This is a genomic window from Mesorhizobium loti, from assembly GCA_014189435.1.
GTDB lineage: Bacteria > Pseudomonadota > Alphaproteobacteria > Rhizobiales > Rhizobiaceae > Mesorhizobium > Mesorhizobium loti_G.
Genome location: CP050293.1, coordinates 2,700,155 through 2,756,315, shown reverse-complemented (window position 1 = coordinate 2,756,315; position 56,161 = coordinate 2,700,155). Strand labels below are relative to the sequence as shown.

Below are 56,161 nucleotides of genomic sequence, written 5' to 3'. Positions count from 1 at the left end.
GCTGGAGACGACGATGATCGCCGCCGACAGGAATGACAGGCCCTCGCCCATGAAGCCGCGCTGATAGAGCGCGAAGGCCGGGATCAGGACGTAGGTCACATAATCGATGATGTTGTCCAGCATTTCGCCCGACCATGTCGGCAGGATTTCCTTGACCTCGAGCTTTCTGGCGATCGGCCCGTCGATGCCGTCGACGAACAGTGCCAGCCCAAGCCACCAGAACATCGCCGTCCAGCGCTCTTCGCTCGCCGCCACCAGCGACAGGAAGGCCAGGAACGAGCCCGAGGCGGTCAGCAGGTGGACGGAGAACGCCCTCGCCTGCGGCCAGGTGACCTTCTTCTTCGGCCGTGGAATCCGATCCGTGATTTTTTTGGCGGCTTTTCGGGCCGTTGTGTTCTTGCTCACGGGCCCCGCCAATCCAGCTTGCAGATCTCGGCCGAACGGCCGGCGAAATTCCAGTTGCGGCCGAAAGCCCGCATCTTGCTCTTGTCGGACCTGGCCACGATGATCTCCGGCGCGATCCAATATTCCGAATTGCTGATCACCGTGTCCTTGTCGCGATCCTTGCCGGGGATAGGTGTCACCGCCCCGTCGATGATCTTCGGTATCTGGAAGATGCGCGTCTTGTCACGCGTCTCATAGGTGATCGGCACCTGCTCGACGCCGAGGAATTTCCCGACCAGGATGGAGAGCAGCGATGTGGTTCCGCCCGCCTTGCCGGTGAAGATCTTCGTCAGCGCCTTGACCGCGTAGACCGAGGCTCGCTTGTCGATGAACAGGCCGGCGGTCCAGTTGCCGCGGCTCATGTAACCGGGGATTTCCATGACCAGCCCAAGATTGAGGTTGGACAGGTCGACGTCGCCGAAATGGCCGGCGTCGATGCGAAACCCGGCCCATGTCTGGCAATAGCCTTCGGTTGGCGGATGGTTGCCGAGCGACAGCACGCAAGGGCAAAAAACCGTGCAATTGCAGGAGAGTACGAGCTCTCCCTTCATTGCCCAGCCATGATCTGCCATCGATTTTCCCCCACTCACAGCGAGACTACTAGCAGCGCGGCTGCCCAGACAAGCAGTATCGCACCGGCCAGCCGGGTTGGAACCCTGCTGGCTGTTTGTTTTTCGATCAGGGTGAACAGCCCGATCAATGCCATCCAGAAGACGTTCATGACGCCGACGGCGAACATCACCAGCATCAATGCCCAGCAGCAGCCGAGGCACCACAGGCCTTGCGCGATCCCAAGCCGAAAGATGCTGGCGGGCCTGGCGCTCCAGTTCGCGAAAAGGATCGAAAACGGGTTCTTGCATTTCTTCAGGCAGGCTTCCTTCAGGCCACTGAACTGGTAGAGGCCGGCAATCAGCAGAGCGAGCGCACCGGCAGCGCCGACGACCGGGTCGAGCATCTCGCCTGAAGAGGCGAATCCATGGGCGGCCAGGGTCAGCGCCGCAAACATCACCGAAGCGGCGAGCCAGACGCAGAGGTAACCGGCGACCAGCACCAGCGGGTGAACGACCGGCTCGCCCTTGATGCGTGCCGTATCAGCGATTTCGCAGTAGGTGCGGATCATTGGCGCGGCCGAAGGCAACATCGTTGCGATCGCCATCAGGAACCACATCAAAACGAGCGCACCGGCCTGCAAGCCGAGACTTGTATCCAACGACACCGGCGAGAGGCAGAGCGCAAAGAACCGTTCCAGGAAATCGGGCAGCGGCAAATGCGGGAGGTTGCGCAGGATCGTGTCGCCGGGGCCGCCGACGCCTGCAATCCGCGCTTCGGCGCCGCGGATTGCCATCGCGGCAAGGAACAGCCAGGCAAGCAGGATACAGGCGCCGATGACGACATTTACCGTGACGCGAGGATTGCGCGCGATGTCGGCCATGGCACGGCCGGTGCGGTCGAGATGGCTGAAATCGTCTTGCTGGCCGGTCATATCATCCGAATGAGCCGAATCGCCGCGTTGATCAAGCGGCATGATCTGACCTATATGCTCATCGAACGGCAGGTCGGGTGGACCGCCTCGCACTGCAAGCCGGAAGCCGATCTTGGAGCATGAGCAAACTGCGCGGATACTGGTTGCTGGCACGGGGCCGGCAGGACTGATCGCGGCGCTCGGTTTTGCCACTGCCGGTTTCCCTGTGACGCTGGTCGGGCCGGAGGCCACAGCCCCCGATGGCCGCACGACGGCCCTGATGAACCCCGCCCTGAAAGTGCTTGAGCGCCTGGGCGTGCTCGAAGACATCAAGGCCAGGGCGGCGCCGCTGAAGATCATGCGCATCGTCGACGCGACCAGCCGGTTGATCCGCAGCCCGGTCGTCACCTTTCGCGCCAGCGAGATCGATGAGGACCAGTTCGGGCTGAACCTGCCCAACAGCGTGCTCAATCCGGCACTCGCCAGCAAGGTTGCCGCGCATGCCGGCATCGAATGGCTGATGTCGATGGTGGCGGACTGGCATCTCGATGCCGGGCACGTGCGTGCCGTCCTGACCGACGGCAGCTCGGTGGACGCATCGCTGGCGGTCGCCGCGGACGGACGCTTGTCGCCGGCGCGCCAGGCGGCCGGCATCTCGACTTCGGCTCGCGCCTATCCGCAGGCGGCTCTTGTCCTCAATTTCGGCCACAGCGGCGACCACGCCTTCACCTCGACGGAATTCCACACCGAGACCGGTCCATTCACGCAGGTCCCGCTGCCCGGCAATCGCTCGAGCCTGGTCTGGGTGGTGAGGCCCGAGACCGCGACCGAACTCTCCGCATTGGACGATGCAGCGCTTTCGATGCGGGTCGAACAGCAGATGCAGTCGATGCTGGGCCGGGTGACGGTCGAGCCGGGCCGACAGATCTACCCGCTTTCGGCGGTGACGCCGCTGCGTTTTGCAAGGGATCGGGTAGCGCTGGTCGGCGAAGCCGCCCATGTGTTTCCGCCGATCGGTGCGCAAGGCCTCAATCTCGGTATCAGAGATGTCGACGATCTGATTGGAATCGCTAGTGAAAACCGTAGCGATCCGGGCGCCGCCAAGGCCCTGGCGGCCTACGACTTCAAGCGCCGGCCCGACATTCTGGCGCGCAGCAGCGCGGTCAACCTGCTCAACATGTCGCTGCTATCCGACATGCTGCCGGCCCAGATGGCCCGCGTTGCCGGGCTCGGCGTGCTCGGTGGCTTTGCGCCGCTTCGCGCTTTTTTCATGCGCGAGGGGCTTCGTCCCGGCAGCGGCTTCGCCGCACTCGCCGGCGGCCTGCGAAGGCCGACACGCTGACAGCGAACTTCCGAACGTTTCCGACAATCCGCGTCATCGACGGCCATCGACATTGCCGCGTGCAGCAAAACCTTTGCGCCGCGCCCTGCGTAGCTTAGAGGCGCGCTTAACGCTTCGGGATTGAATTGACGCGCCGTCTGCGCCAAATAAGCTCAAGGAATTCAGTGGTGAGTACGATGAAAACAGCCAAATTCGCTATCGGACAGGTGGTTCGCCACCGGCTGTTTCCATTCCGGGGCATCATTTTCGACGTCGATCCGCAATTCGCCAACACCGACGAATGGTACGAAGCCATTCCCGCCGACGTGCGGCCGCGCAAGGACCAGCCGTTCTATCACCTGCTCGCCGAGAATTCGGAGACCGAATACATCGCCTATGTCTCCGAGCAGAATCTGCTCGAGGATCAGTCGGGTGAGCCGGTCCGGCATCCGCAGATCAAGGAGATGTTCGACAAGAAGCCGGATGGAGGCTACCAGCCGAAACGACAGTCCAAGCACTAACCTCCAGGCACTAACCTATTGAGACGAGCACAAAAAAAGCGGGGCATGACCCCGCTTTTTTGTTGGCTCGGCGATATCGGCCGATCAGTTGGCTGTCTTCGCCTTGTCCTGCTCTTCCTTGAGCTTCTTGGCGAAATCCTGGTTGTTCTTGGCGACGAAGTCCTGAAGCTTCTTCTGCCGGTCCTCGATGTCCGACTGCTGCAGCGCCGGGCCGTCATAGGCGCCGCTGAAACCCTGCAGGGCGATCTTGATCGGATTGGGCTGATTCTGGAAATTGACGGAGGTCAGCGTGATCGCCTGGCCCTTCTTGAACGAAGCGACGAGCTGATCGGTCAGCGGCACTTCGGCCACGCAACGATCCGGGAAGCAGATCACATAATCGAGCTTCTGCGCTTTGCCGGTGTCGATCTGCAGGCCGATGCCGGGAGGCACCAGACGGCCGGTAGGAACCGTCACCTGGAACACCTTGCGGTTCACCTTGCCCTTCAGCTCGATCAGGCTGACGCCGGTGATCAGCTGGCCGTTGCCGGCGGTGGTGATGTTCTGGACGTTGCAGATGTCGACGTCTTCCTGCTTGGTGCAGGCCTTGAACCAGCCTTGCGGAATCTGCTGTTGCTGCTGTGCGGAAGCGGCGGGAAGTCCTGCGCCCAGAAAGCCGATCACGCCAGCGGCCATGACCGACAGGCGGTACGCGTTGCTGTTCAGGCTCGTCATGTCGTGCACTTCCTCTCAAATGATCCCGGGACCGGCTTCTTCGTGCCGTGTGGTCCAGCTACCTGTTGCCGAAATGAGGCAACAGAATGACTTCGGAGGGCGTGTTACACTGCAAGCGAGGCCGAATCCAGCCCGACGTCAGCAATTGTTGAACGCGCGGTTGGCCGGCGCACAGCCGCCTCATGCTAGGGTGCGCACCGAATCATCAAGCCGACCTGTTAAGGAGACGGTCATGGGCCGCGTTCTTGTTTGGCTGATCACCGCGATATCGTTTTTCGCACTTTCGCATCAGCCGGCCGCATCGGAGCCGAAGCACGCGATCGCCATGCAGGGCGAACCGGCGCTGCCGCCCGACTACACGCATTTCAATTACGTCAATCCCGATGCGCCGAAGGGTGGCTCGATCACCTATTGCGTCGTCGGCAGTTTCGACAATCTCAACCCTTTCATCCTCAAGAGCCTGCGCACGACGGCGCGCGGCATGATGGATCAGAACTACGGCAATCTCGTCTTTGAGCCGCTGATGCAGCGTAACTACGATGAGCCCTTCAGCCTGTATGGCTTGCTCGCCGACACCGCCGACATGGACCCCGAGCGCAAGAGCATCGAGTTCCATCTCAACCCGAATGCTAAATGGTCGGACGGCCAGCCGGTGACGCCGGAGGATGTGCTGTTCACCTACGATGTCTATACCGACAAGGGCCGTCCGCCCTACAGCGCACGGATGAGCCTGATCGCCAAGCTTGAAAAGACCGGCGACCACAGCGTTCGCTTCACCTTCAACGACAAGGCCAATCGTGAAACGCCCTTGATCATCGCGCTGACGCCGATCCTGCCGAAACATGCCTTTGACAAGGAGACCTTCGACAAGACGACGCTGAAGCCGCTGATTGGCAGCGGCCCCTATACAATAGCGCAAGTGCAGCCTGGCCAGCGCATCGTCTTCAAGCGTAACCCGGACTATTGGGGCAAGGACGTTCCAGCCAAGCGCGGCTTCGACAATTATGACCAGATCACCATCGAATATTTTCTCAACGCCAACGCCAAGCTCGAAGCATTCAAGAAGGGTCTCTGCGCCATTGACGACGATAGCGATCCGGTCAAGCGTGAGCGCGATCTCGATTTTCCGGCGTTCCACAAAGGGGAAGTGATCGCCGAAACCTTCGACACCGGCATTCCGCCTGTGGTGACCGGTTTCCTGTTCAACATGCGGCTGCAGAAGTTTTCCAACCCGGTCGTGCGGCGTGCACTCGGGATGCTTTACGACTTCGAATGGGCCAACAAGAACCTGTTCGGCGGAAAATACGCGCGCGCGATGAGTTATTGGCAGAATTCCGACCTTTCCGCGCTCGGCCACCCGGCCGACGACAGGGAAATGGCGCTTCTGGCACCCTACCCCGGCCGCGTACCGGCCGATGTGATGGACGGCACGTATCGGCCACCGGTCACCGATGGTTCAGGTCAGGATCGCAAAGTGCTGAAAGCTGCCTTCGATCTGCTGAAAAGCATCGGTTATCACGTGCAGGACGGGACAATGCTCGATCCCGACGGCAAACCCTTCGGCTTCGAGATTCTGGTTGCTTCGCAGGACGAAGAGCGCCTCGCCGGCATTTACCAGCGCACGCTGGAGAAGATCGGCATCGATGTCACCATTCGCAGCCTCGATGGAGACCAGATCCAGTCGCGCAAGCAGCGCTTCGATTTCGAAGCCCTGATCGGGTCGAGCGGCTTCAACAATTCGTTGTCGCCCGGCATTGAACAGCTCGGACGCTGGGGGTCCGAAGCGGCCAAGGCCGAAGGTTCGTTCAACCTTGCCGGGGTCGCTGATCCTGCGGTGGATGCTGCGATCGAGGCGATGCTGCGCGCCCGTTCGAAGGAAGACTATGTCGCTGCCGTTCGCGTGCTCGACCGACTGCTGATCTCCGGCAACTATATGGTGCCGACCCAGTACAACACACAGCAATGGATTGCCTACTGGAACTACCTGGAACATCCGCAAAAGACGCCCATATTTGGGTATCAACTGCCGACCTGGTGGCGCAAGCCGAATTGAAAAGTCAGGAGATCGAGATGAGCGAGCTGAACGCCATCACCGTCGATGTGGTGTCCGATGTGGTCTGCCCATGGTGCTTCATCGGTCAGAAGCGGCTCGACAGAGCGATATCAGCTGTCGGCGATGTCGACGTGCATATTCGCTGGCGGCCATTCCAGCTCGATCCGACCATTCCGCCGCAAGGCAAGGATCGCCACGACTACATGCTGGCCAAGTTCGGCAGCGACGAGCGTATCCGCGAGATTCATGCCCGCATCGAGCCGCTCGGCGAAGTCGAAGGCATTTCCTTCGCCTTCGACGCCATCAAGGTGGCGCCGAACACATTGGATGCGCACCGCCTGATCCGCTGGGCGGGTGCTGCCGGCGAAGCCGTGCAGAACAGGCTTGTGCGCCGGCTGTTCCAGCTGAATTTCGAGGAAGGCGCCAACATCGGCGACCATACCGTGCTGGTCGAAGCCGCACGCGAGGCCGGCATGGATGCATCCGTGGCCGCCACGCTTTTGCCGACCGACGCCGATGTCGAGGCGGTTCGCACCGAGATCGCCACCGCGTCGCGCATGGGCATAACAGGCGTGCCGTGCTTCCTGCTCGAGGGCAAATACGCGGTCATGGGCGCGCAGGATGCCGATACACTGGCGGATGCCATTCGTCAGGTGGCGGCTGCCAAGGCGCATGGCGAATTGGAAAAGGTCGGCTGAGGCCGGCCACCTTCTCCTTTCCCGACAAGAGCAAGTCTTACTTCACCGTCACCTTGGCCTTGCTGATAAAAAATCCATGGCCGTTTGTAGCCGTGCAGGTCAGTCCCTTGGTTGACGACTGGCACGAAAACGGCCCTGCACTCCAGCTGTTGCCGTAGCCAAGCTTGTCGACATCGCTGCAGCAGCCCTGCTCGCCGGGGTTCTTGATCAGCGTCGCCGGCCCCTTCGGGCCCAGGATGATGGTGACATAGCTCGGCTCGACGCGCGAGCAACTCAATTCCGGGCCGCCATCCTGCGGCTCATAGGTGCTGGTGCCACCTTTCGCCGTGTAGATGCAGCCGATGTTGCCGGACGGCGTGTTGAACTCGATCTGGCCTTCGGCGCTTGCCGGGATGCTCTGCTCGGCGGCATGTGCCAAAGGTACCGAGGCCAAGAGGGGCAACCAGGCGAGGAGGGACAGGATTGCGGCCGCGCGTGCAAGCATTGGGAGCTTCCTTGTTGGAGAACCGGACATGCATGAGTGTCGACAATGCCAGGCAAGGTTCAATCCCGAACGGATGAATTGTCAAACGCAGTTCCTGAGCCGACCCGACAAGACGGAACGCGCCGCTCAGACGATTTTCCAGTCACTTCCTGCCTCCGGCAAGGACGATAACGGCAAGCCCGGCGAGGTCACGAACGGCAAATTTTCGGATGTTCGGGTCAGCCCGCACTGAGAAAATCGCTCGGTTCGTACGATTTCGAGTTCACGAAACCGTGTGAAAACCTTCCCTAAGGGAAGCTGCGCCGACGGCATGCTTCCGCAGATCAAGCATTTGAAATCAATAACGATATCCTGATTTTTGCCGACCGTTGTCGCTATATTTCAGCGTGTAATCTGTTGCCTCACGGCAACGGCTGCCGGGGCAATCCGGCCGGCCCGATTTTAAATTAATGGAAAATGATCAATTGGTGTTACCATCCGTAACAAAAGAAAAAAAGGTTAGGCGGGATCGTGATTCGGGTCGGCAGACCATCGCAAGAGTCAGTACCGGAAAAAACACCTCGCGATGCCGCAGGGCGATCGCTTCTGACGCCGGTATCGTCGATGCGCAGCTTCTGGGGCCTGATGCGGGCCTACTGGGTCTCGGACCGCTGGAAGGAAGCCTGGACACTGACGCTGGTGATCGCGCTGCTCACGGCGCTGTCCAGCAAGGCCGGCGTCTGGTTCGCCGAAGCCTCCGGCGAACTGGTCAACTCGATCGCCTTCTTTCATGACGCCGCCAACACGACGCCGCTTCGCTCACTGCTGGTCAATGCCGGCATCCTCGTGATGCTGGTCGTGCTCAAGGACGCCGGCTTCACCGGCATCCGCAACCTTGTCTCGGCGACATTGCACCGCAAATGGCGCGGCTGGCTGGACAGCCGCTTCAATGAAGCGTTGCTGGATGGCAATCACACGCATTTCCATGCGCAGCATGCGTCGACCGGCAGCGGTGCCCCCGCCCCCGACAACATCGACCAGCGCGTCCAGGAATCCATCAAGGACATGACAGGCGGTGCCATCGGGCTCGCCATGGGCGTGCTGGGCGTCGCCACCTCGCTCTATTTCGTCGGCCAGAAGCTGCTCGAAAACTCCGTCGAGGTGAAGGGGCTGGAGTTCCTCGGCAGCTATGGCAGCGCCATCCTCGCCTTCCTGGCCGTCGCCACCTACGTGCCACTGAACACATGGATCGCGGTCAAGCTGGGCGGCCTGCTCGAGCGCCTCAACGTCAGGATGCAGCAGGCCGAGGGCAGCTATCGTGGTGAGCTGACGACGTTCCTGCGCCGCTCCTTCCATGTCGCGGCGTCTCAGGGCGAAGGCGTGCAAAGGACCATGCATGGCCGGCTCTATGTCGATATCGACGGCACCTGGACGCGGCTGAACATCGTCAACACCGTCTACATGTCGTTCGAGCTGATCTACAATTTCATCGGCGCCCGCATCGTCGCCTACGGACCGGGCCTGGTGCCGTTCATCCATAACGGCCTCGATCTCAAAGGCTACATAACCGGCTCAGAACTGGTCAATTCGCTGATCGGCCAGTGTTCGTGGTTCATCCATGTCATGCCGGCCATCGCCACGCTGCGCGCCAACAGCCAGCGTGTCACCGAGCTGGCCAATGCGATCGAGAATGTCCAGCATCCGCAGGAATTCTACAGCCAGACCGGCCGCTCCGACTTCCACTATGCCAGCCAGAACCCGGTTTTCGGTCTGACCATCCAGAAGCTCGAACTGGCGCATCAGGGCGAGGATGCGACGCCCTTCCTCAGTGCCGCCAATTTGCGCTTCCGCCGCGGCGAATGGACCTTCCTGAAAGGCGAGTCCGGTTGCGGCAAGACCTCGCTGATCAAGGCGATCAACGGCCTGTGGCCCTATGGCCGCGGCACCATCGTCTTCCCTGAAGGCGTCAAGAGTTTCTACGCCGCCCAGGAGGTCAAGCTGCAGCCGGTGTCGCTGAAACAGCTGGTCTGCCTGCCCGGCTCCGAGCACGACCATGGCGACGCGCAGGTCGCGTCGGCGCTGCACAAGGCCGGGCTCGGCGACTTTATCGAGCACATGGCCGACGAAAGCCGCGAAGGCAAAAACTGGGATCAGGTCCTGTCTGGCGGCCAGAAACAGAAGCTGGTGGTGGCCCGCATCGTGCTGCAGCAGCCGGGACTGCTGTTCCTCGACGAAGCGACCGGTGCACTCGACCCCGATGGCAAAATTGCTTTCCACCAGGCCATCAAGGACAACTGCCCCGATGTCACGGTGATCAGCGTCATGCACGAGGCGGTGGCGCCGCGATCGATGACCGGCAGCGAATTCTATCACAGCATCGTCGCGATCGCCGACGGCGTCGCCACCAAGAAGCCGATGGTTCCGACCCTGCCTGTCGAGCTCACCACCATTCTCGCGCAGCCACTGCCAGCCCCAAGGCCGGTCGAGGACAAGTGGCTGCGTTTCTCGCGCCGGCTGAAGCAGAAATAAAGACGCTGTGACCCGAGCCGGCCGTGTCATGCGGAGGCCGGCGATCACAGTCTCGCGATCTCGGCCGCTCGTCGGCATTTTCCTTCCTCACAGCGATTGACACGGCAAGGCGCGCTCCTATGTTGCGCCCGCTTGCAGATAGTCAAACGCGAACCCGCAAGCGGAAAGGTCACCGCGCCATGCCTGGCGACAGTATTAGTCGAACGCAACCGCCGTCCGCCTAGACGTGACCTCACATGGTTCATGTCCTGCCGGACGGCAAGGAGTGAGCCATGAACGAATTTACCGCCGTAGCGAGCGACGAGGCCGTCGCGATCGCCCGTATCCTAGCCAATGATCACGTCGCCGACATCGTCGAGGCCCTGAACAGGGAGCCGCGGGAAACCGCGACGGAACTGCTCTGTGAAGTGACGTTCGAACGGCTGGTCGAGATCTTCGATCAGCCGGAACTCGACGGCGCGTCCGAACTCATGGAGGCGCTGCCGCGCGCCAAGGCGGGCAAGCTGCTCACCGCCATGTCGGTCGACCGCGCCGCCGACATCCTGCGCGAGCTCGACGAGCCGGCCCGTTCCGAGCTGCTCGGCGGGCTTGCGCCGCCGCTGCGCGCGACCCTGCTTTCCATCCTCGGTTATCCCGAAGGTAGTGCCGCTTCGATCATGACGACGGAGTTCGTCAGCGTGCCCTCGGACTGGACCGTCGGGCAAACCCTCGACTACATCCGCAAGGTCGAGCGGACGCGCGAGACCGTCTACGCGATCTATATCGTCGATCCGGAAACGCACCTGCTGGTGCGCTCGACCGGCCTGCGCCGGCTGATCACCGGTGAGCCTGATGACTCGATCATGACGGTGGCGCCGGATCGTGTTCCGGTGACGGTCAGCCCACTGACCGATCGCGAAACCCTGGCGCAGACGATCTCCAAATACGATCTGCTTGCCGTGCCGGTCGTCGACCACGGCAAGATCCTCGGCATCGTCACCATAGACGACATCATCGACACGATGATCGAGGAGACGACGGAGGACGTGCACCGTTTCGGCGGCATGGAGGCGCTGGACGAGCCGTATATGAAGATGAGCTTCCTCGCCATGATCAAGAAGCGTGGCGGCTGGCTGTGCGCGCTGTTCATCAGCGAAATGCTGACGGCCAACGCCATGCAAAGCTATGAGGGCGAGTTGGAGAAGGCGATCGTGCTGACGCTGTTCATCCCGCTGATCATGAGTTCCGGCGGCAATTCCGGCTCGCAGGCGACGTCGCTCGTCATCCGGGCGCTGGCCCTGCGCGAAATCGGTCTTGGCGACTGGTGGCGGGTGGCGCTGCGCGAGCTGCCCACCGGCCTGGTGCTCGGCGCCATGCTCGGCGTGGTCGGCATCTGCCGCATCGCGCTCTGGCAATATATGGGCTTCTACGACTATGGCCCGCACTGGCCGCTGATCGCCACGACGGTCGGCGCGGCACTGGTCGGCATCGTCACCTTCGGTTCGCTGTCGGGGTCGATGCTGCCGTTCGCCTTGAAACGCATCGGCTTCGATCCGGCCAGCGCATCGGCCCCGTTCGTCGCCACGCTGGTCGATGTCACCGGGCTGGTGATCTATTTCTCGGTGGCGCTGGTGATCCTGCGCGGCACGCTGCTGTAGCAACTATCTCCGCCGTGGCATGATCTTGCCGCGGCGGAGTTCTTCAGCCCGGTTTTGCCCATCAGCCGATACGCTCGCCGTCCTTCACGCGATAGGTCGGCTTGTACATGGTGACCAGTTCTTCCGCTGCTGTCGGATGCACCGCCATCGTACGGTCGAAATTATCCTTGGTCAGGCCGGCTTTCAGCGGAATGGCGAGAAGCTGCGCCATCTCGCCGGCATCCGGTCCCAGTATGTGGGCGCCAAGCACCTTCTTCGATGCGCCATCGACCACCAACTTCATCAGCATCTTCTCGTCGCGCCCGGACAAGGTGTGCCGCATCGGCCGGAATGTCGCGCGGTAGATTTCAATGTCGGGGAAACGTTTGACGGCATCGTCCTCCGACAGGCCGACAGTGCCGATCTCTGGCTGTGAAAACACCGCGGTCGCGATTGTCTCATGGTCGGGTGCGGTCGGATTTCCCTTGAAGGCGGTTTCGATGAAACACATCGCCTCGTGGATCGCCACGGGCGTCAACTGCACGCGGTTGGTGACGTCGCCGATCGCCCAGATGTTGTCGACGTTGGTGCGCGAGTATTCGTCGACCGCGATCGCGCCGGTCTTGGTCATCTCCAGGCCGATGCCTTCCAGCCCCATATTCTCGGTGTTGGCAATGCGGCCGATGGCCAGCATCACCTGGTCGACCGTCAGCACCTTGCCGCCGCTGACACTTGCGTCGAGCCGGCCGTCCGGCCGCTTGCGCACTGATTCGGACACGGAATGGCAAAGGATCTTTATCCCCTTCTTCTCCATCGTCTCGTGCAGCATGCGCCGCAGGTCCATGTCGAAACGGCTGAGGATCTCCTTGCCGCGGTAGACCAGCGTGGTGTCGACGCCGAGGCCGTGGAAGATGTTGGCGAATTCGACGGCGATATAGCCGCCGCCCTCGATCATGATCGCCTTGGGCAGCTCCTTGAGGTCGAAAGCCTCATTGGAAAAGATGCAATGTTCGTGGCCGGGAAGCGCCGGATGCGCCGCCGGGCGGCCGCCGGTGGCGATCAGGATCTGGTCTGATGTGACGGTGCGATCTTCGGTGAGAAGATGCACCACATGCGGGTCGACGATCATGGCGCGCGAATGAAAAGTCTCGCCGCCGGCGCCCTCGACGTTCCTCTTGTAGATCGCTTCCAGCCGGCTGATCTCGCGATCCTTGTTGGCAACCAGCGTCTGCCAGTCGAAACTGGCTTCAGGCACTGTCCAGCCATAGCCTGCGGCGTCGGCGAAATGCTCGGGAAATTGCGAGGCATAGACATAGAGTTTTTTCGGCACGCAGCCGCGGATGACGCAGGTGCCGCCATAGCGGTATTCCTCGGCGATGCCGACACGCTTGCCGAGTGCGGCCGCCACGCGCGCCGCGCGCACTCCGCCCGAGCCGCCGCCGATGACGAAAAGATCGTAGTCGTAATCGGCCATGACGCGGGCTCTCCTCAAGCTTCAGAAATGTGAGAGACAGGTAGGCTGCAAAGCATCAAAGAAAAGCCCGGACAAGCCGGGCTTTTGCAGATGGCCGCTAGGCCGTTTTGAAATGCAGGATCAGTTGTTGTCGGCGGGGGCCGCACCATCGGCGGGTGCTGCGCCATCCGCCGGAGCGGCGTCGTCAGCGGGCGCGGCTGGTGCTGCCGGCGCCTTTGCCTTGGCGGCAGCGGCCAGCGTTTCGCCGACCTGCTGGGCGAGATCACGGCCGACGCCGTTCTGCCAGATGTCGGCTGCCTTGATCAGGTCGCGGGTCACCGTCGGGCCGCTGTCGAGCAGCTTCTTGCCCGCATCGGAATTGTAGAAGGCGGCGATATCGGTCAGTTCCTTTTCGGAGAACACTTTTGCGTAGGCGAGTGCTGCTTCCTTCTCGAGGTCGGCGCGGCGCGAGGCCAGCCCCAGCGCCTTCTCGGCGATCGTCTTGCCGATCAGTTCCTGCATGTCCGGGTTCTTCTGGATAAGCTGCGACTCAAGCGCTGCGGCTGCCTGCGGCAGGATGTTGTCGAACGGGTCGGTCGCGTGGATCGCCGCGACTGCCGCGCGTGCGGCTTTCAGGTGCGATTCCGTGACATCCTGTGAAAACGCCGGCGAAGAGAAGGCAAGAACGGCCGAAGCCGCCAGAACGGCGCAAAGGCTGCGAACCCGGTTATGCAACATCATGATCGGTAGAACTCCCTGGTTTTCGGGCGGCATGGACGGTTTGGATACCGTCGCCGCCGGCGATGATGGCCGCTGAAGCCAGCCCGATGAAAAGACCATGCTCGACCACGCCAGGAATGGCATGGAGAGCATTCGAAAGCGCTCTTGTATCCGGAATGCGGCCAAAAGATGCATCGAGGATAAAATGGCCGCCGTCTGTAACAAAAGCCTGGCCCTCCGTCATCCTCAATATAACCGGACCGGAAAGACCGAGCTTTTCAGCCGCGGCGCCAATCGCGATTTCGGTCGCGCGCAGGCCGAACTGGTTGACTTCGATCGGCAGCGGAAAACGGCCGAGCGTCTCGACCATCTTCGACCGGTCGGCAATGACGATCATGCGCTGGGACGCCGCGGCGACGATCTTCTCGCGCAGCAGCGCGCCGCCGCCGCCCTTGATCAAGGTCAGCTCCGGGTCGACTTCGTCGGCACCGTCGATGGTGAGATCGAGTTCGGGCGTTTCCTCCAGCGTCGACAGCGGCACACCGAGCTCACGGCAAAGCAGCGCGGTGCGCTCCGAAGTCGGCACACCGACGATGGTCATGCCGGTGGCGACCTTTTCGGCAAGCAGCCGCACGAACTCTTCGGCCGTGGTGCCGGTGCCGATGCCGAGCCGCATGCCGTCGCTCACATGGGCGAGCGCCGCGCGTGCGGCTTCGACCTTCAATTGCCTTGCATCCATGCCGCTTGCTGCCCCGAAACCTGACGTTTTGGGCTCCTAGCATCTTTGCCGGTCTGGTCAAAGCCTTTGGCGGTGGCCTGCTGCTGTTGGCGAGCTGCATGTCGTGCAACGCGCGGGCAGAGGGCGATGCGCGGGCATGCCTGATAGGAATTTTTCTTGATCCGGTGATGGCAGCTATGCTACATATGTGCCGATGGTGCTGATTTGCGCCAGCGACCCGCCGCCGTGGCGGGTTTTTTATATCTGGCAGCTCACCGCGAAATGTCCTGCTCTTGGGCCTGCCTGAGCGAGCTTTGCCAAGCCGGCTTGCCCCCAGTCAGCTTGCCATGACGCGTCGTAGCCTTTATCGCCTCCCCCTTGTACAAATCTGCGCAGGACTGACCATGACCCGACCGATCATCGTGTTCGACCTCGACGGTACGTTGATCGACACAGCGCCGGACCTGCTCGACAGCTTGAACCACAGTCTTGCCGCCAGCGCGCTCGCGGCGGTCGACGAGGCCGGCTTCAGGCGCTTTGTCGGTCACGGCGGCCGGGTCATGATCGAGCGGGCGCACGCGGCCCAGCAGCGGTCGCTCGATGTCGCGGAGCACGACCGGCTGCTGAAACTGTTCCTCGACCACTACACGATCAACATCCCCGGCAAATCGCGCCCCTACCCCGGTGTCGTCGAGGCGATCGCGCGCTTCGCGGATGCCGGCTATCTCCTGGCCATCTGCACCAACAAATACGAAGCCAACTCGCTGGCCCTGATCGAGGCGCTCGGCCTGACCAGGCATTTCGCGGCAATCGCCGGACAGGACACGTTCGCCTTCCGCAAACCCGACCCGCGCCATCTGATCGAGACCATCAAGCGGGCCGGCGGTGACCCGCATCGCGCGCTGATGGTCGGCGATTCGCAAACCGACATCGACACCGCCAAGGCCGCCGGCATTCCGGTGGTGGCGGTCGATTTCGGCTACACCGACCGCCATGTGCGCGAATTCGAGCCCTCGGCGGTGATCTCGCATTTCGACGCACTGACGCTCGATCTGGCGCAAAAGCTGATTGCCGCTGCCGGAAACTGACCGGAAAGCTGCCGGCGCCGGTCGAAGACAGGGCCGAAAGGACAGCAAATCCGATCCTTGTCAGAACGCCCGACACCGCCTTGACTTCCCGCACCTGCCTCCCTTATATCGCGGCTCGCTTGGCCTTCGGGCAACGAGCGGGCGATTAGCTCAGCGGGAGAGCACACCCTTCACACGGGTGGGGTCGCAGGTTCAATCCCTGCATCGCCCACCATCTTTTCAAGCGCTTAGCAGTCATCAATTTTCCTTCCGCACAGTTTCCGCACAACTACCGGCTTCTATCGTTCATTTTCGAAAAGCCTCGTCCACCGTTTCGCCGTCGTAGCCGGCGAGCCACTGCGCGGCGGTATCTGCCCAAACCGCGGGCACGGCGCGCTCTTTGCCGTCCTTTTTCGCCTGCCGTATAGCAAATTTCATGCGGTCGGGGCGCGGTTTAATTTCGCTGCTACCTCTGCCGCTCTTTCTGGAAATCGGGGTGGTGCGTGCCCGTACACTTCTTCAAGGATCTTGACGGACATGCCCAGCGCGCCAGCGGCCTTCCCCGGCTGTCATGCCGCGTTCAGGCGAAAATTCCACTCATAACCCCTGTCCAGTTTTCCCGAGCCACCTCTGTTCCACGGCGCGGCTCGATATTTCCGATCTCTTTGATAAGTGGCCGCGGCTCGGCTGAGGGTGTCGGACGAAGAGTTCGAAAAGCTTCCAGGACCCCAGCCAAACCAGATGCGCAGTGGATGACTTGGTTCTGCAGGCGTCTTGATTTGGAATAGCCTCGGAAAGTGGATCCGGCTTGCAATCATATCAAATCAAAGTCGCCTAAACTGAGACTTGCGAGATTGACGTTGTAGAGTCTGAGAGTATCTCCCGTCAGTGCGTCGAAGACGACATCCGCATTTTGTTGCGTCGCATAATCCAAGATCTGAGAGGTGGCGAAAAGCTCACCGGGGATCTCGAATTATGTCGGTTCCTGGTGTGAAGTCAGTGATCACCGCGCTCACGAAACCAGCCGAAAATACGAATGTGTCGCTACCTCCTTGGCCAGTTATTGTGTCATTGGCGATTGCGTAGAGAACGTTCGACTGATCGTTGCCGTAGAGTCCGCTGTTGTCCCGGACGGCTTCGATAGAACTGTTCAGAAAAATGCTGTCCCTCTGATTGGCGGAGAGCGTGAAGCCGCTGGCGATGAGGGTATCGTTGCCGTCGCCGCCATAGACATGGAACACCGTGGAGGCGTCGGTCACGGTGAAGGTGGTGCCGCCGGCATAGCTGCTCTCGATACGGGAGCTGACAGTCATTCCCGACAGATCGAGCGCGGCTTCCTCTGTGGTGAGCGTACCGCCGCTGATGGAGTCGAGGCCCGCCAGGTTCGCCTGGTTGACCTTGAGCGTGCCGCCGATCGAGAAGGCCTCGATATTGGAGATCGCCGTCGAAAACGGAGCCGTGATGTCGAAGGCGCCGTTAAACACGACCGTGTCTTTTATTGGAAGATAGGAACCATCCTCATTGTAGCTGCCCGTGCCACCATCGATCAGGCTACCCGCCTGAAGCTGCGCGGCATTGTTCAGGACAAAGATATCCTGGTTGGCATCGGCCCCGTGCAGGGCATAGGTGCCATCGGCAAGATAATAGTAATTGTAGCCGCGGTCGGAATCGTAATCGTACGCTCCTCCCGCGTGGATGGTCGCAGCGCCGCTCGACAGATAATAGCGGTTGCGGCCGGCGTTGGCGTCCGAGATCGTGGCCTCGCCGGTCGAGAAATAATAGGTTGAGTCGTCGAAGCCGCTATCCGATCCATCAATGATCGCAGTGCCGCTCGACAAATGATAAAAGCCGCCATTGATGCCGTCCAGGTCGAGCGACACATTGCCCGAAGACAGATAGATCGACGTCTCGTTGCCGGAACCGCTGACACTCACCGAAACGTCCATCCCGTCGCGCAGGGTGAGCGCGGAGGGGCCGGAACCGCCCACATAGGTCAGCCGCACCTCATCGACGCCCGCCAGAACCGACGGCCCATTCAGGTCGAAGCTGCCATTCCCAAACAGCGCCAGAACGTCATAGCCACCCCCAAGGTCGATGCTGTCCGTGGGGTTTAGATCGGGCGCCGTCGCATTCAGCGTGCTGTTCGTCAGGTCGCTGGAATCAAAGGCCAGCGTATCGGCGCCGGCAGTCAGTTGCAGGGGCGCCACATAGGTCCCGCTTCCATCGATAATCGTCTCGATAGAACTGTTCAGAAAAATGCTGTCCCTCTGATTGGCGGAGAGCGTGAAGCCGCTGGCGATGAGGGTATCGTTGCCGTCGCCGCCATAGACATGGAACACCGTGGAGGCGTCGGTCACGGTGAAGGTGGTGCCGCCGGCATAGCTGCTCTCGATACGGGAGCTGACAGTCATTCCCGACAGATCGAGCGCGGCTTCCTCTGTGGTGAGCGTACCGCCGCTGATGGAGTCGAGGCCCGCCAGGTTCGCCTGGTTGACCTTGAGCGTGCCGCCGATCGAGAAGGCCTCGATATTGGAGATCGCCGTCGAAAACGGAGCCGTGATGTCGAAGGCGCCGTTAAACACGACCGTGTCTTTTATTGGAAGATAGGAACCATCCTCATTGTAGCTGCCCGTGCCACCATCGATCAGGCTACCCGCCTGAAGCTGCGCGGCATTGTTCAGGACAAAGATATCCTGGTTGGCATCGGCCCCGTGCAGGGCATAGGTGCCATCGGCAAGATAATAGTAATTGTAGCCGCGGTCGGAATCGTAATCGTACGCTCCTCCCGCGTGGATGGTCGCAGCGCCGCTCGACAGATAATAGCGGTTGCGGCCGGCGTTGGCGTCCGAGATCGTGGCCTCGCCGGTCGAGAAATAATAGGTTGAGTCGTCGAAGCCGCTATCCGATCCATCAATGATCGCAGTGCCGCTCGACAAATGATAAAAGCCGCCATTGATGCCGTCCAGGTCGAGCGACACATTGCCCGAAGACAGATAGATCGACGTCTCGTTGCCGGAACCGCTGACACTCACCGAAACGTCCATCCCGTCGCGCAGGGTGAGCGCGGAGGGGCCGGAACCGCCCACATAGGTCAGCCGCACCTCATCGACGCCCGCCAGAACCGACGGCCCATTCAGGTCGAAGCTGCCATTCCCAAACAGCGCCAGAACGTCATAGCCACCCCCAAGGTCGATGCTGTCCGTGGGGTTTAGGCTCGGGCGCCGTCGATATAACCGTCGTATTGAGGATCGATGGTCCGAAATTGTCGGTTCCCCCGTAAGGGCAGCGTGCTCCTGCACGGCGGGCGTAATGCTGCCGATCTGGCTCAGAGCGGAATTCACCGCGGCATCAAGTCCGCTGCCAGTATATGTATTGACGACACTGCCGATTTGGCCGGCGTCATCTGCCGCCGCGGCTAAGGCATTGGATGCGTCACCCTGGGCAACGAAAGCCGTGGCAGTGGCGTTTGTGACCAATTGCGCAGGCGTTGAAGCGGTCGCAGCGTCATCCGCCAATGTCTGATTGCTGGCAACTACGACGTCTTCAAGGGCCTGAAGGAGATCGGCATCCAGAGCATTATTCGCTGCAGCGTCAGCGATCGCACCGATCGTCGACGAATTCGTCAGGTCTAGAACTTCCCCTGTGCCAAGACCCAATATCTGGTTTGCAAGAGCCGCAAAGACATCGGTTGCCGCGCCATCCTGGTCTCCGCCGGCGCCGGCAATTGCGGCCGCCATCATGCTGACGGTGTTCAGGACGGAAATGCCAGCAAGGAAGGGATCCGCGTTGTTCTGGAAAGCTGCCGTGATGGGATCGAGTGTCAGAAGATCGACTTGCGGTGCAAGGCCCAAGGCGGCAAGCACCGTTGCTTCGGCGGCTGCGACATCCAGATTTGAAGCCGGGTCGTTGACCAGAAGCGTGATCAACGTTGTCAACGGGCTAACGACCGCTGACCCCGATGGTGCCGTGAGATTTCCAGTCAGGCCTATATTGGTCGAAGTATCTGTTCCGCCAATGACAATAAGGTCTCCTGATCCCCCTTGTAGAACAAAGTGCCCGAAGTTGTCAGTAACTGCCGAATACTCGCCAAGGTTTAATTGACCGTTGCCGTCAGCGTCGGCAAACACAGTGGCGCCTGCTATGTAGCCATCAATGACATATCCCTCCTGAACGAGTGAGAAGACAAAGTCAGTTGCGATCGAGGAGTTGCCAGCAGCATCCGTCTGCCGGACCGCCAGGGAGTTCAGACCGAATTGAGGCGTGAACGTGCTCTGCCAGTGGGCGCCGCCATCGATGGAGTATTCGACCGTGGCACCGGTCTCAATACCCGTCACACTCAACGCGCCATTGTTTGTGACGTGATCGGTATTCGAGGCTCCACTATCAACGACCAGTGCTACTGCGGGTGCCGATGGCGCCAGCGTATCGACGATCAGAATCCCCGATGGGTTGGACGCAGTGCCGAAGACATTGGCGTTGTTGCCTGCTGCATCCGTGATGGTTGCGGAATTGAGATTGAGCGACGTGATAGCGAGATCGGAGGTATTCTGACCGGCGGCAACGGTGTATGTGAAAGCCAGTGTCGAGCTGCCCGAGCCGCTCAGATAGGTCGCTGTGCCACCACTGTTCAGGGTTAGAGTCGGTGTCACGCCCGAAACAAGAACAGCTTCCGAGAAGGTCACGATAAGGGTCACCGTATCGCCAGCATTTAGCGATCCGCCGGGCGTACCGTAAGCAGTCGATGACACCGTTGGGGCCGTAGCATCGGTAATAATGTCGCTGGCAGTCAATGTCTCTGTAGTGGTTATCTTGATGACCACGTCTGCGATATGGTCGCCCGTCGTATCGACGTTGACGAAGGTGTTGCCTCCAGAAATGGAAGACCAGACGCCGTAATTGGACGGAGCCGCGCCGCTCCAGGTCAGGGCATGGCCGATCTGACTGACAAGGCCACGCAGGTCGATTTTGTCCTGCAAAGATACCGTTGCCGTCTCAGCCGCTGATGTGAAGCCATTAATGACATCGCCCGTTTTGCTGTTGAAAGCGCCGGCTGCGGTGGCCTGTGAGTCACTTACGGAATTTAGGACATAACGGTCGCCCCCGGCACCGCCATCTAGCTTGTCAGCACCGGCTCCGCCCACCAGCACATCAGCGCCTGCACCGCCGCTAAGCTCGTCATTCCCGGCTTCGCCAAACAGCTTGTCATTGCCGTCGTCGCCGCTCAACTTGTCATTGCCATCGCCGGCATGGATGACGTCGTTCCCGAGACCCCCTCGCAGATCGTCAGTACCGGAGCCGGTGGCGTTTGCCGTCTGCGTTCCGCCATAGATGATGTCGTCATCGACTCCGCCATCAACCAGGTCATTGCCGGACCCGCCGATCAGCAGGTCGTTTCCCGCCTCGCCGAATAGACTGTCATTGCCTTTGCCGCCATCGACCACGTCATTTCCGCCCCCGGCATGGACAATGTCCGCTCCAGTGGTTGTGCCTTTGGAATTCAGGAAAACCCAGTTGGCTCCGTCCCAGTAATAGGTTCCAAGCGCATTGATCCTCTCACTCAGAGATGTTCCGGCAATATTGGCCATGGCGGATCCCTCCTCCTCAAGGTAACTGGCGGCTGGAGCCTGACCAGCGATTGTCAAGGAGGATAAAGCGACGAACTTCTTCTAGCGTGAGCTAAAGGAACATGAGCGCAAGACGGCGAATGCCCGCTCCTCTGCTAAAGCGAGGCAATGGAGCGCCACAGCCTGGGCGAGCAATTGCTTGACCAAGAATATGCCGCTGAGCAAAAAACCCAACAAGTCGCGCGGGTTAGCCGGGTTAGCCCGGCGCGGTATCCTCCCTTATTACCAATCTACACTGGTCCCCGTGCTAGCACGGTGTCAAACGTTAATAGAGGTTGCTAGCGTACCACCTTCGTACAGCGCGCGCCCACAGTAGGCGTAAGGAGATAGGCGCGCGCGCCTGCTTGGCCCACCCTGCGCGACAAGCGGCTGCCGAGGAAAGGGCAACGGTGGACCCACGGACTCTGACTTCGTTGGTGCTGGTTCGAATCCAGGCTTCCCTAGCCAATTATTTCGTGTCAGTTGGCCGCTTGGTTGGGAGTTTTGTTCTCCCTTCTAGTTGTGGCGTAGGCTGTCTAATATGGCCACGGATATTGAAGCGGCGGCCGGAATGCATGACCATTTCAGCCCACCGATTTGCCGCTGCCTGGAAGAAAAAGCTGTGCACCAAAAAACCACGATACGTGCGCCATGGTGGTAAAGTCGGCGATGTCTGGTTGTGGAGATGCGCCGGTCGAGCCGCGATCAGCGCTTCATCGAGTGCAGAATGGCCTGCATGTGCTCTTCCAGGTCGAGTTCACCCCGAGCCTCAGCGATCAACAGATAATCGGCCTTGGCCCGGCGGTCGCCTCGGCTGGTCGCAGGGTAGGAACAGATGGCCAGCAATGCTTCCTGTTCAATCCGGTCTGCCCTCTTGCATTCGTGGCTGCTGCTGCCCGCTTGATGAACAACCCTGTGAAGCTCGACATAGGTGGCTTCATGGGCTCCGATCAGCGCTCGCAATTCGGGTGAGGCGCCTTCCCCTTCAGCAAACGTCGGTTCAATGACCGAGGCCACGGCGGTGAACGCAAGAAGTGTACGGCGGGTGACTTCGGGCATGCATCATATCCCTGCTGTTTAGTGAGTACAGGCACACTTTAGCACTGGCGAAGCGGTTCGCAGAGGTGTTCTGGGACGCGACCACACTGTCTGCTGACAAAATGTATTCGCTCCCGCAGCCCGCCCTCCCAGCAGCTAGTGTGGCCTTAAGTCGCAATGATTGGCTTCCAAAAGCAGGGCCTCGGGCTTCATTGAAGCCGCGATCAACACCATATGGTGGTCCACAGCCCTCCAAAACGAGAGAAGCTCGCCCTGGCGCGGTCGCACTGCGACCGTCAGCCGGCAATGGCTATAAACTAGGAACCTGAAAAACCATGCCTGAAAATATCAGATCAACTTCGAGAGACGTCCCCCTCATTCAGCTAGGCCTCTATCAGTGCCGCTTCCCGGTGAGCGAAGACCCGTCAGTACCCGGCGGTTATCGTTTTTGTGCTGGGTCAACGTCGCCGGATCGCGTCTATTGCGATCACCACCACAGCATCGTGACGGCCGTCGACCCTCGTCGAACCCGTTCAGGTCTCCCCCCGCTCAACGACGCGCCGCGTAAGTTAAGCGGGCGGCGGCCCCGCGAACAGGTAGCGATGGCTCAGCGTGATGCGCCCCACATCAGTTGGGGACATCGTCGGGGCAACGACATGACGCGTGCGCATATGAAAACCCCCTGAGTGATGGCTTGCAGTGTTAGGGTCGGATTATCACGACGTTTTTAGGGGGACCGCCCTTTTCCCAGCCATATGTGATCTGACTTTCATTAGCGTGTTTGCAGAACCGGTCTTTGCAACATCGGGCGGAGGTTAGATCGTGGCGTTCAATACCAGGGTTGCACCGGACAACCTTTCGGAAACGATTGTGGAAGAGGGATCGTGGAGGAGAGATTGAAATTGCCCGCTCTCCCAATGGTCTTTAGACAACTGGACTCATGAACGATGTTTTCCACCACACGCTAGTCCATCCCATGGGGAGCGAAGCTCGCCCCTTGCCGTTCGGCAAGAAGGACGCTCAATGGAACCCGGAGATGGTGGTGACATGTCGCCGGCTGATTGACGCATACAAGGCGACCATGCTGCAGGAGAGCCGGCTCAAGCAAATCACCGACGACGACCTCTGGTCCGCGTTGATGCGCGACAATCTCGGCCAGATGTTCAGCCTCATTCACGCCGAGGATGCGGAGCAACTGTCACGTTATCTCGTGGATTTCGGCAAGGAATACACCTGGTTCGGCGGGATTACGACGGGAATAGACGGCTATACGTATTGGGATCGCGACGAGCAGTTTGTTGCGTACAGCTATTTCGACAAGTTGCTCTGCCTGGGCGAGGCGCTCGGCGTCCTGTCGGTGGAAAGCCCCGAGCAGGGGACGGACGGGAAATGGGGCAAGAACAGTCTCCAGGATCCAGACGAGATCGTGGACGCCATAGAAGCTCAACTCGGCATACGCATCACCCCGCCCGAGGGGCCGGTTCATGTCGCCGGTCTGAAAATCAGGGGTGGCCTGCTCCACTACAGGCACATCAACGCACTCTATCTGGCAACCCGGATCCGGGACATTGCCGCACCCGAAGACCGGATTTGCGAATTTGGCGGGGGGGCTCGGGCTTGCCGCATTCTACCTGAACCGGATGGGCCGCAAGGATGTTACGATCTTCGACCTTCCAATCGTGAACGTCCTGTCGGGTTACTTCTTGATCGGAACCCTCGGCCAGGAAGCGGTTTGCCTTGAAGGCGAGCCCTCGCGCAGGGACGCCATCAAACTGAGAGCGAACTGGAATTGCACCAATGAAGCGGACGGCACCTTTCGGGTCACCGCCAACCAGGATTCATTTCCGGAAATCAATCGCCGCATCTTTGACGAGTATGTGCAACAGATAAAGCGCATCACATCGGGCTTCTTCCTCAGCATCAACCACGAGGGCGAGCAACTCATCGCTGGCGGCACGCGGCTTCTTCACGTTTCAAAGCTGTTGGGTGCCGATCCGAGCTTTGCTCGCACCTACAGGAGCCCCTACTGGCTCCGCCGAGGCTATGTGGAAGAACTGTATCGGATTGAAAGCGGCACATCGGCGGATATTACCTGACTGACGGGCTCTCCCGGCCAGGTATCGATGCGGCGCACCTTGCGCGATCGTCAAATCGAATGATCGCAAGTCTTAATGGCTGCAAGTCTCCAGGGTGAGGGAACAAACCGGCTTGCCGGTGAGTTTCTGTCCGACAAAACCTTGAGGGAAAGCCATGTCCAGATTTCTGCTGGCGACCAGCGTCGCCGTTCTTCTCGCCGGTGGGCCGGCCTTCGCCGCGGACGATGTTCCGCTGCCGCAGCCCAATGCCAAGAAATTGTCGGAGATCATCGCCAAGGTCGAACAACGCGACGGCTTTCGCTATGTGAAAGAGGTCGACTGGGATAGCGGTGCCTACACGGTCACCTACTACACGACGGACAAGGCGAAGGTGGAAATCACCTACGATCCCGTGACCGCCGAGCCAAAATAGGGGTTCGGCTGCAAGGCCCGTATCCGACGCGAATGCGCTGGCGCATTCTCGACCACAGGGCAATCGCTTCAGGTTTCAAATTCGTCAGCCTTTCCGAGCGTTGGCGCCGCCCCTCACCTGCCTGCCGGCATCCTCTCCCCGTATGGTGACGGGGAGAGGGGCGCTCTAATCGCCGATTTCGCCAATCACCAGCGTCGCCAGAATGGTGCTGAAGTTGCGGCCAGCCTCCTTCTCCCCGTCACTATACGGGGAGAAGTGCCCGGCAGGGCGATGAGGGGCAGCGCCGACTTCGGCGATCGATGGTTTCAGCCACAAGTCGAACTTGTCATTTGTCTGAAGCGATTGCCCTGGCCTCGCCCCAAATTGTTCACTCTTGGAGTATGAAGTGAAACCAAGGCGCTGGCGGCGCCCTGGGGCAATCCTGCTGGCTTGGGGGCATGCATGCGATCTTCCGTTCGAATCTTTTCTTTGCTCGTGCTCGCCACCATCGTGGCCGGAGGCATCCTCGGCGCCGCCCCGCCGGCGCGGGCCGACGGGCCATCCTTCGATTGCCGCAAGGCACGTCTGTCGGCGGAAAAGGCGATTTGTGCCGACCCGCAGCTGTCGGCCATCGATCTGCTGGTCTCAAAGGCCTTCAAGGATTTCGAGCCGGCGTTCGGCGGCGACAAGCGCATGATCGCCCGCGGGCTGATCGCCGACCGCAATGCCTGCGTGGCCGACACGGCCTGCATCGTCAGTGCGTTGAACAACGCGCTGCAAACCTATGGCAGTGCGCCGTCCTGGGTGCAGGATTACAACATCGCGCTGATCGGCAAGAAGGCGCTGGAAGCCGCCGCGCGCAACCCGGCAGGGACGGACCAGCCCCTGCCCTCGGCAATCGGGCAATGCGCGTCCACCCATATCGAAACACTCACCACACGGCTTGGCGACGATCCGCTGGAAACGGCCGGTCCGGAGGCCGGCAGTGCAGCGACCTTCACCAATGGCGGCACCGCTGTCTCCTATGATCGCGAGCCAGGCCTTGCCGCCTCGAAGGTCGGCGAAGCGGTCGAGATGTGCCTGATCTCGATTCCCAGGGATTGTCCCAGGGACGATGAGCGCGGCCGGGTCTATTATTCCCTGGACCTTGTCGCAAAAGGCACCTGGGCTTTGCCGGACTCGCAGCATTTGTGCGGTGGCGCCTGATCGGCCTGATGCGTGTCCGCGACACGCGCCAAGGGGCGCCTCCCCTTGCGTCAGTCTCGCTTTGATGGCTGACTGTCGCGTTAGAGCAGTTCACCGTTTCACGGAAACGGCGAACCGCTCTAACTCTTTGTTTTGACGCAACTCCGGACGGAGAGCCGTTTCACACTTTTCCTGGAATTGCTCTGGGCGCCGCATTGGGGGATGGGCATGGCGACGGCGAAGCACGTGATGAAGCGTATATTGATGATGTTAGCCGGCTACTTTGTGTCGGTGCTGGTCGGCCTGATCGCCGTGGCTGTGATCTATGGCGTGCTCAGTTCCTTGCCCAACGCGCCCGACTATTTCGACGTCATGGGCGTCTCGCCGATCGCGGTCCTGCTGGTGCCGCCGCTCGGCATGTTCGTTTATTTCCTGACGATTGTGGTGACCGCACTGCAGACGCTGATCTTCGCGCTGATTGCCGAGTTCTTCTCGTTGCGCAATGTCCTGCTGCACATGGTCTTCGGCGCCGCCGCCGCGGTCGGCGGTTTCGCCCTGATCTGGCCGAGTGCGCCGGAGGACATGGACCCGCAGCGTTGGGTCGACATCGGCATCATTGCCGCTGCCGGCCTTGTCGCCGGGTTGCTCTATTGGCTGATCGCCGGACGGGACGCGGGCTTCCGGCGCCCACTGTCGGAGCGCTAGAGGCGACGCGACTTCTGCTCAACTCGACGGCGAACGCACCGCTTCGGTGGCGTCCAGGGCCTGCTTCAGCCGCGAGTCGCGGTCGTAGACGTCGTCGAAATATTCGACCTTGCCGGACAGATCAGGCCATGCGGTGAAATAGGCGACATAGACCGGGATCGTGCGTGTCACGTTCTCGGTCGAGTGGCCGTGTTTCAGCTTCTCGGCGATATAGTCCACCGAGGTGCCGAGCACCGCCGCCGCCATGCCGCGCGGATCCTGCAGCCGCACGCAGCCATGGCTGAGCGCGCGCATGTCACGCTGGAAGAATGATTTTTGCGGCGTGTCGTGCATGTAGATCGCGTGCTTGTTGGGGAACAGGATCTTCAGCTCGCCCAGCGCATTGGCCTCGCTCGGCTGCTGGCGCACGCTGTAGGGGATGTTGGCGCCATAGGCGCCCCAATTGACCGCCGACGAAGGAATACGCTTGCCGCGCGAATCGGTCACCTCGTAGCCGGCCCGGTCGAGATAGCCGGGATCGTTGCGCAATCTGGGCAGCATTTCGTTGACGATGATCGACTGCGGCACGCCCCAATAGGGATGAAAATCGACCTGCTTGATCTGGTCGTAGAAGAAGGCGGTCTGGTTGGTGGTCCGGCCGACGACCACACGCGTCTTCAGCTTCTCCTCGCCATTGTCGATATAGCTCGCGGTGAAGGCCGGCTGGTTGATGAAGACACGCGGGCTGCCGAGATCGGAAGGCAGCCAGCGCAGTTCCTCCAGCGCCACTTCCACCTTCAGCAGCTTGTCGGCCTTGGATGTTCCGGCCAGCGTCGCTACGGTGCGCGGCCCGATGACGCCGTCGCCCTTCATGCCTGCCTTTTGCTGCACGGCCTTGATGACCGGGACCAGTTCCGGGTCATAGACTTCGCTGGTGGCCAGCCTGGACAGGGTCTCGCCATAGGCGCCGCCCATCTCGTCATCGAGATTGCGCGCGATCAGGGTTAAAAGCTTCGGCAGTTCGGGGCTGGTTTCGCCCGGCTTCAGCAACAGTTTGGGGTCGACGACGATTTCGTTTTCCGCACTGGCCTGCAGCGATTCCAGTTCGACGCGCAGCGCCTGGTATTCCGCATTCTGCGGATGCCGCGATTCGAGATAGGTGCGCACTTCCTGGGTATGCGCCAGCGTCTTCAGCACGCCTTGCAAGTCGAGCGGCTTGGCCGGGAAATCATAGTAGCCGGTCATGCGGTTGGGCTCGACGCGGCCGTTCTGGGCGTCATGGGCATAGCGCAGCACGCGTGCCGACAGCGCCATCTCGAAGCGGACGAGCTCCTTCAGTTGCGCATTGGCGTCGGCCGTCGATGTACCGGCGGCGGGGACCTCGACCGTATAGTCGGCGGGCGTGAGGCCATAGCTTGAAGCCTCGCCAAGGACGCGCACCGCATCCTGAGCGCGGCTGTTGAGGCTGGTTCCGGTCACCCAGATGAAATCGGGATTGGCCGAGTAATAGGCGATCAGCGCCTTGGCGATGTCAGGCTCGGCGTAGAGTTCGTAATCACCCAAGCTGGCAACCGCGTCACGAAAGGCGGCACCCGTGGCTGACGGAACGAAGGCAGCATCCTGCGGCGTCGCCGGCTGCGGCGCTGCAGTCAGCGCCGAGAAGTCGATGCGGACCAGCCGATCGGCCTTGTAGGTGTAGTAGGACGGGCTGCTGATTTTCACACCACCGCCACCACCACCGCCGCCCGGCACTTTCGGCTTTGGCTTGTGCTTCGGCGGTGGGGGCGGAAACTCGCCTTGCGGCGCGTGCCTGACGCCGCCGCCGAAAAGCATGTCGAACAGCCCCTGCGCACCTGCCTGAGGGACACCGAAAGCCAGCGTTGCCGTGATCGCCATCAGCGGCACGGCTGCTTTGTTTCCGAGGAATTTCATGGATCACCCGCTCCGGTCGCAACCGGTTCCCGTTCCGCACGTCAGATCGTCTCGCTCACCGCATGGCGGATGTAAGGCGCGACTATACTGATTCATACCGATTTCGTTAAGCTTTCATAAATTTTGGAACGCCTGTTGCAGAACGGTTTCACAACATCGTGACGGCTGGAGCGGGGGTGTTCCGCTCCAGCCGTGAAATCCACTGCGGATCAGGCGTTGGCGCCGCCATCGATGGTCAAGGCAGCGCCGGTGACGAAACGGCCTTCCGGGCCTGCCAGCCAGGCGACCATGCCGGCGATGTCCTCGGCCTTGCCGAAGCGCGGTGTCGCCATCTTCTGGCGCTGGTGTTCGGCATGCGGACCGTTAGCCGGGTTCATGTCGGTGTCGGTCGAACCGGGGTGAACGACATTGGCGGTAATGCCGCGCGGGCCAAGGTCGCGCGCCAGCGCCTTGGTCAGGCCGACCAGCGCCGCCTTGCTGGTCGAATAGGCGCCAAGACTGGTGTCGGTGACCCGCTCGGCAAGATTGCTGCCGATCGAGATGATCCTGCCGCCCTCACCCATATGCGCTGCCGCCGCCTTCGAGGCGATGAACGGGGCTCTGAGATTGACCTCCATGGTTTCATCGAAATCGGCGAGCGACAGCGTATCGATCGGCGCGGCACGCCAGATGCCGGCGCTGTTGACCAGGATGTCGAGCCGGCCGAATGCGGTCACGGCGGCATCGACGGCCTTGTCTATGGCCACGGCATCGCGGTTGTCGGCCTTGATCGCGATGGCGTGGCCGCCCTTTGCCTCTATCTCGGCGACAACAGCACGGGCCTGTTCCTCGCCATGCACATAAGTCAGCGCGACACTGGCGCCGTCGGCCGCGAGCCGTCGCGCAATCGCCGCACCGATGCCGCGGCTGCCGCCGGTGACGAGCGCGGCCTTGCCGCCCAGTTGGTTGCCAGCCAGTTGATTCGATGACATCGATTTCTCCTTTTGTAATGATCGATACATAAATATCTGTCAGCCTTGCCCGTCGGCGTCAACTGAATTATGTGTCGATCAACACAGAAAAGAGCATCATGTCGGAACGAGGCCGTCCCCGCACCTTCGATCGAACCTCGGCATTGCGCTGCGCGATGCAGGTCTTTTGGGCCCGCGGCTACGAAGGCGCATCGATGAGCGAGCTGACCGCCGCCATGCGCATCAACTCCCCCAGCCTCTATGCCGCCTTCGGCAGCAAGGAGGCGCTGTTCCTGGAGGCGACGGAGCTGTATTCGCGCACCGAGGGGGCCGACATCTGGCTGGCGCTGGAGGAAGCACCGACAGCGCAGCTGGCGATCGAACAATTCTTGCGCCTGACGGCGAAAGCCTATGCGCAGACCGATCGCCCGCAGGGCTGCCTGATCGCACTCGGCGCGCTGCATCAGGACTCGAGCCGCGGTGTCATCTGCGACGACCTGCGCCGTCGCCGCGCCGAAAACCATAGCGCCCTGCAAAAGCGTCTCGAGCGCGGCGTTGCCGAAGGCGAACTGCCGGCGGATTTCGACTGCCATGCTGCCGCAACCTTCTTCGCCACGGTTCAGCACGGCATGTCGATCCAGGCGCGCGACGGCGCATCGCACGCTGCCCTGCTGGCAACGGTGGCCGGGGCCATGGCTGCTTGGCAAACGATGGTGGGCATCGCCGCGACGTGACAAACGCCGGCTGGTGTGCTCGAAATTCGCCAGCAAGGCCGGGAGGGACGAGAGCGTGAAAAAGGGTTATCGCGAACTGCTGGACGAGGCGAACGCCGAGATCGAGGTGGTTTCGCCGGAGGAAGCAGCCGGGTTGCTCGACGATGAAGACACCATTTTCGTCGATCTGCGCGATCCACGCGAAGTGGAACGCGACGGCAAAATTCCCGGCGCCAAACATGTCACCCGCGGCACGCTGGAATTCTGGATTGACCCCGAAAGCCCTTACCACAAGCCGTTCTTCGCTTCGGGAAAGAACTTCGTCTTCTTCTGCGCCGGCGGCTGGCGTTCGGCGCTGGCCACCAAGACGGCGCAGGATATGGGGCTTTCGCCGGTCAAACACATCCTTGGCGGCTACACCGCCTGGAAGGCCGCCGGACTGCCGGTCGAGCCCGGCGAGAGGAAGAAATAACCGCGATCGCCGCTCAATGCAGCAGCGACGGCTCGCGATGCGTCACGAAGCCGACCGCGCGTTCGACCACACCCTTGTCCGCGAGAATACGGCGGTGGCCGAGCCCATCGGCCCAGTAGAGCCGCACATGGCCGCCGGCGCCGGCATAGCGCCTGGCATGATCGGCCGAGACTTCGCGGTCGTCCGGTGCGTGGATGACCAGGGTCGGCACCGGCGCCTGGGCGAGCTGTCGGTCGCCGGTGAATTCGTGCAGCGGCCGGCCGGACAGATGTTCGACACGGTCCGCCATGGCGACCTGTGAACGCGGTCCGACATTGAGCATGCGACTGAAGTCGGCAAAGATCGCCGGCAGGGAGCTTGGTGCTGCAATCAGCACCAGGCGTCCGGCCGCCAGCGGCGGGATGTTCTTGACCGAACCAGCGATGGCATTGGCGGCGACGGCGCCGCCGAAGGAATGGCCGACCGCCGCCACGAAGGGGCCGAACCACTCGCCGGCGACCCGCACCGCATCGACGGCATTGACCATGTTCAGGCGCCGGCCCTGTGACTGGCCGTGGCCTGGCAGGTCAAGCGAAACGACCCTGTAGCCGGCGGCGCGATAGCCTTCGATCAATGCGCGCATATATTCGGTGCGCGAGCGCCAGCCATGGACGACGAGCACCGTGCCGGCGGCTGCCCTGCCCGGCTCCGGGCGGAATTCGTGCACCATGACGCAGCCGGTCGCGGTCTTCAGCCGGTGATGACGCGCCTCGGTCATGAACTCGGCAGCGCGATCGATGGCGCGGCGCTCGCCATCGCTGAGCGCCTTGACGCTCGGTGTGCGGCAGAACAATTCGAACGCCGCGCGCCCGGTCAGGCGTGGCGCCACACGCTCGGCCGCGCCAAACACGCCCCGGATGACCTTCAGCCCGAATGATGCCATAGTGAGAATCCATCCATACGTTCAAGCATGAACATAATAGTTCAAAGATGAACAATAAACAAGAGCTACCTTGGGACAACCCGCGTTTTCGCAACTGGGTCGCGGTGGCGCGCGCCTGCCATGTGCTGGAGCGCACGCTGGCGGTGAAGCTGGCGCCGCTCGACCTCAAGCCGGCGCAGCTCGACGTGCTGATGAACCTCTACCGCCATCCCGGCATGTCGCAGCACGACCTTGCCCGCAAGCTGCTCGTCGGCCGCTCCAACATCACGATGCTTTTGCCGCAGCTGGAGGCGCGCGGCCTGTTGCGCCGCGAAGGCGATGAGAAGGACAAGCGCATCTTGCGGCTCGCCCTGACGGAAGCCGGCGAGGCGCTGCTGATGCAGGCGCTGAAAGTGCATATGGCACTGATCGAGAAGGCGATGAGCCAGTCGACACCCGAGCAATGCGACATGATCGGCGAGCAGATGCGCAAAATCTATGAGGTGCTGAAGGAGGCCTAGCATCAAGGTGTACGCAGGAGGCCGCCATTTGCAGGCCAGCCTCACCTGAATATCAGTACATCGGCTACCACATCGTCTTCTTCGCCCGTTCCGGCCATTCCTTGTCGTAGGTCTCGCCGTCGATGTTCTTGCGGCTGGTGATTTCCAGGATCTGTCCGGGCGTCGGCAGCGATTTCGGGTCGACATGCCTTGCCGGGTTCCAAAGGTCGGAGCGGACGATGGCACGGGCGCATTGGAAATAGACCGAATCGATGTCGACGACGGTCACCGATCGTGCCGCCTTGCCATCCACCATGAACGACGCGCACAGCGCTGTATCCGTTGTGATATGGGCGCGGCCATTGACGCGCAGCGTCGTGCCGGAGCCCGGCACCAGGAACAGCAGGCCGACGCGCGGGTCGCGGATGATGTTTCGAAGCGAATCGGCGCGGTTGTTGCCGCGCCGGTCCGGCATCATCAGGGTTTTCGGATCGACGATGCGCACGAAGCCGGCGAGATCGCCGCGCGGCGAACAGTCCAGCCCCTCCGGCCCGCTGGTCGCCAGCGCGACGAAGGGCGAGGCTTCGATAAAGGCGGCATACTCCGGAATGACGTGGTCGAGTTCCTTGACCAACGATGCCTCGCCTGGAACGCCATAGAGCGCTTCGAGTTGCTCGACCGTGGTGATGACGGACATTTTTTCGTCTCCAAACCTTTGCCGGCGTTAGCCCACATCGATGACGCTTTGACGACAGCGTCGGGAGCATGATGCCGAAAAATTTGAGCGGTTTCGGACGACATCACGCGCCATCTCTTTGCCTTTAGCGGTCCCGGCTCAAGCCCTTTTCCGCAAGCTCGGCGAGATAGGCGTCCCAGCGTGCATCCTTCTCGTGACCGAGCGTGTGCAGGTAATTCCAGGTGAAGATACCGGTGTCGTGGAAATCGTCGAAGGTGATGCGCACGGCGTAGTTGCCAACCGGCTCGATCTTCAGGATCGCCACATTGCGCTTGCCGGGAACCGTCACCCGCTGTTCGGGCGAATGGCCCTGCACTTCGGCCGATGGCGAGGCGACGCGCAGCAGTTCCGCCGGCAGCTCGAACGGCCGATGGTCGGGAAAGGTAACGGACAGCAGCTTGCGGTCCTTCGAGACCCTGAGTTCTTTCGGCGCGGTCATGCTGTTCGATCCCGAATCATCTACCCTTCCCTACGCCGCTTCGCCAAACGGGAAAAGGCCCGATAAGGCAGACCGACATGCGATGTCGGCTGAGAGATGTTACCAAAGATCGAGAGGCGGTATCTTGAATGGCAGGCCATATCGTATCACATAGCGGTATATAACGACGCCGTTCACGGCCACGGGAAGCGCTTGAAGCATGGACATGATCGATCCCTTCGGTCGCACGATCAGCTATCTCCGCGTGTCGGTCACCGACCGCTGCGATTTCCGTTGCACCTATTGCATGGCCGAGGACATGGCCTTCCTGCCGAAGAAGGACCTGCTGTCGCTGGAAGAACTCGACCGGCTCTGCACGGTCTTCATCGAAAAGGGTGTCAGGCGATTGCGCCTCACCGGCGGTGAGCCGCTGGTGCGCAAGAACATCATGCATCTCGTGCGCCAGCTGTCGCGGCATCTCGACAGCGGCGCGCTGGAAGAACTGACGCTGACCACCAACGGCTCGCAACTGTCGCGCTTTGCCGCCGAGCTTGCCGATTGCGGTGTCAAGCGCATCAACGTCTCGCTCGATACGCTTGATGCCGACAAATTCCACAAGATCACCCGCTGGGGCCATCTCGACAAGGTCATGCAAGGCATCGATGCCGCGCAGGCGGCGGGGCTGAAGGTCAAGCTCAACGCGGTGGCGCTGAAGGATTTCAACGACGCCGAGTTGCCCGAGATGATGCGCTGGGCGCACGGCCGCGGCATGGACCTGACGGTCATCGAAACCATGCCGATGGGCGAAATCGACGCCGACCGCACCGACCAGTATCTGCCGTTGTCGCTGCTGCGTGCTTCGCTGGAGCGCCAGTTCACGCTGACCGACATCCCCTTCAAGACCGGCGGCCCGGCTCGCTACGTCCATGTCGCCGAAACCGGCGGACGGCTCGGCTTCATCACGCCGATGACGCATAATTTCTGCGAGAGCTGCAACCGCGTCCGGCTGACCTGCACCGGCACCCTCTATATGTGCCTTGGCCAGGAAGACGCAGCCGACCTGCGCTCGCCCTTGCGCGCCTCCGAAGGCAACGAACTGGTCGCTGAAGCGATAGACGAAGCGATCGGCCGCAAGCCGAAAGGCCATGACTTCATCATCGACCGCCGCACCAGCCGCCCCTCCGTTTCGCGGCATATGAGCGTCACCGGCGGCTGATCTTCCCGCCGATCTGTGCAAGAATTGCCGTGCGGTCATCGATTTCGGGGCAAGACATGCGGCGGCTCTTTTCAATCGGGACGTTTTTCGCTGCGATCGCGGCGAGCACCGCAATTGCCGCGCCGTTCACCTATGTGAACGAGCGCTTCGGCACCGTCTGCACCTTTCCCGATGAGATCTTCACCGAGCGCCAGCCTGAGCCCGACAATGGCGACGGACAGCAATGGCTGAGTGCCGATGGTGCCAGCCTGATCTGCTCGGGAATCCTCAACGTCGACGACGATACGCCGAAAGGCTTTGTCGCGGCGGAGAAGGCGAGCAAGGAGCCGGGCTACAAGGTCACCTACAGCAAGGCCGGAAAGGGCTGGGCAGTCCTGTCGGGCTTGAAGGAAGGAAAGATCTTTTACCAGCGGCGCCTTTTTGGCAAAGATGGCGTCATCCGCACGGTCTGGGTCGATTACCCTCCGGCCCTGAAGTCGAAATACGACCCGCTGGTCGGCGCCATCGCTGGCAGTCTCAAGGGGCCATGACGGTTTCGGACCACACCCCAGAAAAAGTCTTGTTCGCGAACCGCAGCCGGATTTACCGCCCGCACGTTCCGGCCTAGCCTTCCCTGCGGCGGAATCTTCGCTCACAGGGGGAATACATCATGCGCAAACTCGCTCTTTCTCTTGCCTTGCTTGGTCTCGCGGTCGTGCCCGCTTCGGCCCAGTCGATCGGCGGCACCTATACCGTCGCCGGCACCAATTTCGATGGATCGCCCTATGGCGGCGAGGCAACCATCGCGCTGACCAGCGGAACGACCTGCACGATCCACTGGGAGACGGGCGGCTCATCGTCCGACGGCATCTGCATGCGCAACGATGACGCCTTCTCCGCCGGCTATGTCATGGGCAAGGATATCGGCCTCGTCGTCTACAAGATGATGGACGACGGCTCGCTGCACGGCCTGTGGACGATCGCCGGCAAGGAAGGCAATGGCACCGAGGTGCTGACGCCGAAGAAGTAAGTTCCGCCGCCATTGCAGGCGATCTTCCGGGTCACAAACAAGGCTGTGGCCCAGCCCTTTGCTGTTGCTGTTTCGTGCCCGACTGTTACAGGCTTGCTGCCCAAAGCGCATCGCGTTTGAACGGATTCAGGCGCCGCGCTTTAGGCCTTTGTTTCTTTTGCATGTCGTTTCCCCAAAACCGAGGTCACTTTTGGGCGACATGCATGAGCAGAACCGGTAGTCGTCTTGCCCCTGTCTCCAAATCTTCGCGGCGCGTTGTTCATGATGGTGGCGATGGCCGGCTTCACACTCAACGACGCCATCACCAAATACTCGTCGCAATCGATGAACATGGCGCAGGTCATGTTGATTCGTGGGGCTTTCGCTTCGCTTTTCGTCGGCCTGCTCGCCTGGCAGCGCGGCGCGCTTGCCCGCCCAACCTCGATGCTGCAGCCTCTGGTGGCCTTGCGCGTGATCAGCGAGGCCGGCGCCACGGTGAGTTTTCTCGTCGCCCTCGCCCATTTGCCGATCGCCAATGTTTCGGCGGTGCTGCAGGCGCTGCCGCTGGCGGTGACGATGGGGGCCGCACTCGTCTTCGGCGAGGCTGTCGGATGGCGACGCTGGCTGGCCATCGCCATCGGATTTGCCGGTGTGCTGATCATCGTGCGGCCTGGCTTCGAAGGGTTCAGCGTCTACTCGCTGTCGGCGCTGGCCAGCGTCGCCTGCTGCGCGGTCCGCGATCTCGCCACCAAGCGGATCCCCAAGGCCATTCCGACATTGCTGGTGTCGACCGCGACCGCGCTTGCCATGACAATTGTCGGCGCGGCGCTGTTGTCGCCGATGGGCGGCTGGACACCGATGACGGGCAACAGCACAGGCCTGCTGGCCCTGGCCGCTGTCCTAGTGCTGATCGGCTACCAGTTCATCATCATGGCGATGCGGGCCGGCGACATCTCCTTCATCGCGCCGTTCCGCTACACGGCCCTGATCTGGTCGATCCTGCTTGGCCTGTTCATCTTCGCCGACATTCCCGATCTGCCGATGATTGTCGGCGCCACCATCATCATCGGCTCCGGCCTCTATGCGCTCTATCGCGAGCGAGTGGTCGGCCGGCGAAAGATCGTCGCCGAAAGCACCGGGCCGACCATGGTTCCGGACGGAATCTAGTCAGGTCATTTGAAGGTTCTTGTGATTTCCGGCGGCTGGCGTACAGGCTCCATGGCATGAAGCGAGACATTGCGGGGATCATTCTGGCCGGCGGCCAGTCAAGACGGATGGGTGGTGGTGACAAGAGCCTGTTGCCGCTTGGCGGCGGCTGCGTGCTTGACCAGGTCGTCTCGCGCTTTGCCTCGCAGATCGAAATGCTCGCGCTCAGCGCCAATGGCGACCCGGCGCGATTCGCGCGCTTTGGCCTGCCGGTGCTTGGCGACACGGTGACCGGCTTTGCCGGGCCGCTTGCCGGGATCCTGACCGGCCTCGAATGGGCCGCCGCCAACACGGCCTGCCAGGCGATCGTCACCGCTGCCGGCGACACGCCCTTCCTGCCGCTGGATCTGGTCGAACGGCTGGCTGCGGCAACCGATCAAAGCCCAGGCTCCATTGCCGTTGCTTGCTCGGCCGGCAAACGGCACCCGACCTTCGCGCACTGGCCGACGGACTGCCGCGACGCCTTGAGGCACTTTCTGGTCGATGAAGACAACAGACGGGTGTCGGCTTTCATCGACCGGTACGGTTCTGTCGAGGTGGAATTCCCAGTTCTGCAATCGGCGGGGGTCGACCCTTTCTTCAACATCAACGAGCCTGATGATCTTGTCTCTGCCGAGCGTCTGTTGCAGAGCATGAGACCATGAACAGACGCGTCTTCGGCATCACCGGCTGGAAAAACTCCGGCAAGACGACTTTGACCGAAAAACTGGTCACCGAACTTGTCCGGCGCGGCTGGAAAGTGTCGACGGTGAAACACGCCCATCATGACTTCGACATCGACAAGCCTGGCGCCGACAGCTTTCGCCACCGGCAGGCCGGCGCTACCGAAGTTGCGATCGTCTCCGGCGTTCGCTGGGCACTGATGCATGAGCTGCGCAGCGAGGATGAGCCGCCGCTGGAGGCTATTCTGTCGCGGCTTGCCCCTTGCGATCTGGTCCTGGTCGAAGGCTACAAGCGCGAAACCCACAGCAAGATCGAAACCCGCCGGCTGGAAGCGAAGGACCGCACGCCGCTTTCGGCAGGTGATCCCAACATCGTCGCCGTCGCTGCCGATTTTGCGGCTGAAGGCGAGCACCTGCCGGTGTTCGATCTCGACGATGCAAAGTCGATAGCCGACTTCATCGAGCGCGCCACTGGGCTCGTTGCTTGAGCGCTGACGCAGCGGCAGAATAGCCTTGCCCATTTTTGTGGTTTTGCAGTTGCTTTTTTCTTGGAAAGAGTGGGAGTATCGCACCAGCGGGCGGTCAAAAGCACCGCCCCACAGAGCCGTTTGGAACGACGGCCGGGACCATAAAGAGAGGACCATCATGCGTATTTCACTGCGTATCGCGCTTGCCGCATCGGCCGCGCTGCTGACGCTCGGCGTAGCCCAGGCCCAGGAAAAGACCCTGCGGATCGGCACCGAAGGCGCCTACCCGCCATTCAACAATTTGACGTCCGACGGCCAGCTCGTGGGCTTCGACATCGACATCGCCAAGGCGCTTTGTGATGAAATGAAGGTCAAGTGCACCTTCGTCGCCCAGGATTGGGACGGTATCATTCCAGCCCTCCAGGCCGGCAAGTTCGACGCCATCGTTGCCTCGATGTCGATCACGCCCGAGCGCAAGGAGAAGGTCGACTTCTCGAACAAATACTACAACACGCCGTCGGCGCTCGCCGTGCCGAAGGACTCGACGCTGAAAGGCGTGACCAAGGAAGATCTCGCCGGCAAGTCGATCGGTGTCGCCACCACCACGACGCATTTCAACTATGCGTCGAAGACCTACACCGACAGCACCGTCAAGGGCTATCCAAGCAGCCCCGAGGAGCAGGCAGATCTTGCCAATGGTCGTCTCGACGCCATCGAGGACGACATCGTCGTGCTGCAGCAGTGGCTGGATTCGCCTGATGGCGCCTGCTGCAAGATTCTCGGCCAGCCGTCGCCGCAACCGGTGGAGATCTTCGGGCCGGGCGCCGGCATTGCCGTTCGCAAGGGCGAGACCGACCTGGTCAACAAGCTCAACTCGGCCATCGACGCCATCCGCGCCAATGGAAAATACAAGGAAATCAACGACAAGTACTTCAAGTTCGACGTCTTCGGCGCCGAGTCCTGATAAACAAGGGTCAAGACGGCGGGGATTTCCCCGCCGTCTTTCTATTCGTCTCGGGAACGCCGTGGAGATAAGACCGGTCAATGCCAGCCCAGAGCATATGGACACTTCTCAGTTGGGGACCCGATGGCTGGCTTGACGATATCGCCTATGGCGCACTGATTACCATTGCGCTTGCGCTTGCCACGCTGCCCATCGGATTGACGATCGGCTTTTTCATTGCCCTCGCCAAGCAGTCCGAAGAACCTTCACTGCGCCTTGCCGCCAACATCTACACCACGGTCTTTCGCGGCCTGCCGGAGCTGGTGACGCTTTTCCTGTTCTTCTTCGGCATGCCGATCCTGCTGCAGCATCTCATCCGGTATTTCCGGCCTGACGCCACCATCGACGTCAACAGCTTCGTCGCCGGCATGATCGTGCTTGCACTGATCTTCTCGTCCTATGCCAGTGAGGTTTTCCTCTCGGCCTTCCGCGCCATTCCCAAAGGCCAGTACGAAGGCGGCTATGCCATCGGCCTTTCCAACTGGCTGACCATGCGCAAGGTGATCGTGCCGCAGCTGCTGCGCATCGCGTTTCCCGGTCTGGAGAACTGCTGGCTCAGCCTGCTCAAGGACACGTCACTGGTGTCGGTCGTCGGCCTGGCCGAGACGCTGCGCAATGCCAGCATTGCCGCCCGCGTCACCAAACACGCTTTCCTGTTCTTTGGCGTTGCGTCCCTGGTCTTTCTTGGCCTGGCCGTCGTGTCGTCCTTCGCCACCAGCGCCATTCTGCGCTCGCTTGGCCGGCGGGAGGCCCAGCGATGAGCGCCGCAGCCACCATGGTCGAACGGCCCCCGCCACGGGCGCGCGGCTGGCCGCGCAGGCGTATTGCCGGTTATGCGCTGGTCTGCCTGTGGATTTTGTTCGGCCTTGGCATCGTCAGCTATCTCTACCTTGCCTGGAATCCCGATTTCTTCGCCAAATATGCGCCGGCCTATTTGCGCGGGCTTGGGGTAACGCTCGCGCTGGTTTCCATCTCGATGGTGCTCGGCGCGATACTGTCGGTGCCCGTCGCCTATGGACGCATGTCCAAGAACCGGATCCTGTCCGGCCTCGCCTATTGCTACGTCTATTTCTTCCGCGGCACGCCGCTGCTGGTCCAGACCTATCTAGTCTACTATGGATTGGGCTCGTTCAGGGTCGAGCTCCAGTCGGTCGGCCTCTGGGACTTTTTCAAGGACGCGTTCAACTGCGGCGTCTTTGCCTTTGCGCTCAACACCGCCGCCTACCAGGCCGAGATTCTGCGCGGCGCCATTGAAAGCGTGCCAAGAGGGCAGTGGGAAGGCGCTGCCTCGCTTGGCCTGCACAAGTTGCAGACCTTGCGCAAGATCATCCTGCCGCAAGCGTTGATCGTCGCCTTGCGGCCCTATGGCAATGAACTGATCCTGATGGTCAAGGCGTCCGCCATCGTCGCCATCATCACGGTCTATGATCTGATGGGCAACGCAAAGCTCGCCTTCGCCAACTCGTTCGACATTCAGGCCTATATCTGGGTCGCCCTCGTCTATCTGGTGATGGTCGAAATCTTGCGCCATGGCGTCGAATGGATCGAGCGCCGGATCACCATTCACCTGAAACGCTGACCATTTTCAATTCGGCTGCACCAGTCGATCCGGCCACACGCGTCTTGACGAATTGAGCGCAGAGCCTAGAGCTTTCGCAGCAAAATTCCGTTTCCATTCTGAAGGGCAGGCTCATGGCATCTGTTGCATTTCTCGGTCTTGGCGTGATGGGCTATCCGATGGCCGGGCACTTGAAGAACAAGGGCGGCCACGACGTCACCGTCTACAACCGCACCAAGGCCAAGGCCGAGCAATGGGTTGGCCAGCACGGCGGCAGCCTGGCGGTTACCCCGGCGCAGGCCGCCGAGGGCAAGGACTTTGTCTTCTCCTGTGTCGGCAATGACGACGATTTGCGTTCGGTGACGACCGGTCCGGAAGGCGCCTTCAAATCGATGAAGAAGGGTTCGGTCTTCATCGACAACACCACGGCCTCGGCCGAGGTCGCGCGTGAACTGGCGGCGGCGGCGCAAGCCGGCGGTTTTTCGTTTCTCGACGCGCCGGTCTCCGGCGGCCAGGCCGGCGCCGAGAACGGCGTGCTGACCGTCATGGTCGGCGGCGAGCAGGATGCTTTCGACAGGGCCAGGCCGGTCATCGACGCCTTCGCCCGCATGGTCGGCCTGATGGGGTCGGCCGGTGCCGGCCAGCTCACCAAGATGATCAACCAGATCACCATCGTCGGCCTTGTCCAGGGCCTGGCCGAAGGCATCCATTTCGGCAAGAAGGCCGGGCTCGACATCGAGAAGGTGATCGAGGTGATTTCCAAGGGCGCGGCAGGCTCCTGGCAGATGGAGAACCGCCACAAGACGATGAACGCCGGCAAATATGATTTCGGCTTCGCCGTCGACTGGATGCGCAAGGACCTCGGCATCTGCCTGGCGGAAGCCGACCGCAATGGCGCCAGATTGCCGGTGACCGCACTTGTCGACCAGTTCTACAAGGATGTGCAGGCGATGGGCGGCAAGCGTTGGGACACGTCCTCGCTGCTGGCGCGTCTCGAGAAATAGGTTTCCGCGGTGGCAGCGCTCTCGCCTCAATCAAGCGCCGGAGAAATTGTCGCCCACCTGCGCGCCATCGGCTCGCAGGAGAACCGCCTCGGAATGCTGCGCTACGGCATCAAGATCGACCGCGCGCTTGGCATCTCGCACGGCCTGCAACGGCAGATCGCGCGGACGATCAAACGCAACCACGAGCGCGCCTTCGAGCTGTGGGAGACCGGCATCATGGAGGCGCAGTTCATCGCCTCCGTCACGGCTGACCCACAGCGGTTTTCCGCTGAAGATGCAAGAAGATGGGCGGCCAGTTTCGACTCCTGGGACATCGTCGACGGCGTCTCGGATCTCTTTGTCGACACGGACGCCTGGAAAGACCTGATCGCCGAGTTCGCGGCCGACGAGCGGGAATTCGTTCGGCGCACGGCCTTTGCCATGATGGCCTGGTCTGTCGTTCACCGGAAGAAGGAGCCGGAGGCGACCTTCCTGGATTTCCTACCAATCATCGAAACGCATGCCACCGACAGCCGCAATTTCGTGAAGAAAGCCGTGAACTGGGCGCTTCGGTCGATCGGCAAACGATCCATGAATATGCACGGAGCTGCCCTTGCTGTCGCCGAACGACTGGCGCGGTCGACCGACAGGACGGCGCGCTGGATCGGCAAGGACGCAGTGAGGGAGCTGACCAATGCCAAGACGCTCGAGCGGATCGCCGCCAGGAAAGGCTGACAGAGCGGAAATCCGCTTCGTGGAGGTGACGCGATCGACGCGCGCCGATTTCGAAAACCTGTTCGAGCAGCCGGGCGGGCCGAAATATTGCTGGTGCATGGCCTGGCGCAACCTTCCCAGCCGCGAGCATGCCCCGAACGACGAGAAGAAACGGGCCATCATTTCGCTCATCGAGGCCGATACACCCGTCGGCATCCTCGCCCAAATTGAAGGCAAGACCGTCGGCTGGTGCTCGGTTGCGCCGCGCCAGACCTATCGCCGGCTCTCCCGGCAGCAGGACGACAGCGAGACCGGCGTGTGGTCGATCGTCTGCTTCTATGTGCCAAGGGCCTTGCGCGGCGGCGGGCTGGCGTCGGCGCTGCTCGACGCGGCGATAGATCACGCCTTCGCCAAGGGCGCCGGCACGATCGAGGCGTACCCGGTCGATCAGGCGTCGCCGAGCTACAGTTTCATGGGCTTTCGCGACATGTTCGTGGCTCGTGGGTTCCGCGAGACCGGTATGGCCGGTTCTCGCCGACATGTGATGCGGCTCGAGCGTTGACGTCATTGGTGGCGGCGTCTTTACTCCAGATTCAAAGGACGCTGCCCATGAGCAACCATGCCAGATCAACCATAGCGCTCGCAGCCGCGTTGTTTGTGTTCGCTGCCGGCGATGCCTCGGCCGAAACCGCGCACATATTCTGGAAGGATTTGCGCCCAGCTACGCAATCCGCCGCCGAAAACGTCGGGCTGCCGATGATCGCGGCAAAATTGCCCGACCATGGCGAGACGCTGTCCCTCAATCTGCAGGACAAAAGCATTCAGCTAGCCGGCTACGCATTGCCCGTCGATCGCGACGGCGATCTTGTCTATCAGTTCCTGCTGGTGCCGTGGACGGGTGCCTGCAGCCACATGCCGACGCCGCCGCCCAACCAGATCGTTCTGGTCACGCCGGCTCACCCCTACAGGATGTCGCAGGCCTATCAGCCGGTCGCTGTCACGGGGGCGCTGAAGCCGGACATGGAGAAGAGCCAGCTGTTCATCCTCGACGGCGTCAGCGTCATCCAGTCCGGTTACAGCGTGCGCAAGGCAGACGTGGTCGCTGTCGACAGCGTGCCGGACACAGTCACGCTGCCAGTGAATTCGCCCTGGAGTTTCCTCAACAAAAAGAAGAACTAAGCTGCGTAACCTTGTGCAAGCTCAGGCAGCGTTGGCACCCGATTCCTTGTCCAGCACCATGTAGTCGAGCGGGATTTCGGTGGTGTACTTGATCTGCTCCATGGCGAAGGACGACGACACGTCACGGATTTCTATCTTGGCGATCAACCGCTTGTAGAAGGCGTCATAGGCGGCGATGTCGGGCACCACCACGCGCAGGAGATAATCGACGTCGCCGCTCATGCGGTAGAACTCGACCACCTCGGGAAACTCCTGGATGACTTCCGAGAAACGCCGCAGCCATTCATGGCTGTGCGAATTTGTGCGGATCGACACGAAGACAGTGACGCGCACATTGACCTTTTCATGATCGAGAATGGCAACGCGCCGCTTGATGACGCCCTCCTCCTCGAGCTTCTGGATGCGCCGCCAGCAAGGCGTCGTCGACAGCCCGACTTTCTTGGCGACATCGGCGACCGCGAGTGTCGCGTCCTCCTGCAAAAGGCGGAGGATTTTTCTATCAAGGCGGTCCATTTTTTGCTCCCTGGGGGAATAGATTGGCTATACTCCCCCTTATTTCGGCCTTTCACAAGAAAGAAATTCTGCCAATTGACAGAAAAGCGAGTGATTTCTTGCTGAAAGGTCAGCCGAGGCGATAGCGGATTTCCGAACGCAGAAAAGGCAGCAAATCCATTTCAAACCATGGATTCTGCTTCAGCCAGCCGGTGTTGCGCCACGACGGATGCGGCAGCGGCAGCACTTTCAGGCCGCTGGAATTCTCCCAGATGGCGCGCCAGTCCATCACCGTTTCCGTCAGCGAGGGCCGGCGCGCCGCACCCATGTGCCAGGACTGCGCGTAGATGCCGATCGTCAGCACCAGGTCGATCCGCGGCATCAGGGCCATCAAAGGCCCGCGCCAGGCCGGCGCGCATTCGCGTCGCGGCGGCAGGTCTCCGCCCTTTGCATCCTGGCCGGGAAAGCAGAAGCCCATCGGCACGATGGCGAATTTTTCGATGTCGTAGAATTCATCGCTTGTCACATCAAGCCAGCTGCGCAGGCGGTCGCCGGAGGCGTCGGTGAACGGCATGCCTGATAGATGCACCTTGGTCCCCGGCGCCTGGCTGGCGATCAGGATGCGGGCGCTGGACGAGGGTCGCAACACCGGACGTGGTTCGTGCGGCAACGGCTTGCCGACCGGGTTTTCCACGCAGATGCGGCAAGCGCGGACCGTCGCGGTGAAGCTTTCGAGTTCGACAGTCATACTCAGGCTGATGCGCTTGGTCGGCTGGAGACGGCCTGATGCCAGCGCAACACATTCGCGCATTCATCCGGCACCTTGATGCGTGCCGGCTTCATGAAGTCGACGGCGATCAGGCCGGTGATATCGGCGATCGAATAGCTGTCGCCGGCAATGAATTCCCGGCCGCCCAGTTCGCCGTCGAGCAGCCTGAGGAACTGCACGGCCTTCGGCTTGTTGGCCTCACCCCATTCGGGGATCTGCGGGATTTCCCATTCCTTCATGGCCGGATGGATGTGGCGGAAGGCCTGCGCGACACAACTGAGCAGATTGAATTCCATCCGTCGCTGCCACATCTCGACCTGCGCCTTGCCGAGTGCGCCATGCCCGAACAAGGCGGGCTCCGGATGCAGCTCCTCGAAATAGCGGCAGATGGCGACGGATTCGGTAATGACGGTGCCGTCGTCGAGCTCCAGCACCGGCAGACGTTGCAAGGGGTTGCGCGAGCTGACCGCCTGTTGTCTGTGCTCCAGTGCCCCCATGTCGACGGCTACCTGTGGAACCGTGATGCCTTTCTCGGCGAGGAAAACGCGGACCCGCCGTGGGTTGGGCGCCCGCCCGCCGTCGAAGAGCTTCATGTCCATCCTCCCATTCGTTCTCGATCAAGTGCCAAGATGCGTATCACCAGTAGCGAAAAATCTCGCGCACGGCGTCGCCGATCGACGCCAGTGTGCCGTGCTTTCTCTCGACGACTTCGCCATGATGGCTGTCGCGCCAGTCCTGCGGCTGGTCGAATGTTCCCGCCCAGATGCCGGCCTTTCCCGCGCGGGCGATGGCCTCCTCGCTCTCGAAGTCGCCAAAGGCAACCGCCCAGCCCGCCTCGACCTGCGCGCGGTTGAGATCCTTGCCGCCGGCGGCGCAGTCGCCAAGCAGCCGGCCATAGCGGTCACGCTGCCAGCCGGTACAGGAGACAGGCTTGCCGGCGATCAGGCGCACAAGCGACTGACGCGCAAGCGTGCCGCAAGGGTAGTCGGCGCCATTCCTGCGGCAGGTCTGCGTATACTCCGGAGCATCGATGCCGCGCATGCGGATACGCTCGGTGCCAAGCGTGATCGAATCGCCGTCATTGATGATTGCCACGCCTTGCGTCTTGCGGGTCTCAACCCGGTCGAGGCGGGCAGCCAGCAGGATCAATAGCCCGAGAATGACAGCGGTAAGCCCGTAATCCACCAGCCGGCGCCACAGGCTTCTGGGTGGCGCAGCGTATCGCCGGCGCGGCCTTGGCGACCAGGATCGGCTCATATGGCAAACGGTTGGTTAATCATTCGAACGTAGCTTAACACTTGGAAACCGCTGCTCGCATAAATTGAAGTTTTGATGCCCTTGCAACGCTCGAACACAGCGGACAAGTTCATTGTGGACCGCAGGAAACCTCATCGCAACAGCGATGTGGCGCGCGCGGTGCGCAAGACGCGTGACCGTCTTTCGCAGCAGGCCGGCAATCCCGATTTCGATCGCGAACTGCTGAAGCTCCACGCCCGCGCAATGACAAGCGGCGCTATCGCCATCCCGCTTCTCATCCTGGCGATCGCGGCGGCTGGCCGGCTGGCCGGAATCGGCAACGAGATCGGGCTCTGGGCGCTGTTCACACTGACCTGCTACACAGTCGTCGCCTTCATGGCGCGGCGCATTGAACGCACGGAAGCTTCCGACCTCAACCCTTTGCAAACACGGCGCGAATTCCTGATCTGCCATTTCCTTTGCGGTCTCGGCTGGGCCTGGTTCGTCTGGCTTGGCTGCGGCGCCTGCGAGGTCGACCAGTTCCACCTGGTCAAAGCCGTGGTGCTGCTGTTCGCCATGGCGGCGACCGCGGTGATGACCTCATCTCTGGGCGGGGCGCTGTTGGCGACGTTTGCCGTTCCCGTGGCGCTCTACGCCTATGCCGGCATCAAGCTATGGATGCCGGTTGAGGCGATCATGGCCGGGCTGCTGATCGTGTCGCTGCCCTTCTTTGCCTATGTGGCCCGTCACCTCAACCGCTCGTCCCTGATGGTGTTGTCGTTCCGCTCCGAAAAGGATGCGCTGATCGCCGAACTGGAGACGGCGAAATCGATGTCGGATGAGGCGCGGCGGCGGGCGGAAGACGCCAATCTGGCGAAATCACGGTTCCTCGCTTCGATGAGCCACGAGCTGCGCACACCGCTCAATGCCATTCTCGGCTTTTCCGAGGTGATGTCGAACGAGGTGCTGGGACCGATGAGCAATCCCACCTATCGCGACTACGCCCACGACGTGCACGAATCCGGCCAGCATCTGCTCGACCTGATCAATGAGATTCTCGACCTGTCGCGCATCGAGGCCGGCCGCTACCAGCTCAATGAAGAGCCGGTGATGCTGCTGGGCGTCGTCGAGGATTGCTGTCACATGATGGAGCTGAGGGCGCGCAACAAGGATATACGCGTCGTCCAGGATTTCGAGCATCAACTGCCACGCCTGTTCGCCGACGAGCGGGCGGTGCGGCAGATCACGCTCAACCTTCTGTCGAATGCGATAAAATTCACCGCCACCGGCGGCGAAATCCGCGTCCGCGTCGGCTGGACGGCAGGCGGCGGGCAATACATTTCGATCAAGGACAATGGCCCGGGCATACCGGAAGACGAGATCCCGGTGGTGCTCTCCGCCTTCGGCCAAGGGTCGATCGCCATCAAGAGCGCCGAGCAAGGCACCGGGCTTGGCCTGCCGATCGTGCAAGGCCTGCTTGCCATGCATGGCGGCGAGTTCGAACTTCATTCCAAGCTGCGCGAAGGGACAGAGGCGATCGCCATCTTCCCGCTGAGCCGCGTGATGGAGGAACTGCCCGCGCTGCCGACCGCCGCGGTGGCAGCTCGGCGGCGATAACCGCCCCGCCGACCTGGTTCGATGGCCAGCAAGAAGGACGGCACTCCACAATGGCAGCAGGTGATTGGCATGCTGGTGGCATCGAGATCAACTCGGAGCGCCTTCGTCTGAAGCTGTTTACAGCCGAGGATGCCGAAGACCTCTTTGCCGCCATCACGCCCGCCATCACCCGTTTCATGCAGTGGGAACCACCTCAATCACAGGCGGCTTTTGCCGAGGTATGGCGATCCTGGCTGGCGCCAATCCATGACGGATCGGATTTGCACTTTGTCGTGCGTGCATTGGCAAACGATCGCTGTCTGGGGCTTGTCGGCCTTCATGCGGCGAAGACCGCGTGTCCCGAGCTCGGGATCTGGATCAGAGAAGACGCTCAAGGAAACGGCATTGGCGGAGAGGCAATTGTTGCTGTTGCCGAGTGGGCCTCCGAGACACTCGCGCCGGACTGCTTCGAATATCCAGTTGCCGAAAGGAACGTTGCCAGCAGAAGAATAGCGGAACGCCTTGGGGGCGTAATAATCGGCAGCCGCTCCAACCCCAGATATGCCGCTGTCGTCTACCGCATTCCCAACTTCCGGCGCTGATGCGCCAAGACCCTAGCCGCGTACCGCGGCTGCCATGCCTGAGCTGGTGAGCGCGGCGGCCTTGACCAGACCCGCGGCAAGGGCGGCCCCTGCCCCTTCGCCATGGCCGATGCCCAAATCAAGCAACGGGCGCAGACCGAGCCGTTCGGCGGCGCGGGCGTGAGCGGGCTCCGGCGACAGGCTGGCGAGCAGGCAATGATCGAGCGCAGCGGGGTTGGCGGCATGCAGCACCGCGGCGGCGGCCGTTGCAGCGAGCCCGTCGAGCAGCACCGGAATCTTCTGCATCCGCGCGGCAAGGATGGCGCCGGCAATCGCCGCGAATTCACGGCCGCCGACCCGGTGCAGCGCCTCGAGCGGGTCGCCGAGATGGCCGTCGTGAAAAGCCAGCGCCGCATCGACCACTTCAGCCTTGCGTGCCTGCATCGTCACATCGGCGCCCGACCCCGGGCCGACCCAGTCGGCGCCCCTGCCCCCGAACAGCGCCGCAAACAGCGCTGCCGCGACAGTCGAGTTGCCGACGCCGAGATCGCCGAGGCACAAAAGATCGGTACCGCCCGCGATCGCTTCCATGCCGAAGGCCATGGTGGCGGCGCAGCCGCGCTCATCAAGCGCAGCCTCCTCGGTGATGTCGGCGGTCGGGATGTGCAGGGCAAGATCGAAAACCTTCAGCCCGAGATCGTTGGCAATGCAGATCTGGTTGATCGCCGCACCGCCGGCGGCGCAAAGCTCGACCGCATTGGCGGTCGCCGCCACCGCCCGTGGCGAGATGCCGTGCCTGACAACACCGTGATTGCCGGCAAAGACCGCCATCAGTGGTCTTGTCACCGCGGGCGGAGCCCGCCCGGTCCAGGCGGCCAGCCACGCGGCGATGTCCTCGATGCGGCCAAGTGAATTGGCTGGTTTGTCGGCCTTGGCAAAAAGCGTGCGCACGCGGGTTTCGGCTGCCGTGTCGGCCGGCGGCAGGTTGGCCAGCAGGTTGCGAAAATCGTCGAAAGGCAGTGCGCTGGTCATCACGTTGGCGATCATTCCCTGGAGTTGGTGAGCGGCATAGCCGCCTTGCGCGGTTGGCACAACCTCCTGGATCATGGTCCTGTATTTGCCGCAAAGCTGGCCGCGAAGGGCGCAATCGCGAGGGCTTGCATTGGCATTGCCGTTGCACCATGTGGAGATGGAACAAGGGATTCCGGTTGGAAGCCCAAGAGAAAGTCATGACGGCCATCGAATCCCCGTGCATCCTCGTCTGTTCGATCGACATGAAAACCGGCTTCTGTTTCGGGTGCGGCCGCACGCGCGAGGAAATCGGCGGCTGGATCGGGATGACGCCGGAAACGCGCCGCACCGTCATGGCGCAATTGCCGGCCCGGCTGGAAACGGTCGAGCGCCGGCCGCGCCGGGAAACGCGCCGCACCCGCATGGCGCGCGAACGCGACGCGCTTTCGTGAGGCGACCACGCGGATGAACCGACTGTTCTGGATATTGATGGCCGCGATCGGGGTGGGAGCAGTCCTGCTCGTGCTCAACGATTCCGCCGGCAGCACGCTCGGCGTCGAGAATTATGATTTCAGCCGGCTGATCTGGCTCGGCGCCTTTGGCGCTCTCATCGGCGCCGGCCTGCTCCGCTCGGGCAGGCCCCTGGGCGCCATGGCGCGCAACCTCGGCGCCTGGGCGGCCATCGCGCTCGCGCTGGTCGCCGGCTACCAGTATCGCTATGAACTGCAGGATGTCGCCAGCCGGGTGACTGCGGGCCTTGTTCCCGGCAGCCCGCTGGCCCTTGGCGTCGAAGACGGTCACGCCACGGTGACGCTCGACAAGGCGGACAACGGCCACTTCGAAGCACGCATCCTGGTCAACGGCAACCCGGTCCGAGCCGTGGTGGATACCGGTGCGACCAGCACCGTGCTGACGTCCGAAGACGCACAAGCCGCCGGATTCAATCCAGCGGCGCTCAACTACACAATCCCGGTTTCGACCGCCAACGGCATGGCCCGCGCCGCGGCCGTGAAAACCGATCAGATCGCGATCGGCGGCATCATGCGCAGGGACATGCCGGTGATGATCGCCGCACCCGGTATGCTCAGCCAGTCCTTGCTCGGCATGAACTTCATCGGTTCATTGTCGGGCTTCGACGTGCGCGGCGACCGCATGATCCTCAGGGATTGAGCCCAGAAGCTCAAGCCGCTTCGGCTGCTGCTCCACCGAACTCGACGGCGGCGAAAGCCGTCTTCAGCACGTCCGGTCCGGCCCCGGGCCGGGTCGCGTCGGTGGACAGGATCTGGCGGTAGCGGCGCGCGCCGGGCAAGCCATGAAACAGCCCGACCATGTGGCGCGTGACATGGCCAAGCCGCCCGCCCTGCTCGATATGACGTGCCGCATAGTTCGCCATGGTGTCGATCAATGCGGCGAAATCGAAGACTTCGGACTCAGCGCCGTAGAAGGCGGCATCGACGCCGGCCAGAATGCCAGGCGTGTGGTAGGCGGCGCGGCCAAGCATGGCGCCGTCGACATGATCGAGGTGCGCCCGTGCCTCTTCAAGGGACTGAATGCCGCCATTGATGCCGATGAATTCGTTATGTTTTCTGGCTTTCAATCGATAGACCCTGTTATAGTCGAGCGGCGGGATGTCACGGTTTTCCTTGGGGCTCAGCCCTTCCAGCCACGCCTTGCGCGCATGCACCCACAGCGCGTCGGCGCCGGCGTCGAAAACACCATCCGCCAGCGCATCGAGGGCCGGCTCCGGATCCTGCTCGTCGACGCCGATGCGGCATTTGACGGTGACGGGAATTGTCACCGCCGCCTTCATCGCCGCGACGCAGCCGGCGACGAGGTCAGGCACCTTCATCAGGCAGGCGCCGAACGTTCCCGACTGGACGCGGTCTGACGGACAGCCGACATTGAGGTTGATCTCGTCATAGCCAAAGGCCTCGCCGATGCGCGCCGCCTCGGCAAGTTTTTCGCGATCCGAGCCGCCGAGTTGCAGGGCAACCGGATGTTCCGCCGCATCGAAGCCGAGCAGCCGCTCGCGCGCGCCGTGAATGACAGCATCGGCCACCACCATCTCGGTGTAGAGCAGCGCACGACTCGTCAACTGGCGATGGAAGAACCGGCAATGCCGGTCCGTCCAATCCATCATGGGTGCAATAGCCAGTCTATGATCTTGATTTTTCAGCATTTTTTCTTTAACATCAAAACGTTAGAACGTGCCAAGTGCACACGAATTTACGCCAGAATACGACCCTTTTCGCCACATTTCGATCTCTCAGTGCACACGGAGCGCACACGAAAAAATGGCCACCTACACAAAACTCTCGTCCGGTTCCTGGCGTGTCCAAGTCCGTCGCAAGGGTCGCTACGTCAGCGAGACCTTCCTGCGCCGAGACGATGCACGACGCTGGGCAACCGACGCCGAGCGCCAAGTCGATCGTGGTGAGACGCCGACAAAGTCCCGTATAGCGCGCTTGAAAACCTTCGGCGAACTCATCGAGCTTCATATCGACGACATGTGCGATGTAGGCAAGTCCCCTCGCCGCTCCAAGGCCGCAGCCCTCGATATGCTCCAAAGACATCTGGGGAAGTGCAACATCGCGGCTCTCGATCGCGAACGGCTCATTCGATTTGGTCGTGATAGAGCCGCCCAAGGCGCCGGGCCGATGACTCTCGGTATCGACATCGGCTTTGTGAAACTTATCCTGTCTCATGCTGCCGCGGTTCACGGCCTGCCCGTCAAGGTCGAACCGGTTGATCTCGCGCGTATCGCGCTAAAGAGGCTTGGCCTCGTTGGGAAAGGCCATCAGCGCGACAGACGGCCGACGCAGGACGAGCTCGACAGGCTCATCGGTCACTTCGATGCAAACCCTCGTCAAATTGCACCGGTTAGCCAGATCATACGCTTCGCCGTCGCAACCGCGATGCGCCAGGAGGAAATCTGCAAGGTGCATTGGTCCGACTTGGAATCTCGCACGCGGATGCTTCTTATCCGTGACCGGAAGGACCCTCGGAACAAGAACGGCAACAATCAGCGCATACCCCTATTCGCGGCCACTGGATACGATGCGTGGGCCATTGTTGAGGAACAGCGGGCAAAGCGCAGCAATGACGATGATCGAATTTTCCCGTTCAATCATAGGTCGGTCGGCTCCGCCTTCCGTCGAGGATGCGCTGACCTGAGCATCCACGACCTTCATTTTCATGACTTGCGGCACGAAGGGACAAGCCGCCTATTCGAGGCCGGATTCACGATCGAACAAGTTGCGCTGGTAACTGGGCACAAGGACTGGAAAATGTTGAAGCGCTACACCCATCTGAGGCCCGAGGCTCTCCACGCGCTGTTGGCAGCGCGCGCGGCATAGATGTGAGTGTCCAAAGGTTTCACGATAGAACAAGTCACTCTAGTCACGGGTCACAACGCGTCAATATACGCATCTCAAGCTGGAAACCCTGCACACGATCCGTGTTGCGAGGGCAGCCTAGCCGGCAAGCGCGATCTGCTGTGAGCTACCAATAAAAACTTCAATCTCTGGCGCCTATAGACGCGCATCGGATTCACACTGCGGTTGCGAACCGCGATCTGCTGTAGAGATACGGTCTCAACGCCTGCGAGACTGTGCAGTTAAATTGAGTTTAAACTGACGACCGCCCTCCAGGTCCTAAGCAGTACTCTTCCTATGCCTTGTGAGCATAGAGCCAGAGCGTATTGTCTGCGGTTTTGGAGATCGCGAAATCTCCATTGTGGATGCGAGACAAGATCGCCCGTCAGCTCACCGTCCACCGTTCAAAACTTGACTCTGAGATTTGCATCGAAGCCGTTTTGTTGGCTGCCGGATCCGAACTGCCCCTGATAGGCAACGCCAAGGCTGGTGTTGGCGCTCAGCGCAACGTCGAGACCAGCCTCGATCAGTGCCGCATCCCGGGCGATCGGAGCGCCGGCGATGGTGAAGGCATCGGAGCCGGCAAAGGCGACGGTCGAGGTCGGCGTGACGTCGCCGAAGGCATGCCGCCAGGCAAGCGTGCCGCGCGCCGTCACATTGGTGGCGCCGAGCGCAAAGTCGGTCGAGGCCCTCAGGCCGACCGTCGTGAAGGTGACATCGGTGTTGGCACTTGACGCCGACAGCGCTGCATCACCGCCCGTTTCATCGAAACCGTCGGTGTGCAGGCTGACATAAGAGAGACCTGCGAAGGGCTCGAGGCCGAGCTGACCGGCTTTGATGTCATAGGCGACCTCGCCGAACGCCTGGGCGGTACCGGCGTCATAGTCGCCGCTCAGAGTTTCATCGAAGCCGGCGAAGGAGACATGGCGGCCGACCGAGATGTTGTGCCAGGTGTAGGCGGCGCCGGCGCGCAGGCCGAACGCCCCCCACTGTCCGCCGCCATAGAGGCCGAGATGCCAGTTCTGGCTGTCGCCCGAAGAGGCGCGCTCATCGACACGGAAGGTCGAGCGGCTGTAGCCGGCGACCGCGCCTGCCCGCCAGTTCTCGCCGAGTGCCCCGTCGATGCCGGTGAGGAAGCCGCCGGTGTCGGAGGAGATGGCCCCGGCATTGCCGTTGCCGTCATTGTCGCTCCATGAGCCGAAGGCCGTTCCCCAGGCCGCCACGCGCTCGGTGGTTGCCGGTGATAGCATGCCATGGATAGCGCCGGTACCGGCATTGTCCTGGCCATCTTCGCCATAGGCGAGCACCGGCGCGTCGGTGGCTCCAACCGCGCCGAAGGCAGAAGCGATACGCGCGGTGATGATGTCGGCGATCCCCTGGCTGTCTTGCACGAGAGCGCCGTTCAAGGAGGGATAGGCATTGCCGGACAGCTGATCAAAGGCGTTGCGGACCGTTGCGCCGTCATTGGCCAGGCTAACCACGGCCTGAAAGAGGCCGCTCGAAGGGTCAAGCGTGCCAAGCGAGTCGAGCGCGCCGGCGGTGGCCTTCTGGTTGCCCGTCAGCGCCAGCTCCGCGAAGTGGATGTCGTTGCGTTTGAGCGTGAGCAGCACGTTGTTGGTGTCATAGGTCAAGGACGGGTCGAGGAAGGCAAAGTCCGACGTCACGCTGTCGAAGTGGCCGGCGACGCCGCCGTCGGCCGTCAGGATCGTGTAGATCGATGTCGGCTTGTAAGCGCCATTGGCGCCGATATGGGCAACCGCGCCGCCGCCGATGCTGGCTGTGCCCGTTACCTTGATGAGGTCGCCGGCGGTGCTCGCCGGATCGGCCTCGATCTCGAAATGGCCGCCGGTGTTGAAGACAAGGTTGCCATCGAGCGTCAGCGTGCCGACCGATGCGCCCGGCGCCAGCGTGCCGCCGTTTTCGACGGTCACCAGGCTTCCGGAACCGGAGCCGATCGTGCCGTGGCCGCCGAGGACGGCACCATCCAGGAGGTCGAGGCTGCCGCCAAGCACTGCGCCGGAGTGCGCAGTGTCCGAGCCGACGATGAGTGTGCCATCGGCCACCGTCGTGGTACCGCCGAAGCCGGAGCCGTCGCCATCATAGGCGAGCGTGCCTGTGCTCGTCTTGACCAGCGCGCCCGTTCCCGAAAGGGCGCCGGCATAGTTGCCGCCTGTGCCCTGGTCGAACGTCAGCGTGCCATTTGCGCCGATCGCCACATTGCCTCCCAACGAGGCCGCCGATGTCGAAAGGCCGCCGCCGGTGATCGACCAGTCGCTGGCGCTGATGCCGGTAAAGGTCAGTGTCGCCGTGCCCGCCTTGACCAGCGTGCCGGTGCCCTTGATGTCGCCGGCAAAAGCCGTATCGATCGACTGGTTGAGGGTCAATGCGTTCGACCCCAGTTGCAGATTGCCGCCGGTGCCGGAGAAATTGTTGATGCTGGTGTCCGCAGCCAGTGCCGACGAATCGAAGCTGCCGCCATTCAGCGTGACGCTCTGGGCCGAGGCCAGCGAGCCGCTGCCTGAAAGCGCCAGCGTGCCGGCGGCGATCTCAACCGCGCCGGTGATGCCGGCATTGGCGCCGGCCAGCGTCAGCGTGCCAGCGCCTTGCTTGGTCAGGCCGCCCGCGCCGGAGACCGGCTGGCCAAGCAAAAGGGTGTTTGCGGCATCGGCGATGTCGACAATGCCGCCGCCGGCGCCCAGCGTGATCGGTCGCGATGTCTGGTTGAAGGCCGTCCCCGTCACCAGGAGGGTACCGCCGTCGAGCGTCAGCCCAGCATTCCCGGCGCCCAGGTTCGCATCCGACGACACCGACAGCGTGCCGGCCTCGATCCTGGTGCCGCCGGAATAGGTGTTGGTGCCGGAAAGCACCAGCGTGCCCGCGCCTGTCTTGCGCAGGCCGTCGGTGCCGGCGACGACGTTGGCGATCGTGGTCACATAGCCGACGCTTGCCGCGCTGCCGTCTCCGACCCGCACCTCCACCGGCGCCGGGTGGCCCGCATCCGCCACCAGGGTCAGCGTGTCGCCCGTCAGCGCATAGCCGTCGGAAGCGAATTGCATGCCCGTGGTCCGCACGGCGCCGGCGCTGCCGTCCACCGTAACGGTGCCTGCCTCGCCGCCAAAAATGGCGAAGCCCGGCTGCGGCTGCATCGGTGCCGTTATCGTGCCCACCGCATCGGTCCACACCGGTGACGCGTTCGACCATGTGCCGCTGCCGCCGCCCAGGTGGGTGGCGTCGGCCTGACCGTTCGCATTCCAGACGTTCAGCGTCAGGCCGCCGGTGTTGAGAAGGTTGATCTGCTTGTCGCCCGTGAGCGTCAGGATCAACAGCGTCGAGCCGGTCGGTGCCGTACCCAGCAACAGCCCGCCATTGCTCTCGCTCAGCGTACCCGTGTAGTCGATGACGCGGTAGAGGCCGGGGCCGAAGCCACCGGCATCGGTAACGTCGAGCACCGCGCCGTTCAGCGTCACATTGCCATTGACCGAAACGCTGTCGGCAAGGCCGGCGGTCGCAAAATCGGCGCCGGGCGCCGCCGCCTCGTAGGCGAGATGGCTACCCTGCTGCAGGGTCATGTCGCCGTTCACCGTCAGCGTGCCGATCGAGGCGCCGGGCGAGAGCGTGCCGCCGCCAGCGACCGTCGTCGCGCCGACCGAGCCATGGCCGCCCAGCGTCCCTCCGCTGGCGACGCTCACGGTGCCGGCCAGGCTGGCGCCCGGATGCGTATCGTCGCC

At 61.9% G+C, this 56,161-nt stretch carries 57 protein-coding genes and 2 tRNA genes (2 of these 59 cut by a window edge); 37 read left to right on the top strand and 22 right to left on the bottom strand.

Annotated features, from left to right (window positions below; all coding sequences use genetic code 11):
- The 3 genes in view from HB777_13375 to HB777_13365 are tightly spaced (at most 14 nt apart) and all read right to left on the bottom strand, a layout consistent with a single transcriptional unit that may run on beyond the window.
- A protein-coding gene (locus tag HB777_13375; GenBank protein ID QND64777.1) for a phosphatidylcholine/phosphatidylserine synthase crosses the window boundary here: on the bottom strand, positions 1-405 show its 5' end (the start). Its footprint begins 414 nt before the window's first position; the window shows 405 of its 819 coding nt (coding positions 1-405); its start codon is at positions 403-405; its stop codon lies beyond the left edge, outside the window.
- Positions 402-1,016, bottom strand: a complete 615-nt coding sequence (locus tag HB777_13370) for a DUF1326 domain-containing protein (protein QND64776.1) — start codon at positions 1,014-1,016, stop codon at positions 402-404. Before HB777_13370 ends, HB777_13375 begins: the two co-directional genes overlap by 4 nt.
- A gap of 14 nt (positions 1,017-1,030) precedes the next feature.
- Positions 1,031-1,927, bottom strand: coding sequence for a DUF2182 domain-containing protein (locus HB777_13365; protein ID QND64775.1), 897 nt, complete (start codon positions 1,925-1,927; stop codon positions 1,031-1,033).
- Between HB777_13365 and HB777_13360 the strand changes: the two genes are divergently transcribed.
- The 3 genes from HB777_13360 (at position 1,898) to hspQ (ending at position 3,748) form a co-directional block, all read left to right on the top strand.
- Positions 1,898-2,050 carry a hypothetical protein gene (locus tag HB777_13360; GenBank protein QND64774.1) on the top strand — a complete coding sequence of 51 codons (153 nt, stop codon included), beginning with the start codon at positions 1,898-1,900 and terminating at the stop codon, positions 2,048-2,050. The genes HB777_13365 and HB777_13360 overlap by 30 nt on opposite strands.
- On the top strand, positions 2,040-3,248 hold the full coding sequence (locus HB777_13355; protein QND64773.1) for a UbiH/UbiF family hydroxylase: 1,209 nt from the start codon (positions 2,040-2,042) through the stop codon (positions 3,246-3,248). Before HB777_13360 ends, HB777_13355 begins: the two co-directional genes overlap by 11 nt.
- A gap of 176 nt (positions 3,249-3,424) precedes the next feature.
- Positions 3,425-3,748 (top strand): heat shock protein HspQ, encoded by a 324-nt coding sequence (gene hspQ / locus HB777_13350; GenBank protein QND64772.1) that lies wholly within the window; start codon positions 3,425-3,427, stop codon positions 3,746-3,748.
- A gap of 84 nt (positions 3,749-3,832) precedes the next feature.
- Here hspQ and HB777_13345 read toward each other — a convergent pair whose 3' ends face one another.
- Positions 3,833-4,462, bottom strand: coding sequence for an invasion associated locus B family protein (locus tag HB777_13345; protein QND64771.1), 630 nt, complete (start codon positions 4,460-4,462; stop codon positions 3,833-3,835).
- Positions 4,463-4,694: 232 nt separating this feature from the next.
- Here HB777_13345 and HB777_13340 point away from each other — a divergent pair, with 232 nt between their 5' ends.
- Together HB777_13340 and HB777_13335 are read left to right on the top strand one after the other, a co-directional pair.
- A complete protein-coding gene (locus HB777_13340) occupies positions 4,695-6,515 on the top strand; it encodes an ABC transporter substrate-binding protein (GenBank protein ID QND64770.1) in 1,821 nt (606 codons plus the stop codon).
- Positions 6,516-6,532: 17 nt separating this feature from the next.
- The gene (locus HB777_13335) at positions 6,533-7,213 is read left to right on the top strand and encodes a DsbA family protein (protein QND64769.1); all 681 of its coding nucleotides are present in this window, start codon (positions 6,533-6,535) and stop codon (positions 7,211-7,213) included.
- Positions 7,214-7,250: 37 nt separating this feature from the next.
- On the opposite strand, the gene HB777_13330 is transcribed toward HB777_13335, so the two are convergent.
- A complete protein-coding gene (locus HB777_13330) occupies positions 7,251-7,697 on the bottom strand; it encodes a hypothetical protein (protein QND64768.1) in 447 nt (148 codons plus the stop codon).
- Positions 7,698-8,300: 603 nt separating this feature from the next.
- Here HB777_13330 and HB777_13325 point away from each other — a divergent pair.
- Together HB777_13325 and mgtE are read left to right on the top strand one after the other, a co-directional pair.
- A complete protein-coding gene (locus HB777_13325; GenBank protein QND64767.1) occupies positions 8,301-10,205 on the top strand; it encodes an ABC transporter ATP-binding protein/permease in 1,905 nt (634 codons plus the stop codon).
- Between the two features lie 272 nt (positions 10,206-10,477).
- The gene (gene mgtE / locus HB777_13320) at positions 10,478-11,842 is read left to right on the top strand and encodes a magnesium transporter (GenBank protein ID QND64766.1); all 1,365 of its coding nucleotides are present in this window, start codon (positions 10,478-10,480) and stop codon (positions 11,840-11,842) included.
- A gap of 61 nt (positions 11,843-11,903) precedes the next feature.
- Here mgtE and gor read toward each other — a convergent pair whose 3' ends face one another.
- The 3 genes from gor to rpiA form a co-directional block, all read right to left on the bottom strand.
- Positions 11,904-13,295 carry a glutathione-disulfide reductase gene (gene gor / locus HB777_13315; GenBank protein QND64765.1) on the bottom strand — a complete coding sequence of 464 codons (1,392 nt, stop codon included), beginning with the start codon at positions 13,293-13,295 and terminating at the stop codon, positions 11,904-11,906.
- 120 nt (positions 13,296-13,415) lie between these two features.
- On the bottom strand, positions 13,416-14,015 hold the full coding sequence (locus HB777_13310) for a DUF2059 domain-containing protein (protein QND64764.1): 600 nt from the start codon (positions 14,013-14,015) through the stop codon (positions 13,416-13,418).
- Positions 14,002-14,733 (bottom strand): ribose-5-phosphate isomerase RpiA, encoded by a 732-nt coding sequence (gene rpiA, locus HB777_13305; protein QND64763.1) that lies wholly within the window; start codon positions 14,731-14,733, stop codon positions 14,002-14,004. Before rpiA ends, HB777_13310 begins: the two co-directional genes overlap by 14 nt.
- Before the next feature lie 383 nt (positions 14,734-15,116).
- Between rpiA and HB777_13300 the strand changes: the two genes are divergently transcribed.
- Both HB777_13300 and HB777_13295 read left to right on the top strand, forming a co-directional pair.
- On the top strand, positions 15,117-15,800 hold the full coding sequence (locus HB777_13300) for a phosphoglycolate phosphatase (GenBank protein ID QND64762.1): 684 nt from the start codon (positions 15,117-15,119) through the stop codon (positions 15,798-15,800).
- 139 nt (positions 15,801-15,939) lie between these two features.
- A tRNA-Val gene (locus HB777_13295) sits at positions 15,940-16,014 on the top strand.
- A gap of 721 nt (positions 16,015-16,735) precedes the next feature.
- On the opposite strand, the gene HB777_13290 is transcribed toward HB777_13295, so the two are convergent.
- Entirely contained in the window at positions 16,736-21,364 is a 4,629-nt protein-coding gene (locus HB777_13290) for a hypothetical protein (GenBank protein ID QND64761.1), read from the bottom strand.
- A gap of 412 nt (positions 21,365-21,776) precedes the next feature.
- Here HB777_13290 and HB777_13285 point away from each other — a divergent pair.
- Positions 21,777-21,850 (top strand) — tRNA-Gln (locus HB777_13285).
- A 237-nt stretch (positions 21,851-22,087) separates the two neighbouring features.
- Here HB777_13285 and HB777_13280 read toward each other — a convergent pair.
- On the bottom strand, positions 22,088-22,441 hold the full coding sequence (locus HB777_13280; GenBank protein ID QND64760.1) for a hypothetical protein: 354 nt from the start codon (positions 22,439-22,441) through the stop codon (positions 22,088-22,090).
- 314 nt (positions 22,442-22,755) lie between these two features.
- Between HB777_13280 and HB777_13275 the strand changes: the two genes are divergently transcribed.
- From HB777_13275 to HB777_13250, 6 genes are all read left to right on the top strand, one after another.
- Positions 22,756-23,106, top strand: a complete 351-nt coding sequence (locus tag HB777_13275) for a hypothetical protein (protein ID QND64759.1) — start codon at positions 22,756-22,758, stop codon at positions 23,104-23,106.
- A 254-nt stretch (positions 23,107-23,360) separates the two neighbouring features.
- Positions 23,361-24,161: a hypothetical protein gene (locus HB777_13270; GenBank protein QND64758.1), complete on the top strand. Its 801-nt coding sequence runs from the start codon at positions 23,361-23,363 to the stop codon at positions 24,159-24,161.
- Positions 24,124-24,516, top strand: a complete 393-nt coding sequence (locus tag HB777_13265; GenBank protein QND64757.1) for a hypothetical protein — start codon at positions 24,124-24,126, stop codon at positions 24,514-24,516. Before HB777_13270 ends, HB777_13265 begins: the two co-directional genes overlap by 38 nt.
- A 154-nt stretch (positions 24,517-24,670) precedes the next feature.
- Positions 24,671-24,928: a PepSY domain-containing protein gene (locus tag HB777_13260; GenBank protein ID QND64756.1), complete on the top strand. Its 258-nt coding sequence runs from the start codon at positions 24,671-24,673 to the stop codon at positions 24,926-24,928.
- A gap of 441 nt (positions 24,929-25,369) precedes the next feature.
- Complete coding sequence (locus tag HB777_13255; GenBank protein QND64755.1) at positions 25,370-26,113, top strand: hypothetical protein; 744 nt, start codon at positions 25,370-25,372, stop codon at positions 26,111-26,113.
- 201 nt (positions 26,114-26,314) lie between these two features.
- Positions 26,315-26,797, top strand: coding sequence for a hypothetical protein (locus tag HB777_13250; protein QND64754.1), 483 nt, complete (start codon positions 26,315-26,317; stop codon positions 26,795-26,797).
- An 18-nt stretch (positions 26,798-26,815) separates the two neighbouring features.
- Here HB777_13250 and HB777_13245 read toward each other — a convergent pair whose 3' ends face one another.
- Both HB777_13245 and HB777_13240 read right to left on the bottom strand, forming a co-directional pair.
- A complete protein-coding gene (locus HB777_13245; GenBank protein ID QND64753.1) occupies positions 26,816-28,708 on the bottom strand; it encodes a murein L,D-transpeptidase in 1,893 nt (630 codons plus the stop codon).
- Positions 28,709-28,917: 209 nt separating this feature from the next.
- Complete coding sequence (locus HB777_13240) at positions 28,918-29,679, bottom strand: 3-oxoacyl-ACP reductase FabG (GenBank protein QND64752.1); 762 nt, start codon at positions 29,677-29,679, stop codon at positions 28,918-28,920.
- A 98-nt stretch (positions 29,680-29,777) separates the two neighbouring features.
- Here HB777_13240 and HB777_13235 point away from each other — a divergent pair, with 98 nt between their 5' ends.
- Both HB777_13235 and HB777_13230 read left to right on the top strand, forming a co-directional pair.
- Positions 29,778-30,392 (top strand): TetR/AcrR family transcriptional regulator, encoded by a 615-nt coding sequence (locus HB777_13235; protein ID QND64751.1) that lies wholly within the window; start codon positions 29,778-29,780, stop codon positions 30,390-30,392.
- A 55-nt stretch (positions 30,393-30,447) separates the two neighbouring features.
- Entirely contained in the window at positions 30,448-30,843 is a 396-nt protein-coding gene (locus HB777_13230) for a rhodanese-like domain-containing protein (protein QND64750.1), read from the top strand.
- Between the two features lie 13 nt (positions 30,844-30,856).
- On the opposite strand, the gene HB777_13225 is transcribed toward HB777_13230, so the two are convergent.
- Positions 30,857-31,765 (bottom strand): alpha/beta fold hydrolase, encoded by a 909-nt coding sequence (locus HB777_13225; protein ID QND64749.1) that lies wholly within the window; start codon positions 31,763-31,765, stop codon positions 30,857-30,859.
- A 47-nt stretch (positions 31,766-31,812) separates the two neighbouring features.
- Here HB777_13225 and HB777_13220 point away from each other — a divergent pair, with 47 nt between their 5' ends.
- Positions 31,813-32,265 carry a MarR family transcriptional regulator gene (locus tag HB777_13220; protein ID QND64748.1) on the top strand — a complete coding sequence of 151 codons (453 nt, stop codon included), beginning with the start codon at positions 31,813-31,815 and terminating at the stop codon, positions 32,263-32,265.
- Positions 32,266-32,329: 64 nt separating this feature from the next.
- Here the strand turns inward: HB777_13220 and HB777_13215 are convergent, their stop codons facing one another.
- Together HB777_13215 and HB777_13210 are read right to left on the bottom strand one after the other, a co-directional pair.
- Positions 32,330-32,941, bottom strand: a complete 612-nt coding sequence (locus tag HB777_13215) for a pyridoxamine 5'-phosphate oxidase family protein (GenBank protein QND64747.1) — start codon at positions 32,939-32,941, stop codon at positions 32,330-32,332.
- Positions 32,942-33,065: 124 nt separating this feature from the next.
- Positions 33,066-33,419 (bottom strand): DUF971 domain-containing protein, encoded by a 354-nt coding sequence (locus HB777_13210; GenBank protein ID QND64746.1) that lies wholly within the window; start codon positions 33,417-33,419, stop codon positions 33,066-33,068.
- Between the two features lie 199 nt (positions 33,420-33,618).
- On the opposite strand from HB777_13210, the gene moaA reads away from it, so the two are divergent.
- The 13 genes from moaA (at position 33,619) to HB777_13145 (ending at position 43,374) form a co-directional block, all read left to right on the top strand.
- Complete coding sequence (gene moaA, locus HB777_13205; protein ID QND64745.1) at positions 33,619-34,614, top strand: GTP 3',8-cyclase MoaA; 996 nt, start codon at positions 33,619-33,621, stop codon at positions 34,612-34,614.
- A 56-nt stretch (positions 34,615-34,670) separates the two neighbouring features.
- The gene (locus tag HB777_13200) at positions 34,671-35,144 is read left to right on the top strand and encodes a hypothetical protein (GenBank protein ID QND64744.1); all 474 of its coding nucleotides are present in this window, start codon (positions 34,671-34,673) and stop codon (positions 35,142-35,144) included.
- Positions 35,145-35,263: 119 nt separating this feature from the next.
- Complete coding sequence (locus HB777_13195; protein QND64743.1) at positions 35,264-35,623, top strand: hypothetical protein; 360 nt, start codon at positions 35,264-35,266, stop codon at positions 35,621-35,623.
- 225 nt (positions 35,624-35,848) lie between these two features.
- On the top strand, positions 35,849-36,769 hold the full coding sequence (locus HB777_13190; protein QND64742.1) for a DMT family transporter: 921 nt from the start codon (positions 35,849-35,851) through the stop codon (positions 36,767-36,769).
- Between the two features lie 56 nt (positions 36,770-36,825).
- Complete coding sequence (gene mobA, locus HB777_13185; GenBank protein ID QND64741.1) at positions 36,826-37,452, top strand: molybdenum cofactor guanylyltransferase MobA; 627 nt, start codon at positions 36,826-36,828, stop codon at positions 37,450-37,452.
- Positions 37,449-37,958, top strand: a complete 510-nt coding sequence (mobB, locus tag HB777_13180; protein QND64740.1) for a molybdopterin-guanine dinucleotide biosynthesis protein B — start codon at positions 37,449-37,451, stop codon at positions 37,956-37,958. Before mobA ends, mobB begins: the two co-directional genes overlap by 4 nt.
- Before the next feature lie 157 nt (positions 37,959-38,115).
- Complete coding sequence (locus HB777_13175) at positions 38,116-38,901, top strand: ABC transporter substrate-binding protein (GenBank protein ID QND64739.1); 786 nt, start codon at positions 38,116-38,118, stop codon at positions 38,899-38,901.
- Between the two features lie 80 nt (positions 38,902-38,981).
- Complete coding sequence (locus HB777_13170; GenBank protein ID QND64738.1) at positions 38,982-39,701, top strand: ABC transporter permease; 720 nt, start codon at positions 38,982-38,984, stop codon at positions 39,699-39,701.
- Positions 39,698-40,519, top strand: coding sequence for an ABC transporter permease (locus HB777_13165; protein QND64737.1), 822 nt, complete (start codon positions 39,698-39,700; stop codon positions 40,517-40,519). The genes HB777_13170 and HB777_13165 overlap by 4 nt, the downstream gene beginning before the upstream one ends.
- A 113-nt stretch (positions 40,520-40,632) precedes the next feature.
- Entirely contained in the window at positions 40,633-41,502 is an 870-nt protein-coding gene (locus HB777_13160; GenBank protein QND64736.1) for an NAD(P)-dependent oxidoreductase, read from the top strand.
- Positions 41,503-41,511: 9 nt separating this feature from the next.
- The gene (locus HB777_13155; GenBank protein QND64735.1) at positions 41,512-42,216 is read left to right on the top strand and encodes a DNA alkylation repair protein; all 705 of its coding nucleotides are present in this window, start codon (positions 41,512-41,514) and stop codon (positions 42,214-42,216) included.
- Positions 42,176-42,757: a GNAT family N-acetyltransferase gene (locus HB777_13150; GenBank protein QND64734.1), complete on the top strand. Its 582-nt coding sequence runs from the start codon at positions 42,176-42,178 to the stop codon at positions 42,755-42,757. The genes HB777_13155 and HB777_13150 overlap by 41 nt, the downstream gene beginning before the upstream one ends.
- Before the next feature lie 47 nt (positions 42,758-42,804).
- Positions 42,805-43,374: a DUF3299 domain-containing protein gene (locus HB777_13145; GenBank protein QND64733.1), complete on the top strand. Its 570-nt coding sequence runs from the start codon at positions 42,805-42,807 to the stop codon at positions 43,372-43,374.
- Between the two features lie 21 nt (positions 43,375-43,395).
- Here the strand turns inward: HB777_13145 and HB777_13140 are convergent, their stop codons facing one another.
- The 4 genes from HB777_13140 to HB777_13125 all read right to left on the bottom strand — a co-directional run bounded on the left by HB777_13140 (position 43,396) and on the right by HB777_13125 (position 45,892).
- Positions 43,396-43,887: an Lrp/AsnC family transcriptional regulator gene (locus HB777_13140; protein QND64732.1), complete on the bottom strand. Its 492-nt coding sequence runs from the start codon at positions 43,885-43,887 to the stop codon at positions 43,396-43,398.
- Positions 43,888-43,996: 109 nt separating this feature from the next.
- A complete protein-coding gene (locus HB777_13135) occupies positions 43,997-44,677 on the bottom strand; it encodes a uracil-DNA glycosylase family protein (protein QND64731.1) in 681 nt (226 codons plus the stop codon).
- A complete protein-coding gene (locus tag HB777_13130; protein QND64730.1) occupies positions 44,617-45,228 on the bottom strand; it encodes a glutathione S-transferase in 612 nt (203 codons plus the stop codon). Before HB777_13130 ends, HB777_13135 begins: the two co-directional genes overlap by 61 nt.
- Positions 45,229-45,271: 43 nt before the next feature.
- Positions 45,272-45,892: a thermonuclease family protein gene (locus HB777_13125; GenBank protein QND64729.1), complete on the bottom strand. Its 621-nt coding sequence runs from the start codon at positions 45,890-45,892 to the stop codon at positions 45,272-45,274.
- Between the two features lie 75 nt (positions 45,893-45,967).
- On the opposite strand from HB777_13125, the gene HB777_13120 reads away from it, so the two are divergent.
- Positions 45,968-47,488 carry a HAMP domain-containing histidine kinase gene (locus HB777_13120; protein QND64728.1) on the top strand — a complete coding sequence of 507 codons (1,521 nt, stop codon included), beginning with the start codon at positions 45,968-45,970 and terminating at the stop codon, positions 47,486-47,488.
- A 50-nt stretch (positions 47,489-47,538) separates the two neighbouring features.
- Positions 47,539-48,069 (top strand): GNAT family N-acetyltransferase, encoded by a 531-nt coding sequence (locus HB777_13115; protein QND64727.1) that lies wholly within the window; start codon positions 47,539-47,541, stop codon positions 48,067-48,069.
- 12 nt (positions 48,070-48,081) lie between these two features.
- Here the strand turns inward: HB777_13115 and HB777_13110 are convergent, their stop codons facing one another.
- Complete coding sequence (locus HB777_13110; GenBank protein QND68769.1) at positions 48,082-49,080, bottom strand: nicotinate-nucleotide--dimethylbenzimidazole phosphoribosyltransferase; 999 nt, start codon at positions 49,078-49,080, stop codon at positions 48,082-48,084.
- A gap of 197 nt (positions 49,081-49,277) precedes the next feature.
- On the opposite strand from HB777_13110, the gene HB777_13105 reads away from it, so the two are divergent.
- Complete coding sequence (locus HB777_13105) at positions 49,278-49,511, top strand: DUF1289 domain-containing protein (GenBank protein ID QND64726.1); 234 nt, start codon at positions 49,278-49,280, stop codon at positions 49,509-49,511.
- A 13-nt stretch (positions 49,512-49,524) separates the two neighbouring features.
- The gene (locus HB777_13100; protein QND64725.1) at positions 49,525-50,229 is read left to right on the top strand and encodes a TIGR02281 family clan AA aspartic protease; all 705 of its coding nucleotides are present in this window, start codon (positions 49,525-49,527) and stop codon (positions 50,227-50,229) included.
- Positions 50,230-50,239: 10 nt separating this feature from the next.
- On the opposite strand, the gene dusA is transcribed toward HB777_13100, so the two are convergent.
- Positions 50,240-51,238: a tRNA dihydrouridine(20/20a) synthase DusA gene (gene dusA / locus HB777_13095; GenBank protein ID QND64724.1), complete on the bottom strand. Its 999-nt coding sequence runs from the start codon at positions 51,236-51,238 to the stop codon at positions 50,240-50,242.
- A gap of 115 nt (positions 51,239-51,353) precedes the next feature.
- On the opposite strand from dusA, the gene HB777_13090 reads away from it, so the two are divergent.
- Positions 51,354-52,415, top strand: a complete 1,062-nt coding sequence (locus HB777_13090; protein QND64723.1) for a site-specific integrase — start codon at positions 51,354-51,356, stop codon at positions 52,413-52,415.
- 422 nt (positions 52,416-52,837) lie between these two features.
- Here the strand turns inward: HB777_13090 and HB777_13085 are convergent, their stop codons facing one another.
- Positions 52,838-56,161: the 3' portion of an autotransporter domain-containing protein gene (locus HB777_13085; GenBank protein QND64722.1), read on the bottom strand. It continues 3,297 nt past the right edge of the window; the window shows 3,324 of its 6,621 coding nt (coding positions 3,298-6,621); its start codon lies off the right edge, out of view — the gene reads right to left on this strand; its stop codon occupies positions 52,838-52,840.

Excerpts from the sequence above, each read along its gene's own strand:
- dusA (QND64724.1), bottom strand. The coding sequence starts at position 51,238 with ATGCTGAAAAATCAAGATCATAGACTGGCTATTGCACCCATGATGGAT.
- HB777_13100 (QND64725.1), top strand. The coding sequence starts at position 49,525 with ATGAACCGACTGTTCTGGATATTGATGGCCGCGATCGGGGTGGGAGCA.
- HB777_13150 (QND64734.1), top strand. The coding sequence starts at position 42,176 with ATGCCAAGACGCTCGAGCGGATCGCCGCCAGGAAAGGCTGACAGAGCG.
- HB777_13215 (QND64747.1), bottom strand. The coding sequence starts at position 32,941 with ATGTCCGTCATCACCACGGTCGAGCAACTCGAAGCGCTCTATGGCGTT.
- HB777_13170 (QND64738.1), top strand. The coding sequence starts at position 38,982 with ATGCCAGCCCAGAGCATATGGACACTTCTCAGTTGGGGACCCGATGGC.
- HB777_13335 (QND64769.1), top strand. The coding sequence starts at position 6,533 with ATGAGCGAGCTGAACGCCATCACCGTCGATGTGGTGTCCGATGTGGTC.
- HB777_13245 (QND64753.1), bottom strand. The coding sequence starts at position 28,708 with ATGAAATTCCTCGGAAACAAAGCAGCCGTGCCGCTGATGGCGATCACG.
- HB777_13300 (QND64762.1), top strand. The coding sequence starts at position 15,117 with ATGACCCGACCGATCATCGTGTTCGACCTCGACGGTACGTTGATCGAC.
- HB777_13200 (QND64744.1), top strand. The coding sequence starts at position 34,671 with ATGCGGCGGCTCTTTTCAATCGGGACGTTTTTCGCTGCGATCGCGGCG.
- HB777_13125 (QND64729.1), bottom strand. The coding sequence starts at position 45,892 with ATGAGCCGATCCTGGTCGCCAAGGCCGCGCCGGCGATACGCTGCGCCA.
- HB777_13135 (QND64731.1), bottom strand. The coding sequence starts at position 44,677 with ATGCGCGAATGTGTTGCGCTGGCATCAGGCCGTCTCCAGCCGACCAAG.
- HB777_13250 (QND64754.1), top strand. The coding sequence starts at position 26,315 with ATGGGCATGGCGACGGCGAAGCACGTGATGAAGCGTATATTGATGATG.
- HB777_13220 (QND64748.1), top strand. The coding sequence starts at position 31,813 with ATGAACAATAAACAAGAGCTACCTTGGGACAACCCGCGTTTTCGCAAC.
- HB777_13195 (QND64743.1), top strand. The coding sequence starts at position 35,264 with ATGCGCAAACTCGCTCTTTCTCTTGCCTTGCTTGGTCTCGCGGTCGTG.
- HB777_13120 (QND64728.1), top strand. The coding sequence starts at position 45,968 with ATGCCCTTGCAACGCTCGAACACAGCGGACAAGTTCATTGTGGACCGC.
- HB777_13260 (QND64756.1), top strand. The coding sequence starts at position 24,671 with ATGTCCAGATTTCTGCTGGCGACCAGCGTCGCCGTTCTTCTCGCCGGT.
- HB777_13365 (QND64775.1), bottom strand. The coding sequence starts at position 1,927 with ATGACCGGCCAGCAAGACGATTTCAGCCATCTCGACCGCACCGGCCGT.
- mobA (QND64741.1), top strand. The coding sequence starts at position 36,826 with ATGAAGCGAGACATTGCGGGGATCATTCTGGCCGGCGGCCAGTCAAGA.
- mobB (QND64740.1), top strand. The coding sequence starts at position 37,449 with ATGAACAGACGCGTCTTCGGCATCACCGGCTGGAAAAACTCCGGCAAG.
- HB777_13110 (QND68769.1), bottom strand. The coding sequence starts at position 49,080 with ATGACCAGCGCACTGCCTTTCGACGATTTTCGCAACCTGCTGGCCAAC.
- HB777_13310 (QND64764.1), bottom strand. The coding sequence starts at position 14,015 with ATGATGTTGCATAACCGGGTTCGCAGCCTTTGCGCCGTTCTGGCGGCT.
- rpiA (QND64763.1), bottom strand. The coding sequence starts at position 14,733 with ATGGATGCAAGGCAATTGAAGGTCGAAGCCGCACGCGCGGCGCTCGCC.
- moaA (QND64745.1), top strand. The coding sequence starts at position 33,619 with ATGGACATGATCGATCCCTTCGGTCGCACGATCAGCTATCTCCGCGTG.
- HB777_13130 (QND64730.1), bottom strand. The coding sequence starts at position 45,228 with ATGAAGCTCTTCGACGGCGGGCGGGCGCCCAACCCACGGCGGGTCCGC.
- HB777_13160 (QND64736.1), top strand. The coding sequence starts at position 40,633 with ATGGCATCTGTTGCATTTCTCGGTCTTGGCGTGATGGGCTATCCGATG.
- HB777_13165 (QND64737.1), top strand. The coding sequence starts at position 39,698 with ATGAGCGCCGCAGCCACCATGGTCGAACGGCCCCCGCCACGGGCGCGC.
- HB777_13225 (QND64749.1), bottom strand. The coding sequence starts at position 31,765 with ATGGCATCATTCGGGCTGAAGGTCATCCGGGGCGTGTTTGGCGCGGCC.
- HB777_13370 (QND64776.1), bottom strand. The coding sequence starts at position 1,016 with ATGGCAGATCATGGCTGGGCAATGAAGGGAGAGCTCGTACTCTCCTGC.
- hspQ (QND64772.1), top strand. The coding sequence starts at position 3,425 with ATGAAAACAGCCAAATTCGCTATCGGACAGGTGGTTCGCCACCGGCTG.
- HB777_13345 (QND64771.1), bottom strand. The coding sequence starts at position 4,462 with ATGACGAGCCTGAACAGCAACGCGTACCGCCTGTCGGTCATGGCCGCT.
- HB777_13270 (QND64758.1), top strand. The coding sequence starts at position 23,361 with ATGAACGATGTTTTCCACCACACGCTAGTCCATCCCATGGGGAGCGAA.
- HB777_13360 (QND64774.1), top strand. The coding sequence starts at position 1,898 with ATGGCTGAAATCGTCTTGCTGGCCGGTCATATCATCCGAATGAGCCGA.
- HB777_13115 (QND64727.1), top strand. The coding sequence starts at position 47,539 with ATGGCAGCAGGTGATTGGCATGCTGGTGGCATCGAGATCAACTCGGAG.
- HB777_13145 (QND64733.1), top strand. The coding sequence starts at position 42,805 with ATGAGCAACCATGCCAGATCAACCATAGCGCTCGCAGCCGCGTTGTTT.
- HB777_13240 (QND64752.1), bottom strand. The coding sequence starts at position 29,679 with ATGTCATCGAATCAACTGGCTGGCAACCAACTGGGCGGCAAGGCCGCG.
- HB777_13255 (QND64755.1), top strand. The coding sequence starts at position 25,370 with ATGCGATCTTCCGTTCGAATCTTTTCTTTGCTCGTGCTCGCCACCATC.
- HB777_13090 (QND64723.1), top strand. The coding sequence starts at position 51,354 with ATGGCCACCTACACAAAACTCTCGTCCGGTTCCTGGCGTGTCCAAGTC.
- HB777_13140 (QND64732.1), bottom strand. The coding sequence starts at position 43,887 with ATGGACCGCCTTGATAGAAAAATCCTCCGCCTTTTGCAGGAGGACGCG.
- mgtE (QND64766.1), top strand. The coding sequence starts at position 10,478 with ATGAACGAATTTACCGCCGTAGCGAGCGACGAGGCCGTCGCGATCGCC.
- HB777_13325 (QND64767.1), top strand. The coding sequence starts at position 8,301 with ATGCGCAGCTTCTGGGGCCTGATGCGGGCCTACTGGGTCTCGGACCGC.
- HB777_13290 (QND64761.1), bottom strand. The coding sequence starts at position 21,364 with ATGGCCAATATTGCCGGAACATCTCTGAGTGAGAGGATCAATGCGCTT.
- HB777_13105 (QND64726.1), top strand. The coding sequence starts at position 49,278 with ATGACGGCCATCGAATCCCCGTGCATCCTCGTCTGTTCGATCGACATG.
- HB777_13235 (QND64751.1), top strand. The coding sequence starts at position 29,778 with ATGTCGGAACGAGGCCGTCCCCGCACCTTCGATCGAACCTCGGCATTG.
- HB777_13280 (QND64760.1), bottom strand. The coding sequence starts at position 22,441 with ATGCCCGAAGTCACCCGCCGTACACTTCTTGCGTTCACCGCCGTGGCC.
- HB777_13340 (QND64770.1), top strand. The coding sequence starts at position 4,695 with ATGGGCCGCGTTCTTGTTTGGCTGATCACCGCGATATCGTTTTTCGCA.
- gor (QND64765.1), bottom strand. The coding sequence starts at position 13,295 with ATGGCCGATTACGACTACGATCTTTTCGTCATCGGCGGCGGCTCGGGC.
- HB777_13275 (QND64759.1), top strand. The coding sequence starts at position 22,756 with ATGCCTGAAAATATCAGATCAACTTCGAGAGACGTCCCCCTCATTCAG.
- HB777_13330 (QND64768.1), bottom strand. The coding sequence starts at position 7,697 with ATGCTTGCACGCGCGGCCGCAATCCTGTCCCTCCTCGCCTGGTTGCCC.
- HB777_13175 (QND64739.1), top strand. The coding sequence starts at position 38,116 with ATGCGTATTTCACTGCGTATCGCGCTTGCCGCATCGGCCGCGCTGCTG.
- HB777_13210 (QND64746.1), bottom strand. The coding sequence starts at position 33,419 with ATGACCGCGCCGAAAGAACTCAGGGTCTCGAAGGACCGCAAGCTGCTG.